The organism is Micromonospora sp. LZ34 (genome assembly GCF_052981855.1).
The window spans coordinates 55,387-111,719 of record NZ_JBRIQN010000010.1; the positions used below are offsets into that span (position 1 = coordinate 55,387).

The following is a 56,333-nucleotide window of genomic DNA, read 5'->3' on the forward strand; positions in this document are numbered from 1 at the left end:
GGCGCGCGATGGTACGAGTCAACACTGTTCAGCCTTTCGGTGTCGGTGGTTACGCAGCAGGACGGAAGCGCGGAGCAGACCTGTTCCGCGCCGGGTCGTCCTAACTGCGCAGCACCGCGACCGTGGCGAGCCGCAGACCGACCGGCCGCGGCGGTGGGGCCCGGGACGCCGCGGCGGACCGGCGCACCGGCCGGATGCCGAACCCCGGGACCCGCGCCGACCCCAGCAGCAGCACGGCGACCAGCACCGACACCCCGAGCGCGCCGAGCACGGCCAGACAGACGCCCCACCCGGGCAGTTCACCGCCCCCGGACCCGCCGGAGGGCAGCACCCGCTCGGTCGGGCAGCCGTCCGGACAGCCGCCGGAGCCGAGGGCCGGGACGACGACCGCGGCCGCTGCGGTGGCGAGGTGCGCGGCGACCGCGCTGACGCCGTCAACGACGGCCCCGCCATGGTGGTCGGCGACGGAGGAGCCGTGGCCAGCGACGGAGGAGCCGTGGCCGGCGTGCGTTCCGTGCCCCAGGGTGTGCATGGCGGCCAGCCCGAACAACGTGCTGAACAGCAGCAGGAGCCAGGCCCACTGCCCGGCCGACACCGCCCGCGCCGTTCGCACGCTTCCACGCTAGCCGGCTGCCCGGTCCGCCGGGCCGGCCCTGGCCGGTTCGTCGGCGGGTCGGGCCGGCTCCACGGGGCCGAGCCGTACCCGGCGCAGCAGTTGGGCGTTGAGCGCCACCACGATGGTGGACGCGGACATCAGCACCGCCGCGAGCGCCGGGCTCAGCGCCAGCCCCGCCCAGGCCAGCACTCCGGCGGCCAGCGGCAGCGCGACCACGTTGTAGCCGGCCGCCCAGGCCAGGTTCTGCAGCATCTTCCGGTACGACGCGCGGGAGAGCCGGATCACGCCGGTGACCCCGCGCGGGTCGGACGAGGCGAGCACCACCCCGGCCGACTCGATCGCCACGTCGGTGCCCGCGCCGATCGCGATGCCAACGTCGGCCCGGGCCAGCGCCGGCGCGTCGTTCACGCCGTCACCGACCATCGCCACCCTCAGCCCACGCCGCTGCAACTCGGTGACCTTGCCGTCCTTGTCGGCCGGGAGCACCTCGGCGAAGACCTCGTCGACGCCGGGGGTGAAGCCGAGATCGGCGGCGACCGCCTCGGCGACCGGGCGGGCGTCCCCGGTGATCATCGCGATCGTCCGGACGCCCTGGGCGCGCAGTTCGGTGATCGCCTCCCGCGCCTCGGGGCGCACCTCGTCGGTGAGGGCGAGCGCACCCAGCGCGGTGTCCGGCAGCCGGACCAGGTACAGCACCGCGGCACCCCGCTCCGACCACCGGTCGGTCGCCGCCAGCAGCTCGTCCGGAAGCCGTACGCCCAGCTCGCGCAGCAGCGCAGGCCCGCCAACGGCGTACTCCCGGCCGGCGACCGTGGCCTGGACGCCGCGGCCCGGCAGCGAGCGGAACCCGGTGGCGGGGGCCGGGCCGCCGCGCGCGCCGGCCGCGGCGACGATCGCCCGGGCCAGCGGGTGCTCGCTGTCGGACTCCACCCCGGCCGCGACCCGCAGCAGCTCGTCCGGGTCGACGGACGGCGTCGCCGCCAGGTCGGTTACCACGTGTTGGCCCCGGGTCAGCGTGCCGGTCTTGTCGAACAGCACCGCGTCGACGGTGCGCATCCGCTCCAGCGCGAGCCGGTCCTTGACCAGGATGCCGGACCGCGCGGCCAACGCGGTGGAGAGCGCGATCACCAGCGGGATGGCCAGGCCCAGCGCGTGCGGGCAGGCGATCACCAGCACGGTGACGGTACGGACCACCGCCTCGTCCCGGTCGCCGAGCACGGTCCAGACCAGCACGGTGACCACGGCGGTGGCGGTGGCGACGTAGAACAGCCCGGCGGCGAACCGGTCGGCCAGCACCTGGGCCCGCCCGCTGGACTGCTGGGCCTGGGCGACCATGCGCTGGATCCCGGCGAGCGTGGTCTCCTCACCGAGCGCCTCGACCCGGACCCGGATCGCCGAGTCGGTGGCCACGGTGCCGGCCACCACCCGGTCGCCGACCGAGCGCGGCACCGGTCGGGACTCCCCGGTGATCATCGACTCGTCCAGTTCGGCGGTGCCGTCGACCACTCGTCCGTCCGCCGGCACCCGACCGCCGGGCCGGACCAGCACCACGTCGCCGACCCGCAGCTCGGCCACCGGGATCCGCTCCACCCGCCCGTCCCCGGCGACCCGTTCGGCGTCGTCGGGCAGCAGCGCGGCCAGCGCGGCGAGCGCGCCACGCGCCTGCCCGATCGCCTTCATCTCCTGCCAGTGCCCGAGCAGCATGATGGTGACCAGGGCGGCCAGCTCCCACCAGAAGTCCAGGTCGAAGGCGCCCACGCTGGTGGCCAGCGAGGCGACGTAGGCGACCGTGATCGCCATGGCGACCAGCAGCATCATCCCCGGCGCCCGGTCGCGCACCTCCCGCACCGCGCCGACCAGGAACGGCCAGCCGCCCCACCAGAAGACCACCGAGCCGAGCACCGGCCCCACCCAGGACCGGCCGGGGAACTCCAGCGAGTAGCCGAACCAGTCCATCACCATGTGGCTGGTCGCCACCACCGGCAGGGTGAGCAGCAGGCAGAGCCAGAACCGGCGGCGGAACATCTCCGGGTCGTGCCCGGCGTGCTTGTCGTGCCCGCCGTGCCCACCGTGCGCCGCGCCGTCCCGGCGGGACGGAGTGTGCTCAGCCATGCCCCCAACATCCCCGAACGGAGACGCCCGCGCGGGCCAACCGCCGGGTCCGGTGCCCGACACCAGCCCACGCGCCCTGCGTCCGGATATCGGGATGGTTACGATTCGGCACGATGGCCCTCCAGATCCCGCACCATTCGTCCCGCGCCCACCGGGCACCGGCGCCGCCGGCAGCCCCTGGTTGGCCGGCCACCGGGTCGACGGTACGTGGCCGCATCGCCACCCTCGGGCGAACCCGCCCGCGATCCGGGCCGGCCCGCCGGCGCCACTGAACCGACCGGCCCGCCGACACGTACCCTGCCCCGGATTCGTTGGGAGACACTCAATGGGCGCCGACCACACCCGTCCCGCTCCGTCCACCCCGCCCGGGGTGCGGCGGATCCTCGTCGCGACCGTGGTCCCGCTCGTCCTCGCCACCGTGGTCGCCGCCCTGCTGCTCTGGCCCCGCGACACCCCCGGGGCCGACCAGGGCACCGACCCGCCCCGCCACCACGGCACCGTCACCCGGGTGGTGACCGAGCCCTGCCCGCCGACACCGGAGGCGCCGGAGGCGACGGCGGGCCCGTGCGGCACGGTCACCGTCAAGGTGGCCGACGGGCCGGACGCCGGCCGGGAGGTGCAGACGCCGGTGCCGACCGGGCCCGGCGCCCCGACCGTCGCGGTGGGCGACGAGATCATCCTGGTCGAGCTGACCGACCCGGCCGACCCGACCGCGAGCAGCTACAACATCGCCGAGCACCAGCGCGGCAAGCCGCTGGTCTGGCTGGTCGTGCTCTTCGCCGCCGCCATCGTCGCGTTCGGCCGGTGGCGCGGGCTCGCCGCGCTGGCCGGCCTGGCGGCCAGCTTCGCCATCCTGCTCACCTTCGTGCTGCCCGGGATCAGCGCCGGCCGGGCGCCCCTGCTGGTGGCGATCGTCGGTGCCGCGCTGATCATGTTCGTGGTGCTGTACCTCACGCACGGGGTGACCGCGCAGACCTCGGTGGCGGTGCTCGGCACGCTCGGCAGCCTGGTGCTCACCGGGGTGCTCGGCACCCTCGCCACCGCCGCCACCCACCTCACCGGGTACGGCTCCGAGGACGCGACCACGCTGTCGATGTTCCAGGCCAACGTCGACCTGCACGGGCTGCTGCTGGCCGGGATCATCATCGGCTCGCTCGGTGTGCTCGACGACGTCACGGTGACCCAGGCGGCGACGGTCACCGAACTGGCGCACGCCAACCCCGGCCTGTCCCGGCTCCAGCTCTACCGCGCGGCGACCCGGGTCGGCCGGGCGCACATCGCCTCGACGGTCAACACCATCGTGCTGGCGTACGCCGGCGCCTCGTTGCCGCTGCTGCTCCTGCTCACCGCGGACTCCCGGTCGGTGACCCAGATCCTGACCAGCGAGTTCCTGGCCCAGGAGATCGTCCGCAGCGCGGTCGCCACGCTCGGGCTGATCGCCGCCGTGCCGCTGACCACCGCGCTCGCCGCGCTGGTGACCACGGCCGGCCGCGCCAAGCCCCCCGCCGGCGACGAGGACGGCGACGGCGAGCCGTCGCGCACCCCTCCGGTTTCCCGGCCGGCCACGGACCGGGCCGACGCCCTGCGGGCGCTCGCCGCGCCGCGCGCCGGAAACACGTCCTCCGCCACCCCCAGCGGGTGGCCCGATCCGGACAGGAGCACGGACACCGCATGGTGAGACTCCGCAGCGTGACCGTCCAGACCGGTGAGCTTGATAAACGCGTCACCTGTCACCGTCCGCCATTACGAAATAACGCATTTAGTCGGCTTCGGGACGTAGATCCACCGGTGGACTCTCGGGTAACCTCGCTGCCGGTCACCGCCGAAGGCGCGCAGCGGCGCCTGCGGTGCCGCCGCCCAATCGCCGCCAGGCGAGCCGGGGACCCAGGTACGTGGGGTGAGTCCGCGACAGCGGTAGGGGCCACTTCCGCCCCGAACCCGTCAGCTAACCCGGTCGGCGGTCGACGGAAGGGAACACTGTGACGGCACCCCTACGCCGCTGGGTGACTCCTGTGGTGGCCGTGTTCGCGGCCCTGGCTGTGCTCGCCGGGCCCCTCCCGGCGTCGGCCGCACCCAAGCCCCCCACCCCCTCGGGGCACGAGGACGACGACTCGAAGCTGATCACGGACGTCATCGAGTCGACCAACCGGAACTACTCGCAGGCGAAGTCCCGGCTGGAGAAGTCCAAGAAGCGCCAACTGGAACTCGCGCTCGAGGTCAACCGGGCGGAGGCCGAGCTGAACGCGCTCGCCCCGCAGGTCAGCCAGATCGCCGCCCAGTCGTACCGGACGGGTCGGATCGGCGCCGTGGCCATGCTGCTGGAGGCCGACAGCCCCGACTCGTTCGTCCGGCGGGCCACCGCCCTGGACGAGCTGAACATGGTCAACGCCAAGCGGCTCGCCGAGATCAACGCCGTCAAGAACCGCGCCGAACAGGCGAAGCTGGCGCTCGAGGCCGAGATCCGCGAGCAGCAGAAGCAGACCAACCTGATGGCCAAGAACAAGCGGGACGCGGAGAAGGCGCTGGCGCTGGTCGGCGGGCTGGGCTTCACCGGGGGCCTGGTGTCGGCCACCTCGCCGGTCGCCCGGGTCGGCCCCGGCCGCACCGCGGACGGCGACTGGAAGGCCGAGTCGTGCAGCGAGAACGACCCGACCACCTCCGGCTGCATCACCCCCCGGACGCTGCACATGTACAAGGAGGTCAAGCGGGCCGGCTTCAACCGGTTCGTCGGCTGCTACCGCCCCGGTGGCCCCTGGGAGCACCCCAAGGGCCGGGCCTGCGACTGGTCGCTGCAGCGCAGCGGCTTCGCCCCCTGGCACAACAAGGACACCCGGATGTACGGCAACAACCTCGCCGCGTTCCTGATCCGCAACGCGGACCGGCTGGGCATCTACTACGTGATCTGGAACCGGCAGATCTGGTTCCCGGCGACCGGCTGGAAGTCGTACAGCGGGCCGTCGAACCACACCGACCACGTGCACGTCTCAATGCTTTAGCGACATCCGCGCCGACACGACACGAGGGCCGTTCCCGGGCGGGACGGCCCTCGAGGCGTCTTCGGCGCTGCGGTTGCGGTCAGGCGACGGCCGCCGCGGTGGCGGTCAGGCGACGGCCGCGGCCGGGTCCACCGCGGGGTCGGCCAGGTCGCCGGGCACCGCGGCCACCGTCCGGACCTCACCGGCGGCCAGCCGGTACGACATCCCGACCACCGCGCAGCGCCCGGCGGCCACCTCGGCGGCCAGCACGGCCGAGCTGTCCAGCATCGCCTCGACGGTGCACGCGATGTGGATGTCCACGATCCCGTCGACATCGGCCACGCCCTCGGCCTCGGCTCGGCGCAGGCTGGGCATGACGGCGTCCACGATCGCCCGCAGGTGACCGGTCGGCGGCGCGTTCGTCTCCACCGCCGTCTTCGCCGCCTGCACCGCGCCGCACGAGTCGTGCCCGAGCACCACCACCAGCGGCGTGCCGAGGACGGTCACCGCGTACTCGACGCTGCCGAGCACTTCGGGGCCGGTGGTGTGCCCGGCGGTCCGGACCACGAAGAGGTCGCCGAGGCCCCGGTCGAAGATGATCTCGGCGGCCAGCCGGGAATCGGAGCAGCCCACGATGACCGCGAAGGGATGCTGCCCGTCGGCGACCGCGGCGCGGTGCCCGGCGTCCTGGTTGGGATGGCGCGGGGCGCCGGTGACGAACCTCCGGTTGCCGGCGGACAACTCGGCGAGCGCCTGTGCCGGCGTGTCCGGCACCGCCGCCGTCGACTCGCGCGACGGGCCCGGTTGGACACCGGGCGAACCGGGACGGCTCATCCCCTCACCTCGTCCTTCGACGTAAGCGACCTGGTCGACCCCGGCCGGACGTCGGACGCGGGCTGCCACCACGGTCACACCGAGCGCAAAGGTACGTCAAGATATGCGTGATATGCATTTCATGTATCACCGAACGCTTGCCAGCCCCGGCCGGCCCGCTCCAGCTACGCCGTCCGGCCCCGGCGACGCCCCCGATCGCCCCGGGTGACGCCCCTCGGCGGCGGGGTCCACCGCGGCGTGCCGGCCCGCTCGTGTGCGGCGGGTCGGTGCGAGGGCGAGACGGAAATCCGGCGCGGCGGGCCATACCATGGCGGGCATGGCGATGACGAGTGGCGGGAACGGGAGCACCCGGAACTGGACGTTCCTCACCAACCACGGGCACGTGCTGCTCGCCATCGCCCGCAACCCCACGGCCCGGCTGCGTGACGTCGCCGACGAGGTGGAGATCACCGAGCGGGCCGCCCAGGCGATCGTCGCCGACCTGGAGGCGGGCGGCTACCTGCGGCGCACCCGGGTGGGCCGGCGTAACGAGTACACCCTCAACCCGGCCGGGCGGTTCCGCCACCCGGCCGAGGCCGACCGCCAGGTCGGCGACCTGCTGGCGCTCTTCACCGAGGAGCGGGTGACCGGCGGCGCCGACCGCGGCTGACCCCGTCCTGACCGGGACGGAACGCCGCCCGCCGGCGCGGCTCGGGTGCCGGCGGTCCTGCCCGACCGGCTGCCGGGCACCCGGGTGCTCCCGTCACCGCACGGCGGGCGGCGCGGCGGTAGTCTCAGCGCGTGCGCGAGAGCTTCCGACCGGATGGGACAGCGCGGGTCCGCCGTACCGGGCGCCGGGTCCGGGCGATCCTCTGTGGAGTGGCCGCGATCCTGCTCGGCACCGCGGTCGTACCACCCGCTCCGGCGGCCGCGGCGCCGCGTTGTGGCCCCGCCGGGCAGGCCGCCCCCGCCCAGGCTCCCTGGCCGCTGCGCCGGCTGGAGCCGTCGGCGGCCTGGCGGGTCTCCCGGGGCGCCGGTGTCACGGTCGCGGTGATCGATTCGGGGGTCTCGGCCACCCATCCCGTCCTCAAGGGACAGGTCCGCGCCGGCCGTGACTTCAACGGGCTGCAGCAGCAGCAGGGCCAGTGCGACGAGGCCGGGCACGGCACGATCGTGGCCGGCATCATCGCCGGCCGGGACGGCACCGGGCAGCCGTTCAGCGGCATCGCGCCGCAGGCCCGGATCCTCCCGGTACGGGTGCTGCCGGACACCCGGCGCACCAACGACGAGGCGCTGCCCGGTCAGATCGCCCAGGCGATCCGATGGGCGGTGGACAACGGTGCCGACGTCATCAACCTGTCCCTGGTGACCCTGCCCCGGCCCGAGCTGGGCGAGGCCATCGAGTACGCGCTGGAGAAGCGGGTGGTCGTGGTGGCCGCCGCCGGCAACCGGCAGGAGCAGCAGCAGGACCAGCCGGCGTACCCGGCCGCCTATCCGGGGGTCATCGCGGTGGCCGGGGTGGACGAGCAGGGCGGCCACGTGGGCAGCTCGGTCAGCGGCGACTACGTCGACATCGCCGCCCCCGGGCTGAACATCGTCGGCCCGGCCCCGGGTGGCGAGGGCTGGCTCGCCGAGCCGCAGGGCGGCACCAGCTTCGCCGCCGCGTACGTCTCGGGGGTGGCCGCGCTGGTCCGCGCCGCCTATCCCGACCTGGGCCCGGAGCAGGTCGCCGAGCGGCTGACCCGCACCGCGGACAGCCCGCCGGAAGGCCACAACGCCCAGGTGGGGTACGGCGTGGTCAACCCGTACCGGGCGGTGGCGAGCCTGCTCGGCACCCGGAGCAACCCGCCGGCCGGCGCGCTGCCGGCGCCGCCACCCACCGACGACCCGCTCGGCTGGCAGCGCACCGTGGCGATCTGGGTCGCCGCGGTCGGGGCGCTGCTGGCCACGGTGCTGCTCGCGGTGAAGCCGATCCTGGTCCGCGGCCGGCGGCGGGGCTGGCGCCCGGGGCGGCGGCCCACCGGCGCCGACCCGACCGCGACCGCCTGACCGCTCGGCACCCCGACCGGCAACCCGTGGTTCGCCCGGGCGCGGCGGTCAGCGGCTGACCGCTGCCCGAGCGGCGTTACCGCGGCCCGGCCGCCGCCGGGAGCGACGCGGCTCGGACCCGCGCCGCGGAAACGCCGAGCGCCGCCCAGCCGCCGGGGTGGCGGTGGACGGCGCTCGGGCCGAGGTCAGCGCAGCACGCCGGGCGCGCCGTCGCCGTCCGCGCCCCAGACGTCCTCGTCCTCTTCCAGCCAGGTGTTGCGCGGAGCCTCCTCCTCGCCGTAGCCGGCCCCGCCGGCGCCGCCCATTCCGGCGACCCCGGCACCGCGGACGCCCGCACCGCGCGCCCCCGCACCGGCACGGCCGCCGCCGCGCGCGCCACCGGCCGCACCGCCGCCCATGGCGGGCGCCATCCCGACGCCGCCGCCCAGCTTGCCACCGGCACCGAGCCGCCCGCCGCGGCCACCGCCGCGTCCGGCTCCGGCCGCGCCGCCACCCATCATCGGCGGCATGCCGGCGGCGACCGGCCGGCCGAGCGCGCCACCGCCGGGGATCATTCCGCCGCCCATGCCGCCACCGCCACCACCGCCGCCACCGAGCCCGGACGTCGCGGGCAGACCGCCGCCACCACCACCGAGGCCGGGCGGCGTCGCGGTGCCCGCCCCGGCCAGACCGCTGCCGTAGTCGTCGGCGAGGCTGCCCGAGCCGGGGTAGCCGCCGGCGCCCGAGCCGTACCCGCCGGAGAGGTCCGGGTGCGCGCCCGAGCCGATCCCGGGGGAGCCGGTGTCGGGCATCCCGGCGGCGTTCAACGACGGCGAGCTGCCGAGACCACCGGTCGACGGAGAGCCGCCGATGCCCGGCACGCTGCCGGTGCTGCCCGCCCCGGGGCCACCACCGAGATTCGGCGTCTTCACGTCCGGGTTGGTGAGCTCCGGCGGGGTGGCCCGACCCGGGGTGCCGGAGTCGATGGTGGAGTATTCCCCGCTGACCTGGTTGTAGACCTGGGCCGCTTCCTCGGACCTGTCGTTGATCCAGTCGGCGAGCGCGCTGATCGGGTCGAGCCAGCCGAGGAAGTCCGGCTTCACCTTCATCTCGAAGAAGCCGGCGCTGATCACCAGCCGCCCGTTGCGGGCCTCCAGCACGTCGTTGACGCAGGTGGCCGGAATCGGGAACTCGCGCTGCGCGGCGGTGAGCTTGTCCGCCGCGTCGTTCAGCGACCGGACGATGCCGTTGTGGTTCTCGGCGTCCTCGACGAGCTGACCGGCCTGCTTCGCGATCCCGGTGATGTGCGTCTTGAAGGCCTCGTACGCCGGGCCCTTCCACACCTCGCCGAGATCCTTGACGTTGGTCTCCAGGCTCTCCTTGACGTTGTTGACGTTCTTCAGCAGCTGTTCCCAGCCGAGCGCGGCACTGGCCACGTCACCCGGCCGACCGTCGATGACGATCTGCTGACACATCTCTTCCCAGCTCGGCACCGGTCACCCTCCCCGTCTACGACTTGCCCCGGTTGCTGGAGGCGCTGGTGAAGGCACGCTCCATCTCGGCGGCCGACATCGCGTTCGCGTCCTCGGCCGTCTCGTAGTTCTCCTTGACCTTGCGCAGTGCGTTCGCCGCCTTGTAGAGGTTCTCCGCCAGCGTGCGGATGCCCTCCTGCGTGGTGGTGAAGAGGCTGCTGTGCTTGCGTGCCAGGTCGCCGGCGCGGTCGAAGCTGCCGAGCGGGTTCTTGCCGCCCGGGACCGCCCCGCCGCCGGCGGCCACGCCGCCCATCTTGTCGGAGATCTCGACCATCTTGTACGACTGCTTGTTCAAGAAGTCGCCGGTGGACTCGAGCCACTCGATGGCCTTGTCCAGGCTGGAGGCGTCCCACTCGGTCTTGGCGCCGGCATCACCGGCCCCCGGAACCAGGCCGGACGGCACCTGAGCCCGGTTGACGTTCTCCATCGTGAAGCCGCTCACCCCCACGGTGGGCGCGATGGTCGGCATGATCGGCACAGTCGGTGTGTCGACCCTCAACTCGTCCGGCTGCCTGGTCCTGTCGTCCGTCATCGGTTCCTCCCCGTCGCCGAGTGACAATCTGTCCTACTGCTGGTGTCCGCCCGGTGCGGGGGGCGGTGGTACCGCCGGAGCCCCGCTCGGCGGCGGTGGACCGGCCGGGGCCGCACCCGGCGGTGGCCAGGCGGCGCTGCCGGGCTGCGGCGGGTGATTGCCGGGCATCGGGCCGCCCGGCGGCGGAGCGTAGGCACCGGGCCCCGGTGCGCCCGGCGGCGGGGCGTAGGCACCGGGCGTCGGCACGCCCTGCGGCGGGACGTACGGGCCGCTGGGGTGTGCCGGGCCGGGCGCGGGTGCGCCGAACGGCGGAGCCGCGGGCATGCCGGGCGGCGGCGGAAAGCCGGGCGCGCCGGGCCGCGGCCCGCCCGGAGCAACCGGTGGGCGGCGGCGGGACCGGCGCACCAGCACGATCACCACGATCAGCACGACCAGCGGCACGGCCACGCAGAGCACCACCTGGATGATCGCCCCGGTCCTGTTGGTCGTGCCGATCGTGACCGCCGGGCCGTCGTCCTCCTCGCCCGTCCTGGCCGGCCCGGGTGCCGACGCGCCGGGCGCGGCGCCCGCCTCGGACAGCAGCGGGTGCGCCGCGACCGCCGGCACCGAACGGGTCAGCGCGCCGACCGGGTCGACCGCGCCGAAGCCGTACCGGTCGTCCCGGCCGGTGGGACCCTCGTCCCGGGCGGTACGGATGAGCCGGTTCACCACGTTGGCGGCGTCGAGGTCGGGGTACCTGGCCCGCACCAGGGCCACCACGCCGGCCACGATCGCGGAGGATTCACTGGTACCGCTGCCGACGCTGTAGCCGTTGGACGAGACCGAGGTCGGCCGCGGAGTGATGATCTCCTCCATCGGCGCGGCCAGCACGGCCCGGGAACCGCTCGCGCTGCCGGTGAAGAAGTCACCGTTCCTGGCCAGCCCGGTCACGGCGATGACGCCGGGGATGTTCGCCGGGTGAGCGATGTCCGCGTCGCCCTGCTTGCGGTTGCCGGCCGCGGCGACCAGCACGACGTTCTTGTCGATGGCGTACTGGACCGCGGCCCGCTCCTCGGGGTCGGGCACGCCGGGACCGCCGAACGACATGTTGATCACGTCCGCGCCGTTGTCGGCGGCCCACCGGATCGCCTCCGCCACCTCCGCGTTGGTCTGGTCGGCGCCGAGCGAGACCGGCAGGATCTTCGCCTCCGGGGCGATGCCGAGCTGCCGCATGGCGCCGCCGCCCCGGCCGGCGATCAACCCGGCCATCCCCGTGCCGTGGGCGATCTCGTCGTCGCTGCCCCGGCCGTCGGCGGTGGCATCGCCGCCGATCCCCCGCCCGGGCAGGACCTGACCGCGCAGGTCGGGCACGTTCGGGTCGACGCCGGAGTCGATGACGGCGACGGTCACCCCCCGGCCCTTTGTGATCTTGTGAGCCTGCGGGATCTTCAGCGTGTCGAGGTACCACTGCAGACCGCGTACGGTGTCGGCGGCGCGCGCCGGGGCGGGCGTGGCGAGCGCCCCCGAGCCGATCACCGCGGCCAGTGCCAGCGCGGCGGCGGACCGCCACCGCGGGCGGAGACGAATCTCCGTGTTCATCGCTCTCCCAGGACCTCGACGGCTGACAACGCGCCGCGGCTCCGGCCCGGTCGAGCCGGACCGGAGCCGCGTCGGTGGTCGATCAGCCCCACACCTTGGCGTTGCTCATCTCGGTGCTGACGTAGTTCTCGCGGGCGATGCCCACCGCGCCACCGATGTCGTTCAGGATCTTGTTGATGTCCCGCACGGCGGCGTCCCACTGCGCCTGGTGCTGCTCGTAGGCGGCGCGGTCCTGGCCGTCCCACTGCAGCTTGCTCAGCATCGAGCGCAGCGTGTCCAGCTTCTCGTCGATGGTCCGCGAGATGGCCAGCATCTGCTGGTTGCTGCTCTCGAGGACCGCGTAGTCGACCTTGATGCTCATGAGTTCCTCCCCTGCTCGTCTCGGCGGATCACGGGTTGAGTGCAGAGTGGAACTTGTCCAGCATCTGCTGCTGCTCTTCGTCGTTGACCTGGTGCGTCGTACCCGACTTGTCGAGCAGGTCGGCGATGTTGTCCATCGCCGTCAGCAGCTTGGCCGTGTCCTCGTTCCAGCGCTGCATGAGCTGCTGGAAGCCCGTGGACGCCTGGCCCTTCCAGGCGATGGCCAGGTCGTCGACCACGTTCCACAGCTTCTTCAGCTCGCCGTCGACCTCGCTGCGCGTGGACCGCACGTCACTCGCGGCGGTATGCAGAGTCGCTGCTTCGACCTCGAACGCCATGCTTCACACCCTTCCGTCTCCTTGTGGCGGCGGATCTGCCGCGCCCTCCCCCGCGGCAAGGCAAACACCCCACCGACGGACACTCCTCTGAAGACCGTAGCGGACCGCGTCCAGCAGGCGCAGCCCTGTCTCGCCCACTGTGACGGCATCGCGACCGGCCCGGAACCAGGCGCGCCGATCACGAAGAGCGTGGATACGACCGGACGTGCAGCACCAGACCGACGACGAAGGTGACGGCGAGCAGCACGGCCAGGCTCCACCGCACCGGGCTGGTGCCGGCCGTCGCGGCGAGCGGGGCGGCCAGCGCCGCGACCGCGCTGAGGACGACGATCTCCATCGCCCGCTTCGCCCCCGGCGCGCCGCTGAGCTGCGCGACCAGCCCGAGGACGAGGAAGACGGGAATGGTCGCGAGCGCGTACACGAAGGACCAGAACTCCCACACGCGACCACCCACCTCTCACTCGACCCGGTCACGGCCGGCAGGACGCCGGATCAGGCCGGCTCCGACCAGGCGGTCTGAATCAGCTGTTGGCCGTCGCGGCGGCGCACCAGGGTGCCCCGACCCGGCGGCTGCGGGCTCGGCCGCAGGGTGCCGAAGACGGCGCCCTCCTCCCGGTTGCCGGACATCAGCAGGCCGGGCGAGTCCAGCTCGCGCAGGCGTTGCAGCACCGGCTCGTAGAGCGCCCGGGCCACGCCGCCGACCCGCCGCGTGATGATCAGGTGCAGGCCGATGTCGCGGGCCTGGGGCAGCAGTTCGTGCAGCGCGCTGAGCGGGTTGCTGCCGCCCGAGGCGACCAGGTCGTAGTCGTCGACCAGGATGTAGAGGTCCGGCCCCTTCCACCAGCTGCGGTCGCGCAGCTGGGCGGTGGTGACGTCCGGCCCGGGCAGCCGGTTGGACAGGGCGCTGCGGATCGAGCCGAGCCCCTGCGCGAACGCCTGGTTGGACGGGGCGTAGTCGAGCAGGTGGTCGCCCTCAACGGCGCCGAGCAGCCCGCGCCGGTAGTCGGCGATCACCAGCCGGGCCTGGGCCGGGGTGTACCGCTCGGTGATGCCCCGGGCGATCAGCCGCAGCAGGTTCGTCTTGCCGCACTCGGCGTCGCCGAAGACCGTCAGGTGCGGCTCGTTGGCCAGGTCGAGGTAGACCGGCGCGAGCGCCGACTCGTTGACGCCGATCGGCAGGCCGGGCGCCGAACGGTCGACGACCCGGGCCAGCTCGGCGACCGGCAGCTTGCGCGGCAGCAGCCGCACCTTCGGCGCCGGGCGGCCGGGCCAGTTGGCCGCCACGTGCCCGGCCAGGGCCGCCGAGGCCTCGGTGAGGTCGTCGATGTCCCGGCGCCCGTCGATCCGCGAGATGGCGGCGAGGAAGTGCAGCTTGTCGCGGGTCAGGCCGCGTCCCGGGGTCTTCTCCGGGACGTTCGCCGCCGCCCGGCGGTCGATCTCCGACTCGGCCGCGTCGCCGAGCCGCAGCTCCAGCTTGGTGCCGAGCAGGTCGCGCATGTTGATCCGGATCTCCGCCCACCGCACGGCGGTGACCACCACGTGTACGCCGAAACCGAGCCCCCGGTTGGCCAGGTTGGTGATGGTCTGCTCCAGCTCCTCGTACTCCTGGCGCAGCGTGTTCCAGCCGTCCACCACCAGGAAGACGTCGCCGAACGGGTCGTCGGCGAACTCGCCGGCTGCCCGGCGCCGGCGGTAGCTCGCCACCGAGTCGATGCCGTGCTGGGCGAACCGCACCTCGCGGTCGTCGATGACGGCCACCACCTCGGCCACCGTGCGGCGCACCGCCTCGGTGTCCCGCCGGCCGGCCACCCCGGCCATGTGCGGCAGCCCTTCCAGGCTGCGCAGCGCGCCGCCGCCGAAGTCGAGGCAGAAGAACTGCACCTCGCGCGGGGTGTGGGTGAGCGCCAGCGAGGCGAGCATCGAGCGCAGCATGGTGCTCTTGCCGCTCAGCGAGGCGCCGACGATCACCACGTTGCCGCCGGCGCCGGCCAGCTCCACCATCATCGGGTCGCGGCGCTGCTCGTACGGCCGGTCGACCACGCCGACCGGCACGGTGAGCCGGCCCCGGCCCGGCCAGGACGCGGTGCACAACCCGTACGTCGGGTCCGCGGTCAGCGGCGGGAGCAGCTCGCCCAGGCTCGGCGGTTCGGCCAGCGGCGGCAGCCACACCTGGTGCGCCGGGCGGCCCCGCCCCTTGAGCCGCTCGATCAGCACGTCGAGCATGGCCACGGCCTTGCCGTCGGCCGGCTGCTCCGGCTCCGGCGTGGCCTCCACCGGCACCTGCGGCTGCCGCACCGGCACGAAGTTCACCCCGTACGGCACGATCCGGCGCTGCACCATCGCCTGCGACGCCGACGCCTGCTCGCCCGGCGCCCGGTAGGGCCCCGACACGTACGCGGCGCGGAACCGGAGCATGGTGCTGGTGTCGGTCTTCAGATAGCCGTGCCCCGGCGCGCTGGGCAGCTCGTACGCGTCCGGCACGCCGAGCACGATCCGGCTCTCCACCGCCGAGAAGGTGCGCAGACCGATCCGGTACGACAGGTGGGTGTCCAGCCCGCGCAGCTTGCCCTCCTCGAGGCGCTGGCTGGCCAGCAGCAGGTGCACGCCGAGCGACCGGCCCAGCCGGCCGATCATCACGAAGAGGTCGATGAAGTCGGGCTTGGCGGCCAGCAGCTCACTGAACTCGTCGCAGATGATCAGCAGGCTGGGCATCGGGTCCAGCGGCTCGCCGGCCGCCCGGGCCTTCTCGTAGTCGAAGCGGGAGACGTAGTTGCCGGCCGCCCGCAGCACCTCCTGCCGGCGGTTCATCTCACCGGCCAGCGCGTCCCGCATCCGGTCGACCAGAGGCAGCTCGTCGGCCAGGTTGGTGATCACCGCGCTGGTGTGCGGCAGCGCCTCCAGCGAGGCGAAGGTGGCGCCACCCTTGAAGTCGACCAGGACGAAGTTGAGCTCCTCGGAGGAGTGCGTCACGGCCAGCGCGGCGACCACCGTACGCAGCAGCTCGCTCTTGCCGGAACCGGTCGCGCCGATGACCAGACCGTGTGGACCCATGCCCTCGTGCGCGGACTCCTTGAAGTCCAGCTCCACCACGTTGCCGTCCGGCCCGAGACCGAGCGGGATGCGCAGCCGGTCCCGGTGGCCGCGGGGCCGCCAGGTCTGCTGCACGTCGACCGCGGCGGCGTCGCCGACGCCGAGCAGGTCGGGCAGCTCCATGCTGCGCGACAGCGGCTCCTCGCTGCTGGTCTGCTGCTGGGAGAGCCGGTAGGGGGCGATCTGCCGGGCCAGCCCCTCGGCGGCGGCGGCGCTGAGCCGGTCGGGGCGGCCGAGCCGGGAGGTGGACGCGCCGCGGACCAGGTCGAGCGAGCTGCCGTCGCCCGCGTCGAGGCAGAGCAGCCAGCGGCCGGCGTCCCGCGGCACGGTGCCGGAGAGGTCGATGACGGTGGCGCCGAGCAGCCCCGGCCCCATCAGCTGGCAGGTCGGCGAGACCTCGCCGCCGTCGATCACCACCACCACGTGCGGCATGGTGGTCAGCGGCTTCGCCTCCGGGGCGAACCGGGGCCGGCCGGCCAGCTCGCCGGCGAGCGCCTCCTCCGCCTCGGCGAGGTGGGCGAAGACCAGCCGGCGGGCGCCGGCGGCGTCGGTGCGGGAGCCGTGCTGGGTGTGCGGCAGCCACTTCACCCAGTCCCAGGCGGCCTGCCGGTCCACCGCGGCGACCACCGCGACGACCAGGTCGTCCGGGGCGTGGAAGGTGGCCAGCTGGCCGAGCGCGGCCCGGGCCAGGTCGAGCACCGGCTCCCGCTCGCCGCGCAGCACCACCCGGCTGAACGCGCGCACCGACAGCGCGGTCGGCAGGTCCGGCACGGTCGAGTGCGCGCGGACGAAGCGCCGCAACGCGATCGCGCTCATCGGCTCCAGGTCCTCGACCGGCTTGGTCTCCGGCGGCACGATCTCCACCGCGAGACGCTGCGGGCCGGTGGCGATCCGGGTCTCGCCGAAGTCGTCCTCGGTGATCCGGCGCTCCCAGAGCCGGCGGGACGCGGCGATCGACCAGAGCGCGTCCGGCTCGGGGTGGCGCCAGGTCATCGCCGCCCGCTGCTGCTCGGCCGCGCGCCGCGTCCGCTTGCGCATCTGGGCCAGGTAGCGCATGTAGTCGCGCCGGTCGGCGTTCAGCTCGGCCTTGTCGTTGTTGCCGTTACTGAGCGAGCCGATCGCCATGCCGAGCATCGACACGCCGAAGAGCCCGCCGGCGACGTACGTCATCATGCCGCCGCCCCGGCCGGCATAGAGGAACGCCATCGCGCCCACGCCGCAGACCATCGGCAGGATCATCAGCAGCTGCCCCATGCCGCGGGGCGTCGGCTCCGGAAGCTCCGGAGGGGACTCCAGCAGCAGCTCACCCCGCGGTAGGGCCGGTCCCGGCTGACGCGGGAGCCGGCGGAACACCACCGTGCTCACGGCTGTCTCCTCCCCAGAAGCGGCCCTGACGAAGCACCTGCCAACGACGGGAGTCGTCGGGTGGGCATCGTACGTGCCCGCCATCGTAGGTAATCTCCCGTGGGCGTCATGGACCCACGGGGCGACGTGCCGGCCGGGGTCATCGTAGAAGAGCGCGAGGAGGCCACTGTGGCGACGAAGACGGCGACCGGTGGCCTGAGCCGGATCACCATCGTGGCGCCCCGCACCCGGATGGATCTCGCGCTCCCCTCCGACGTGCCGTTGGCCGACCTGCTGCCCACGCTGCTGCGCTACGCCGGCGAGGACCTGGCCGACGAGGGCGTGCGGCACGGCGGGTGGAGCCTGGCCCGGCTCGGCGGGCAGCCGCTCGACGGCGGCCGCACCCCCGCGCAGCTCGGCATCCGCGACGGCGAGGTGCTCTACTTCAACCCGCGCGCCGCCGCCGCGCCGGAGATCGTCTTCGACGACGTGGTGGACGCCGTGGCCACCGCCACCAACCAGCGCCCGGGCGCCTGGCAGGTCGGCACCACCCGGTCGTTCGCGGTGCTGTTCGCCGCGGCGGCGCTCGGGGCGGGCGCGCTGGCCGCGCTCTTCGTCGGGCCGCCGCAACTGCCCGGCGCGCTGGCCGCGCTGCTGGTCGCGGTGGCGCTGCTGGTCACCGCCGCGGTGCTGTCCCGGGCGGCCGGCGACAGCAGCACCGGCGCGGTGCTGGGGGTGGTGGGCCTCGGTCACGCGGCCGTCGGCGGTCTGCTGCTGCTCGCCGGCGACCGGCGACTGTCCGAACTGGCCGCTCCGCACGTGCTGCTGGCCGCCACCGCGGTGGTGGTCTGCGCCGCGGTGGCGGTGCTGGCCGTCGGCGACCGGCTGCCGCTCTTCTTCGGCGCGGTCGGGGTCGGCGCCGCGGTCGGCCTCGGGGCGCTGCTCTGCCTCGCCTTCGGCATCGGCGCGCCGGCCGCCGCGGCGGTGGTCGCCGCGGTCGCGTTCGGCGCGGTGCCGGCGCTGCCGATGTTCGCCTACCGGCTGGCCCGGCTGCCCGTCCCGTCCATCCCGACCGGCCCGGACGACCTGAAGACCGACGCCGAGTCGGTGGACGGCCGGCGGGTGCTCCAGCTCAGCGAGCGGGCGGACGCGTTCCTGACCGGTCTGCTCTGGACGGTGTCGCTGCTGGTGCTCGGCGCCCAGGTGGTGCTCGCCCTCGACGGCCGGCTGTCGGCGGTGCTGCTCTGCCTCGTGCTGGCCCTGCTGTCGCTGCTCCGGGCCCGGCCGCTCCTCGGCCGCGCCCAGCGCGTTCCGGTGCTGGTCACCGGCACCGTCGGGCTCGGCCTGGCCGCCGCCGCCGCGTTCGCCGGCGGCTCGCTGGCGGTCCGCCTCGGGGTGGTCCTCGGCGGGCTGCTGCTGGCGGCCGTGGTGAGCCTGATCTACGGGCTGACCGTGGCCGGCAAGCGGATCTCGCCGGTCTGGGGCCGGCTGCTGGACATCGTCGAGATCATGCTGATCATCTCGCTGGTCCCGCTGGCCGTCTGGGTCCTCGGGCTCTACGGCTGGATCGTCAACCTCCGCCCCTGACCCCGATCCGGCGCACCCACCGGGGCCTGGTCCGGAGTGGGGTCAGCGGGTGGTGGGAGCGGTGCTGACGGTGCGGGCGACCGGGGCGGTGGCGTAGACGCCGGGGGCGTGCTCGCCGTCCACCGGGCGACCCGGTGCGCCGGACCGGCGGGCGACGTCCCGCACCACCTTGACCAGCGCCTCGACGTGGTCGTCCAGCGCCGCGACGCGGAGCAGCGGCACGGTGCGCCCGCCCGGCAGCACCGCGGCGGCCAGCGTGTGTGACGGCGCGGAGGTCGCGGTCACTGCGTCCACCAGCGCACCGAACGGGGTGCCGGCCCGGGCCCGCAGCGCGAGGCAGCGCTGCGTCCAGCCACCGCCACGCAACCCGGTCCAGGTCTCGGCGGGCGGTGCCGGGGCGAGGTCCAGCCCGGCGGCCGAGACCACCGCCGCCCGCAGTTCGTCGCGGCCGAGCGCGCGGTGGGCCAGCCCGGCGGCGGTCAGCGCCTTGCCCAGCCGGCCGATGCCGGCCGCCAGGGTGCGGTGCACGCCGGGCATCCCGCCGCCCCGGCTGACCGCCTCCACCCGGGCGTCCCGCACGGAGAGCCGCAACGCCACCCAGACCGTACGGTGGGCCGCCGGCGGCGCGCCCGGCGCCGGGTACCAGACCAGGGTGTGCGAGACCACCTGGGCGAGGCTGACCGGCCCGGTGAAGTCGGCGAGCACCCGCAGCGCCCGGTCCACCACCGACGCCTCCGTCGAACCGGCGGGCGCGCCGGCGCGGGCCTGCACCGCCACCGCCGCGAACCAGCCCTGCCCGTCCTGCCCGATGCCGAGCCTGGTGCCGCGGTCTGTGAGTTCAATCACACTCAACTCGGGAGCGAGCGCGGCCAGTCGCGGGTCGGCGCCGGCGCCCGCCGCCACCGTGCTGCGGGCCCGCTCCCGGCGGCGCCGCAGCCGGCGCCGCAGCATCAGGTCCTCGTACCACCAGCGGCCGCCCCGGCGGGCGAAGGCGGCGACCACGACCAGCACGGCCACGGCGGCCACCGTGCCGGCCAGCCAGCCGGGCCCGCCCAGCGCCGCCCAGACGCCCAGCCCGCAGAGTTCCACCAGCACGAGCTGCCCGACGACGACCGGGCCGATCCGTCCGCGTTCGCGCCGGTCGGCCGGGGTGACCGGCCGCTCCGCGACGCCGGACGGGTCCGTGGCCGTACGGCCGGGTGGCGCCTGAACCTGCGTCATCGGTGGCAGTCCTTTCTGGACGGTGGGGCATCCCGTCGCGACCGGGGCACGGGCGCTGGTCCCGGTGACCCGTCGACGGCCCCTTATCGTAGGGAAGCCCGCGACACGACTCGGACCTGATCGTCGCGGACCCACCCCGCCGGAGGTAAGTCATGCGGACCCGCCGCGATCAGGTGCAGGCGTACCGCTTCGTCACCCGCCGGATCGTCTCGGCGTTGCTGTCGGGCGACCCCGAGACCAGCAACCTGCCCATGCGGCGGCTCGGCATGGCGGTCTTCGGCAGCGTGATCGCCGCGGCGGTGGTGCTCGGCGGCGCCGGCGCGTACGGGCAGCTCACCGGCAACACCGCGCCGCTGGAGCCGAACACCCTGGTGATCGAGCGGGAGACCGGCGCGACGTACGTCTACCTCGAGGACGGGCAACTGCACCCGACGCTCAACTACGCCTCGGCCCGGCTGATCCTCAACGAGGCGGACCCGCCGGTCCGGACCATGTCGCAGGCGTCGATCCGGGACCGGTCGCGCGGACGTACCGTCGGCATCGTCGGCGCCCCGGACGCGCTGCCCGACCGCAAGTCGCTGACCGGTCTGCCCTGGTCGGTCTGCGACGTCCCCGATCCGGCCGACCCCCGCCGGTCCAGCACCCGGGTGGTGATCGACCGGCCGCTCGCCGGCGGCGTGCCGCTGGGCGACCGCGCGGTGCTGGTGTCGGTGGACGACCAGCGGCACCTGCTCACCAACAACCTCCGGCTCCAGGTGGTGGGGGGCGACCCGGCGATCGCCGCGCTGCGGATGGCCGGCGCGCCCACGCTCACCGTCGGCCACCAGCTGCTCAACGCGGTCCCGGCGGGTCCCGCGCTGCGCGAGCCGGCCATCGACGGCGAGGACGAGAGCAGCGAGGTCGCCGTCGGCGACGCTCCGGCCCGGATCGGGCAGGTCTTCCGGGCCGCCGGCCGGCACTACGTGCTCACCCGCGACGGCCTGGCCTCGATCGGCGAGCTCAGCGCGCTGTTGCTGCTGCGCGACGGCGGCACGGTCACCGACATCACCCCGGACCAGGCCGGCCGGCTGTTCAGCGAGCAGCGGGTGGAGGAGAACGGGATGCCGCAGACGCTGCCCGCCCTGTACCCGGTCCGCGCGGGTCAGACGGTGCTCTGCGCGACCTACCGGGCGGGGGCGGGCGGCGGGCCACCCACCACCACGCTGGAGGTCTTCGACCGGGCCCCGGCGGAGCTGACCGCGGCCGCGAGCGCGGCCGGGCCGCTGCCGGTCCGGCAGAGCGCCCGCGACGCGGTGCGTACGGCCGACGCCGTGCTGCTCTCCGGCGGCAAGGGCGTGCTGGTCCAGGCGACGACGGGCGCCGGGGAGGGCGGTACGGCCGCACCCGGCTCGACGGTCTACCTGATCAGTGCCCAGGGCGTCCGCTACCCGCTGGGCACCCGGTCGGGCGACGCGATGACCGCCCTGGGCTACGGGGGTGTCACCCCGCTGGCGGTGCCCTCGTCGCTGCTGGCGCTGATCCCCACCGGGCCCACCCTGGAGCGGGGGGCCGCACTGTCCATTTACGAGCCCGGCGCGGCGGAGCCGGCCGGGCCGGCGGCATCCCCGTCACCGGCCGTCGGCGGGTAGGCCGGTCCACGGTGCGAACAGCGGGTCGCCCGGCTCGCGGCCGTCGACTAACCTGAACATCGGCAACGGTTATCGACCAGACGTACGGGGATGCTGCCATGACCGGGCGCACGACAGTCGACCTGATGTCCCTGGAGGACTTCCACCAGCGGTTGGCCGGCCGGCTGACCCAGGCGGAGACGGTGCTGAAGAAGCTCAACACCGAGATGCAGTGCCAGCCTCCGGCGCTGGGCACCTTCACCGACGCCACCAGCAACGCCCGCAAGTACTCTGACATCCACCTGTCCTACGTGGAGCAGGTCGGTCGGCTGCGTCGGGCGGTCGAGGCGGCGCAGAGCGCCACCGCCACCATCCTGGCCAACTACCGGACGGCCGAGGCGCGCAACGCGGCCAACGCCGCCGACATCGCCGCCGCGCTGACCGGCGTCGACGACGCGCTGAAGCGGCAGGAGGACCCGCGTGTCTGAGTACACCGCGCGCTACCAGAACGTCAGCCACGAGGAGCTCTACAACGGCGTGATGGCCGGCAAGCCGAGCCAGATCGACGACCTGGCCGCCCAGTGGACCTCGCTCAAGGGCATCCTCGACGGCCTCGGCAAGGAGCTCGGCGGCGACCTCGACAAGCTCGCCAACACCTGGACGGGCGAGGCCGGGCGGGAGTTCCAGCGCCGGCTGGACTTCATCGTGAGCTATTCGGACACCCTCGGCGAGGGGATGGCCGACCTCAGCCGCGCGCTGACCCTGATGGCCGACCAGCTGCGCACCGCGCACAAGCAGGCGGAGAGCCCGGAGGAGACCGACGACCACGACAAGGCCGCCTCCGGTGCGATGAAGGGCGCGGTCTTCGGCGTGCCGGGCGTGATCGTCGGCGGGCTGCTCGGCCACCAGCAGGACAAGGCCGAGCAGGAGAAGGCGCACCAGCGCATGGTCAACGTGGTGGCCGAACTGGCCGCCGGCTACGACCTCTCGGCGTACGGCCGGCTGGTCCCGCCGCCGCCGCCTCCGCCGGACACCCCGGACACCGTCAGCGGTGACTCCTCGGCGCCGCGCGGCGGTCCCGGGGCGACCACGCCGACGGCCGCGCCGACCAGCACCGGCCTCGGCCCGCAGACCGGCGGCAACACCGTGGCGGGCCCCGGCCAGCCCGCGCCCGGCCCGAGCGGCGGATCCGGTGGCGGCGCCCCCACCGGCGGCGCCCCGGGCACCATCGACGGCACGACCGGCACCGATCTCGGCACCTCGCTCGCCGGAGCCAACCCGCTGACCGGCGGTTCGCCGCTCGGTAGCGGGCCGGCGGTCGGCCTCGGCGGCGGCACGGCGGCGGCCTCGGCCGGCACCGGGCCCGGCCTGCTCATCGGTGGGGCGGGCGCCGGGCTGATCGGCACCGCCGCGCTGGCCGGCTCGAGCGGCAGCACGCCGACCACCTCGGTCCGGCCCACCGGCGGCACGGCGGCGGCCGAAACCAGGTCGGCCAGCGGGGTCGGGCGCGGCATGGGCGGGCAGGGCGCCGACGGCGCGGCCCGGGACGCCGCCACCGCCCGACAGGGCCGGGCGGCCAACCGAGCCGGTGTGCTCGGCGGCCGCGGGCAGCACGACGACGACACCTCGGACGACCGACTGACCTGGCTCACCGAGGACGACATGGTCTGGCAGGACGGCGCGGACGCCGCGCCACCGGTGCTCGGCACCGATCGCTGACCGGCGACACGCCGACGACGGCCCATCCGGCGGGCAACCACCGGATGGGCTGTCGTCGTTCCGCCGGATGGGCGGCGACCGTCCACACCGCACTCGCGTGGCGTCGGTCACCGTCCCCCGTCGCCGTGCTGCGACCACCCGAATCGGACGATAGGTTGGTGACGTGCCCTCCGTAGCGTCCGCTCACCCGTTGTGGTCGGTCACGCTGCGCGGGCTGCGGGCGATGACCCGCCTGGCGGCTACGGCGCTGGTGCTCGTCGTCGGCCTCGGCGGGGTGACCGCCGCGACCGCCACCGAACCGGCCGGCACCGCCGCCCAACTCCGGCCGGTCGCCGTGACGAGCCGGGTCGACGAGCTGCGTCCCGAGGCCGCGCCGACCGCGGCGGCGCCGACCATGGACGCCACCACCACCACGCCGCCGGGGGCCACCCAGCCCGCCACCCCGGTGATCGCCGACCCGGTGGCCACCTCCCGGCCCGACGGGCCGGTGGCCGGTCCCGGACGTGGCGAGCCGGCGCGGCGCGGTCCGCCCACCGCCTGACCGTCAGCCCGTCGCCGCGTTGGTGCCCGCTCGGCCGACGGGCTGAGGTGCGCGACGCGCCCGGCGCGCTGGCCCCCGCCGGTGCCGCCCCGTCGCACCCGCACGACCGGGCCCGTGACCGTCGATCCCTCCCTGCCGCCGTGAGGTGCTGCTGATGCGAACCGTGCTCTCCGCCGTCCTACCCGACGTCCCCCGGGCCGCCGCGATCTGGTTGAGCCTGCTCGGCGTGGTGGCCGTCATCGTCACCGGCCTGCTGCTGCGACCGGGCCGCCTCCGCTCCGACGCCGGCGCCCGCATCCGGCAGGCGGCGATGCCGACCCAGCTCGAACTGGCCGAAGAGGAGCGCGAGCGGGCCCGCTACGCGGCGGAGGTCGCGGTGGCCGCGGAGCGGGCGACCGCCACCGCCCAGCGCCGCCGGGCCGAGTGGCTGGCCGCGCAGGAGGAGGTCGAGCAGGCCTGGCAGGCGTACGAGGCCGCCGAGGCGGACGTCCGACGGCTGGCGGCGGCCGCGGCCCTGCCGCTGCCCCGCACCGGCCGCACCCCCGCCGAGTACGCCGACCGCGAGCGCTTCCTGCACCGCGCCGCGCTGGACGCGTACTGGCGGCGGGAACTGTCGGTGGAGCAGCTCAGCGATGTCTTCGCCCACCGCAACGGCTGGGACCCACGGCGGCACCCCGTCGAGCAGGAACTGGTGCTCCGCCGGGCGATCCGGGACAACCTGCTCGCCCGGCAGGAGGCGGCCCGGGAGCGGGAGCAGGCCGCCTGGCGGGCCGCCGAGGTGGCCGTAGCCGCCGCGCGCAGCCTGCGGGAGGAGGCGTTCGCCGCGACCGACCGCCGCCCCGAGGAGGCCCCGTCGCTGCTGCCGCTGGCCGAGAGCCCGCGCACGTCCGCGATCGAGCAGACCCGGGAGCTGCCTGCGGTCGCCCGGGGTCGGGCGGCGGTGGCCGCGTACTGAACCCGGCGCGGGTCGCTCCCCGACCGGGCGGGGGTGGGCGGGCCGGGCTAGCGTGAGGGTATGTCCCGTGAGGCGTGGCTCATCGTGGCGGTCGTCGGCGTCCTGGTGGTCGCCATGCTCGCCGGCGCCGTGTGGCTGGCCGTCCGGGTGGTCCGGGCCCGACGGCTGCTCGGCGATCTCGGCGGCGGCGGCAAGGTCGCCTTCTACGGCGCGCTGATCTACGCCATCTTTCCGGTGGACCTGCTCCCCGACCCGATCTACCTCGACGACATGGGCGTGCTGGCCGGCGCGTTGATCTACCTCACCCGGCTGGCCGCCAAGCGTCGGGCGGCGGCCCGGCCGCTGCCCGGCCAGCCCGGCACCCCGCCCGGTCCCGGCCGGGTCCGTCGTCCCGTCTCCTGAGCCGCCCCCGGCGCCGCGTGTCATGATCGGTGCCGCACCACGAGACAGGGGACGGGCATGCCGGCGCATCGGTTGGACCTTCGGGACGAGCGGGTCGTCGCGTTCTGCCGGGAGCGACACCTGGCCACGCTGACTACCCTGCGCGCCGACGGCACCCCGCACGTGGTACCGGTCGGGGTCACCGTCGACCCGGAGGCGGGGCTGGCCCGGGTGATCACCAGCGGTGGCTCGCACAAGGCCCGGCAGGTCGCCGCCGCCGGCCCCGAGGGGGCGCCGGTGGCCGTCTGCCAGGTGGACGGACGCCGCTGGCTGACCGTGGAGGGGCGGGCGGTCCTCCGGTCGGAACCCGACGCCGTCGCCGAGGCCGAACGCCGGTACGCCGAACGCTACCGGACACCGCGGGCGAATCCGGAGCGGGTGGTCATCGAGATCTCCGTGACCCGGGTGCTGGGCGCGCTCTGACCGCGTCGCACCGCCCGACCCGGATCGCCGCCTGACCGGCGAGTCCGACGCCCCGTACCGCGCCCTGCCGTCCCGGCCGCGCCTGATGACCGGTTCGTGCCCGGCTGGGGGATCCGCCGACGGCGTCCCAGCGCCCCGGAATCCTGCCGCTGCTGCCGCTGTTGCACCTGGTCGTACTGCCGGGGCGCCCCACCGACCGAGCGGAATGCCGGTCGGAGCAGGGCCGTTACATCCCCCGGTACGCCCGTGGCCGACCCGGCCCGGGCCTGCCCGGATCCCTTGAGCCGAGCGCCTTTCCCGGTGCACGCGGCCCCGGTTTCCCGGAGCCGACAACCCCCCGATTGGAGCCCGACCCATGAACCCGATCCTGAAGAAGAGCGGTCTGTCCGTCGCCGGGCTGCTGGTGGCCGGCGGGTGCGTCGCCGGCCCCGCGATGGCCGCCCAGGCCGCGCCGGCCGGAACCGCCCCGGTCGCCTCGCCGCACAGCGACAAGGGCGACCGCGCCGACAAGGGCGGCCGCGCCGACAAGCGCGCGGAGCGCACCGTCGGCATCGAGTACCAGGCGCAGCCCAACTTCTACTACTGCGGCCCCGCCGCCACCCGGATCGCGCTGTCCGCCCAGGGCAAGGCGCTGTCCCAGGACGAGGTCGCGAAGCGGCTGGGCACCACCGAGGCCGGCACCGACTCGGCGCTGGACACCACCCGGGTGCTCAACGAGCTGACCGGCGGCCGGTACAAGACCACCGAGATCCGCGGTTCGGTCGCCAAGCCGGAGGAGGTCGACCGGCTGCGTGCCGACGTGCTGGACGCGCTGGACGCCGGCCGGCCGGTGGTGGCCAACGTCAAGGGCACCGCGGTGGACACCGAGGGCAACCCGCACTCGTACGAGGGTGGCCACTACCTGACCCTGGTGGGCTACCGCGATGGCGGTGACCTGATCCGGGTCGCCGACCCGGCCAGCCCGGTGGCCGAGTACTGGATGACCCTGGAGAAGGTCGCCAACTGGATCGCCGAGCGCGGCTACTCGTCCTGACCTGGACGGATCAGCGGGCTGGTCTCCCCCTGCCGGGGAGGCCGGCCCGTCCGCGTCGGCGGTGCCGGCGCGTCCGCCGGGCACGGCCGGACGACATCGGCCGCACCCGGCGTTCCAGCCGGCCCCGGGCGGGTGGCCGCCGGGCGAACTCGCCGGCGCCGGCGGCCTGCCGGACCAACCGGTTGGCCTCGTCCGGCTCGCACCCGATCGACCGGAGCAGGTCGCTCGCGGCGGTACGCAGGTCGGTCACCACGGTGTCGCCGAAGTTGCCGACCCCCTCGGCCCAGGCCCGGCCGGCCAGTTCGGCCGCCTCCAGCACCAGTTGCCGGCTGCGCTCCGGCGATTCGCCACCCTGGCACTCCCGCCGCAGTTCGCGGATCGCGTTCGCGAACCGGGACACCGCGTCCGCCAGCTCGACCGGCGCGGGTTCGCCGTACTGGAGCAGGGTCGCCGACCGGCGGGCCAGCGCCCGGCTGTCGAGCACCATCCGCTCCAGATGCTGGGCGCTGCGGGCGTAGCGGTGGAAGTCCTGCCGCCGGTGCCACCGGGCCGGCGCCACCGTGACCACCTCCTCGGCGCCGCTGAGCGACTCGTTCAACCGCCCGATGTCGGCGTCCAGGCCGCGCATCTGGTCCAGGGCCCGCACGATCCGGTCCGGGTCCCGCCGGGTGAGGCCCCGGGCCACCTCGTGCAGCTGCTCGGTGATCTGCGTGAAGATCGGCGCGGCAGCCCGGTCCAGCACCCGCAACGGGTTCACCGGCAGCAGCAGGGCCACCACCAGCAGGCCGACCCCGCTGCCGATCAGCGCGTCGAGGATCCGGGGCACCTCCAGGTTGCGCTCGGACGGGGAGAGCGTGGCGATCAGCACGGCGGTACCGCCCGCCTGGCCGACCAGGGAGCCGCTGCGGCCGGCGACCAGCAACGCCGCCGCGATCGCCAGCGTGACCACCAGGCCGGTCTGCCACGGGCCGAACCCGAGCCAGTACAGCAGCACGTCGCCCACGATGATGCCGAGCGCCACCCCGACCAGCAGCTCGAAGGTCCGCTGGGCGCGCTGCCCGATCGCGGAGGCGATGGTGCCGACGGCGGCGGCTGGGGCGAAGACGTGCGGGCCGGCGCCGAGCAGCTTCTGCGCGAGCAGCGCGGCCAGCCCGGCGGCCAGCCCCGCCTGGAGGGCGATCACCGCGGTGACCTCCAGCTGCCGCAGCCGCAGCCGGCCCGCCCGCGCGCCGCGCTCCCGGGCCTCGGTCACCACCCGACCGCCCCGCTCCCGGACCGCGTCCAGCGGAGACCGGACGGAGTCGGTCGTCGGGCGGTTCTCGGTCATGGCGGCGGTTACCCGGACCGGAGCGGGTGAATCGCGCGGTGCGTTGTGGTGGGTTCGCCCGTCCGCCCGCGGGTACCAGCCCGGTCAACCGACCGTTTCCGCAACCGGTAAGGGGCAACCATGACCAAGGCACAGACCACCGGTCAGGACGTCGTCGACGTCCTGACCGCCGACCACCGCGAGGTCGAGACGCTCTTCGTCGAGCTGGAGAGCCGGCAGGGCACCCCCGAGCACCGCCGGCAGCTCGCCGACGTGGTGATCGCCGAGCTGGTCCGCCACGCCGTCGCCGAGGAGATGTACGTCTACCCGGCCGCGCGCAAGGCGCTGCCGGACGGCGACCAGATCGCCGAGCACGAGATCGCCGAGCACTCCGACGCCGAACGGACCATGAAGGAGCTCGAGTCGGTGGATCCCTCCGACCCCCGCTTCGACGAGCTGCTCGCCCACCTGACCGGCACGATCCGCCACCACGTGCAGGACGAGGAGAGCGACCTGTTCCCCCGGCTGCGCGCCGCGGTGGCCCGCGAGGAACTGGTGGAGTTGGCCGGCAAGGTGACGGCGGCCAAGAAGGCCGCGCCGACCCGGCCGCACCCCGCCGCCCCGGACCGCCCGCCGGCCAACAAGCTGCTCGGCCCGGGCGCCGGCCTGGTCGACCGGATGCGCGACGCGCTCAGCGGCCGACCCACCTCGATGGCCGAGCTGCGCGACCGGCAGAGCTGACCCCGCCGGCACCCACGCTCCGGAAAGGACGGTCCCGGGCCGCCCACCACGAGGCGACCCGGGACCGGTCGGGCGGTCAGCGGACCTGGTCGCCCTCGCCGGTACGCGCCTGGGCCTGGTCGACGCCCTTGTCGATCTGTTCGTCGTACTTGCCACCGGTGCGCTTGTCGGCCATCTCGCCGCCCTTCTCCATCCCCTGGTCGACCTGCTTGTCGTGCTTGTCGGCGAGGTCCTTGGCCTTGTCCATGAAGTCGCTCATCAGGGAATCTCCTCCGCTCGGGGTCGAACCTCCTGCCTTCCCCCGGGGCCCGGGCACAAACGCCGCCAGCGGGGGCCAGACCGAGGCCACACCGGACCGGGCACGGAACGGCGCGTCGGCCACCGCCCGGCCGCCTAGCGTGGGTACGGGTGTCGGACGGACGCCGACGGGGTACCGACCACGCCGGAGATCGAGGAGGGCCGACGTGAGCGACGACGGTGCCGGGCGTACGCCCGAGGAGACGACGAGCCGGGACGCCAGCCCCCGGCAGGCCTGGGCGGCGCTGCCGTGGCTGGTCCGCTCGGCGGTGGTGTGGAGCGCCTGCCTGGTGGTCGTCGCCGCCGGGCTCTACCTGCTCGGCCGGATCGCGGTCCTGCTCGCGCCGCTGGCCCTCGCGCTGGCCGCGACCGTCTTCCTGACCGCGCTGCTCGACCCGGTGCTGCTCCGGCTGCGCCGGCTCCGCCTGCCGCCCGCGCTGGCCGCCCTGCTCACCGTGCTGCTGCTGCTCGGCATCCTGGTCGGGGTCGGCGTGCTGGTGTGGAACCTGACCGCCAGCCAGTTCAGTGAGCTGAGCGAGGAACTCCAGCGCGGCGTGCAACGCAGCCGGGACTTCGTCACCTCCACCCTCCCGGTCACCGACCAGCAGATCGACCGGCTCATCGGGCAGGCCCGCCAGGCACTGAGCCAGGGCTCGCTGGACCCGGTGGCCGGCGCGCGGACCGTCGGCGAGGTGCTCGGCGCCGCGCTGCTCGCGCTGGTGCTCCTCTTCTTCCTGCTCAAGGACGGCCGGTCGATGTGGCACTGGGTGCTGACCCGGACGACCGGACCGAACCGGGCGGTGGCCGCCGAGGCCGGCCGGGTCGGCTGGCGGACGCTGGGCGCGTACAGCCGGGGGACGATGATGATCGCGGCGATCGACGCGATCGGCATCGGGCTGGCCCTGGTGGTGCTCCACGTGCCGCTCGCCCTGCCGCTCGCGCTGATCACCTTCCTCGGCGGGTTCGTGCCGATCATCGGGGCCACCGTGGCCGGCACGGTGGCGGTGCTGGTGGCGCTCGCGGCCAAGGGGCCGGTCACCGCGCTGCTCGTCCTGGCCGCCGTCATCGCCGTGCAGCAGATCGAGGGCAACCTGCTGGAGCCCCTGATCATGAAGCGGCAGGTCCGCCTGCATCCGGCGGTGATCCTGGTCGCGGTCACCGCCGGCACGCTCGTCGCCGGGATCGCCGGCGCCTTCGTCGCGGTGCCGATCACCGCCGTGGTCTGGCGGATCGTGGAGACGGTCCAGGAACACCGCGACTCCCCGGCCACGGGCTGACCGCGCCACCCCGCGGTCAGGACGGGATCGGGTGGCGCAGGTGGGTGGTGAACCAGTTGGCCGCGGAGTCGGCCACCTGCTCCATCGTGCCGGGCTCCTCGAAGAGGTGGGTGGCACCGGGGACCACCCTCAGCTCCGCGGTGTCCGGGAGTGCCGCCTGGGCCTGCTCGTTCAACGTGATCACCTGCTCGTCAAGGCCGCCGACCAGCAACAGCGTCGGGGCGCGTACCTGGCCCAGCGCCGGCCCGGCCAGGTCCGGCCGGCCACCCCGGGAGACCACCGCGCCCACCAGGTCCGGCCGAGCCGCCGCGGCGACCAGGGCGGCGGCGGCCCCGGTGCTGGCGCCGAATAGGCCGATCGGCACCTGGCCGAAGGGTCGCTCGGCGGCCAGCCAGTCGACGATGGCCGCCAACCGGCCGGCGAGCATGTCGATGTCGAACCGCAGCTCGGCGGTGCGGGCGTCCAGTTGGTCCTCGGTCGCGGTGAGCAGGTCGACCAGCACGGTGCCGAGCGCCTGCCGGTTCAGCACGTGGGCCACCGCGACGTTGCGGGGGCTGTGCCGGGAACTGCCGCTGCCGTGTGCGAAGAGCACCACCCCGGTGGGTTCCGCCGGATTGAGCAGATCGGCGGTGAGCTCGACCTCCCCCGCCGGGATCGTCACCTCGCTGCTGCGCACGTCCATCTCGACCTCCACCCCGCCGGCCGGTCCGCCGGCTGCGCCACCGGGCTTACCCGGCTGCGCCCGCCGCACTCCGGCGTTTGCCGGCGGGGTCGTCGGGTAGCCGACGGGCGACCGCAGACCGTACTGGCGCGAGGGCGCCCCGACGGATCGCGAGGATCGCCATGGCGCAGCAGCAGCGAGGGTCCCGACCGCAGACCGCCGAGCAGGAGCGGCGGGAACAGGACGAGGAACGCAACCGGGACTGGGCGGACGAGGCCGCCCAGGCGCGGGTCGCCGACGATCCGCGGGCGATGGCGCCGCGCGACGCCGCGGGTCGCCCCTCCCAGGGCAAGCCGCTCTGACCGGTCGCCGCCGGCCCGCAGCCTCGCGGGCCGGCGGCACGTTCCGGCCCTACGGCTCGTTCCCCGGTAGCCGCAGCTGCGGCGTCCGGCCGGGGGCCTGTTCCGGTGCCGGGCCGGACACCTCCAGCGGCGGCACCGGCACGGTCACCGGTTCGTCGCAGGTGACCCGCAGCTTCTCGCCGTGGTGGCGCAGCTCCAGCACGTCGTCCGGGTCGCCGTGCCGCAGCGCGTACGTCACCTCGTCCGGCCGCACGTCGACCCGCAGCCGCAGGTCCCGCCACTGCAGGGAGAACTCGAGCCGGCTGAGCCGGCTGGAGAGCCGGGGCGAGAAGGACAGCGTGCCGTCGTGGTCGCGCAGCCCGCCGAAGCCGGCCACCAGCGCGATCCACGCGCCGGCCAGCGAGGCCATGTGCACGCCGTCCCGGGTGTTCTCGTTCAGGTCGTGCAGGTCCATCAGCGCGGCCTCGCGCAGGTAGCTGTGCGCCAGCTCGGGATGGCCCACCTCGGCCGCCAGCACCGCCTGGGTGCAGGCCGACAGCGACGAGTCCCGGACGGTACGGCGTTCGTAGTAGAGGAAGTTGCGCAGCTTCTCCTCCGGGGTGAACGCGTCACCCCGCCAGTGCATCGCCAGCACCAGGTCGGCCTGCTTGATCACCTGCTTGCGGTACAGGTCGAAGTAGGGATAGTGCAGCAGCAGCGGGTACTTCTCCGGCGGGGTGTGCTCGAAGTCCCACTCCTCCAACCGGGTGAAGCCGTCCGTCTGTTGGTGGACGTCCAGTTCCTCGTCGTACGGCAGGTGCATGTCCATCGCCGCGTCCCGCCAGGCGGCCGCCTCCTCGTCGGTCACCCCCAGGTGGAACGCCTCGTCCCGATGGCGCATCACCGCCTCGGCTGCGGTGAGCAGGTTCCGCTGGGCCATCAGGTTGGTGTAGATGTTGTCGTTCTTCACCGCGGTGTACTCGTCCGGGCCGGTCACCCCGTCGATGTGGAACCGGCCGCGCCGGTCGTGGTGGCCGAGCGAGCGCCACAGCCGCGCGGTCTCCACCAGCAGCTCCAGCCCGATCTCCCGTTCCAGCTCGACGTCCCCGGTGACCAGCACGTAGCGCCGCAGCGCGTCGGCCACGTCGGCGGCGATGTGGAACGCCGCGGTGCCCGCCGGCCAGTAGGCCGACGACTCCGGCCCCTCGATGGTCCGCCAGGGGAACGCGGCGCCGTGCAGGTTCAGGGTCCGGGCCCGCTCGTGCGCGCTGGGCAGCGTGCGGTGCCGCCAGTGCAGCGCGTCCCGGACCGCGGGAGGGTGGGTGTAGGTGAGCACCGGCAGGACGAACATCTCGGTGTCCCAGAACGCGTGCCCGTCGTACCCCGGGCCGGTCAGCCCCTTCGCGGCGATCGGCCGGCGCTCGGCCCGGGCGCCCGCCTGGAGCACGTGGAAGAGCCCGAAGCGCACCGCCTGCTGCACCTCCGGGTCACCCTCCACCACCACGTCGGCGGCGTCCCAGAACTCGTCGAGGTACTCCCGCTGCTCCCGGCGCAGCCCCTCCCAGCCGTCCAGCTTCGCCCCGGCGAGGGCCGCGCCGACCTGGTCGCGCAACGCCGGCAGCGAGCGCCGGCTGGACCAGCCGTACGTCAGGTACTTCACCACCCGCAGCTTCTCGCCGGGCTTGAGCACACACCCGATGGTGGTACGGACCCAGTCCTCGTACCCCTCCGACTCGATCGTGGTGCGAGTGGAGGCTTCCACCTCGTGGTCCATCGCGGCGGCCACCCGCAGCCCGGAGACCTTGGTCCGGTGGATCAGCAGCCCGCCGTCCTCGGTGGTCAACTCCTCCTCGGCGAGCAGCGGCGACTCGAGCACCGCCGCCACCCGCGGGTCCTTGCTCTGCGCCGGCAGCGTCTCGTTCGCCACCAGTTCCGACTGGACGATCAGCCGCAGCGGCCCGTCGACCGCCTCCACCTCGTAGTTGATCGCCGCGACCGCCCGCTGGGTGAACGAGACCAGCCGGGTACTGCGCACCTTGACCTCGCGCCCGGCCGGGGAGCGCCAGTGCAGCTCCCGGTGCAGGGTGCCGGCACGCATGTCGAGGATCCGCTCGTGGGCGAGCAGCTCGCCATAGCGGACGTCGAGCGGCTCGTCGTCGACCAGCAGCCGGATCAGCTTGCCGTTGGTCACGTTGACGATGGTCTGGCCCGACTCGGGGAAGCCGAACCCGGCCTCGGCGTACGGCAGTGGTCGCAGCTCGTAGAAGGAGTTGAGGTAGGTGCCCGGCAGGCCGTGCGGCTCGCCCTCGTCGAGGTTGCCGCGCAGCCCGACGTGGCCGTTGGAGAGCGCGAAGACCGACTCCGACTGGGCCAGCACGTCCATGTCCAGCCGGGTCTCCCGGACGTGCCACGGTTCGACCGGATAGGCCCGTTCCCTGATCATGCGCTCCGCCCCTCGTCGAGCAGTTCGGCGAGGTCGCCGACCACGATGTCCGCGCCGTGCGCCCGCAACTCGTCGGCCTGTCCCACCCGGTCGACCCCGACCACGAAGCCGAACCCGCCGGCCCGCCCGGCGGCCACCCCGGCCAGCGCGTCCTCGAAGACGGCGGCGTGCGCCGGGTCCACCCCGAGCAGCTTCGCGCCGGCCAGGAAGGTGTCCGGGTGCGGTTTGCCGCGCAGCCCCTGGGCGCGCGCCACTAGCCCGTCCACCCGCGCCTCGAGCAGCGGCTCCAGGCCGGCGGCGGCGACCACCTCCCGACCGTTCGCGCTGGCCGTGACGACCGCGCGGCGCAGGCCGGCGGCGACGGCCGCCTGCAGGTACGTGACCGAGCCGGGGTAGACGTCGACACCGTTCGTGCGCAGCTCCTGCAGGAGCCGGACGTTCTTGCGGTTGCCGACGCCGTTGACCGTCTCCGCCTCGGGCGGGTCGTCCGGCACCCCCTCGGGCAGCACGACGCCGCGCGAGGCGAGGAAGCCCCGCACCCCGTCGGCGCGGGGCCGCCCGTCGACGTACCGGTTGTAGTCGGGCCCCGGGTCGAAGGGCCGGAAGGGCTCGCCGGTGACCGCCGCACGCTGCCGGAGGAACTCGTCGAAGGTCGCCTTCCAGGCGGCGTTGTGCACCCGGGCGGTCTGCGTCAGCACACCGTCGAGGTCGAAGAGACAGGCAGTCACGTGAGCAGGCAGGCCCAGCACGGTACGAATCTATCCAGACCACCGCCGGGAGAAACGCGTTTCCGCCCCGCCGGGCGGTTCAGTTCGGCCGCAGCGTCCAGACCACGGTCATCGCCGAGGTCGGCTTGCCCTCCTCGGTGGCGATCTCCACCTGCACCGGGAACTCCGGCCGCTGGCCGGCCGCCAGCTCGGCGACCACCTCGGCGGCCGGCCGGCCGAGCCGGGCGGTGGCCAGCACCGGCCCCATGGCCAGCTTCCGGTAGGCGATCTCGGCGCGCACGGCCAGCGGCACCGCCCGGTCGAGCAGCTGCCCGAACGCGGCCAGCACCACCGCGCCGGAGGCGGTCTCACCAAGGGTGAACATCGCGCCGGCGTGCGGGCCGCCGACGTGGTTGTGGGTGGCCGGCGAGTCGGGCAGCCGGACGACCGCCCGCACCCCGCCCTCCGCCTCGGGGGCCACCTCGACGAACTCGAGATTCAGCGTGCGGGCGAACGGCACGGCCTCGAGCATGCCGGCCGCGACCTGGCGCGAGTCGATGGTCATACCCGGACGTTACTAGTCAGTAACTTCGTGGGCAAGAGCCGCGCCCGCCCCCGGTGCGGGGACGGACGCGTCGCGGCCGGCGATCAGAGGTTGGCGATGGTGCGGAGGATCTCGGCGTAGAAGTTGCCGTCGATGCTGCGGAACAGCGCGAAGCCCTGCCCGGGGTCGCCGAAGAAGGGGCGCAGCGTCCAGGCCAGCTGGGTGCCGACGAAGCCGAAGAGCAGGATCCAGATGTAGAGCAGGGTCATGCTGGCCGGGCGCTGGCTCGGCTCGCCGCGCCGCGCCGGCGGCGTGGCCCACGGCCGCTGCGCGTAGCCGGGCGGCAGCAGCCCGGGCGGGTATGCGGCCATCGGCTGCCCGCCGACCGCGACGAGCGCCGGCTGCCCGACGAATGCCGGCTGCGCGACCGGAGCGGGCGGCTCGGGCTGGCCGGTGGTGGGCGCCGCGGACCCGGCGCCGGCCGGCGTGCCGCCGTTCGCGGCCACCGCCGCACCACTCACGGCCGCCCCGGCCGGCACCGGTTCGGCGACCGCCGGGGCCGGCTGCGCCGCGTCGACCGCGGCCGGCGCCGCCTGGGCGGGCACGGCCTGGGCGGGCACGGCCTGGGCGGCGCCGGCCGTCGCCGGGGCGGCGGTGGCCGGGGCGAGCAGGCCGTGCTCGTTGAGCACCTGCATGCCGCCGGTCAGGAAGCGCAGGCCGACCACGGCGGACAGGGTCAGGATCGCCACGTTCAGCAGCTTGAAGAAGCCGTAGTCGGGGGCGGTGATCAGGAAGAAGAGGCTGATCGGCGCGAACGCCACGGCGAGCATCGAGGTGACCGTGATCGCCACCATCACCAGGGCCAGCGACTGCCGCACCGAGAGCCGGGCCCCGAAGACCAGGTTGAACAGGTAGAGCGTGGGCAGGCAGATGACCAGCGTGACCAGGAAGAGCAGCGGGAGCTTCACCGCCGAGGTCAGCGCCATCAGCGCGCTGTGGAACGCGCCCAGCACCGCGCCGTAGCAGGCGAGGGCGACGGCCGAGCTGGCCAGCATCCGGCCGGTCAGCGCGTTCAGGTCACGCTCGGCCACGATCTGCTGCCAGATGCCCTGCCGGTCGCGCAGGATGCGCTCGATGACCAGCGGACTGGAACGGTCACCCGACACGGGCACACCCCTTCCGGATCGATGCTCTGTGGATTGTGGTGCGCTGACCGTAGGGCACCGCGTGGATCAGCGCCACCCCACGTCGATCCGGTCGCCGCGCTCGTCGAAGAAGTGCAGCGCGTCCATGCGTACGGCGATCGACAGCGGGTGACCGGCGGAGACCGCGGGGTACGGGGCGAGCCGGACCGCCAGCTCCGCCGGGCGGCGGTGGTGCCGGCCTGGATCGTTGAGCACGCTGGTCCGCGTGCCGCTCCCCGCCGCGGCCGCCGCCTCCCCCTCCCCGGCACGGCCGGCGAGGCGCTGCATGACCTGCCCGAAGCGGCGCAGCCCGCGCTGCCCACCGTCGTCCGAGGCGTTCCCCCGGGCGCCCATCTCGTCCACCACGATCGCGGTGGCCCCGATGTCGAGGAAGGCCAGCGACTCGTGCCCGTGGTGCTCCAGGTAACGGATCCGGCCGTGCAGCACGTCGCCCGGGCTGTCCGGGGTGACCGGGGTGAGCGCCTCGGCGCGCATGCCGACCACGATCCGCTCCCCGTGGTAGTGCGCCACGGCCCGGCTGCGGATGTCGTCCCAGGGCAGGTAGAGCGCCTGCTCGCCGAGGGTCAGCGTGACGTAGCGGTCGAGGTGGACGTAGACCGAGGCCTCCAGCAGGTTCATCCGCGGGCTGCCGAGGAACGCGGCCACGTAGAGGGTGGCCGGCCGGCCGTACACCTGGGTGGGGGTGCCGACGTCCTGCAGGACGCCCTTGCGCATGATGGCGACCCGGTCGGCCATGGTGAGCGCCTCGGCCTGGTCGTGGGTGACGTAGATGGTGGTGACGCCCAGCTCGCGGGTGAGCCCGGAGATCTCCGCGCGCAGCTCGGCGCGGAGCCCGCTGTCCAGGTTGGACAGGGGCTCGTCCATGAGGAACAGCCCCGGCCGGCGGACGATCGCACGCCCCATCGCCACCCGTTGGCGCTGCCCGCCGGAGAGCTGGCTGGGCTTGCGGCCGAGCACGTCGCCGATGCCGAGGGCGCTCGCCACGTCGGTGACCCGCTCGCCACGCGGCACGGGCTCGACGCCGGCCAGCCGCAGCGGGAAGGCGATGTTGTCGCCGACCGTCATGTGCGGATAGAGCGCGAAGTCCTGGAAGACCATGGCGATCTTCCGTTCCCGCGGCGGCAGGTCGTTGGCCAGCTCGCCGCCGAGCATGATGGCGCCCGAGGTCGGGTCCTCCAGCCCGGCCACCATCCGCAGCACGGTGGACTTGCCGCAGCCGGACGGGCCGAGCAGCACCATGAACTCGCTGTCGTTCACGTCGAGGTTGACGCTGTCGACGGCGAGTGTGCCGTCGTTGAAGACCTTGGTCACATCCTTGAGCGCGACGGTGGTCACCGTCTCCTCCCCCAGCTCGTCGGGCGAACCCCGAATGACTGTGACGAAACTCATGCGATCCGCACATCGGGTAAACGTGCCATGTTCAGCCAGTGACAGACCTATTACGGCGTATCGAGCGCCGGCGATCCGCCTGAGCAGTGAATCAGCAGGCCGGACGGGTCCCCGGGTGCTCGCCGAGGAAGACCCGGCGGACCACCCGTTCGGCGGCGTGGCCGTCGTCCAGCGCACAGAACCGGGCCCGGAACTGCTGCCGGGCCTTGCCGGCCGCGTCCGAGCCGTACTCGCCGGAGCGGAACAGGTCTAGCAGGTCGGGGAAGGTGCGGGCCACCGCGCCCGGCGGCTCCGCGGTCACGTCGAAGTAGACGCCGCGGGCCAGCCGGTACGCGTCCCAGTCCGGGGCGTAGACGACGATCGGCCGGTCCAGGACGGCGTAGTCGAACATCGACGACGAGTAGTCGGTGACCAGCACGTCGGCCGCGAGGTAGAGGTCCTCCACCCGCGGGTGGGCGCTGACGTCGCGCACCCGGTCGCGGTCCACCGGCCGCCGCACCCGCCGGTCCCGGTCGTGGAAGTAGTGGCTGCGCATCAGCAGCCGGCCGGACGGCCCGAGCACGTCGAGGATCCGGTCCGGGTGGAACGGCGGCCGGTAGCCGGGCAGGTGTTCCCGGTGCGTCGGCGCGTAGAGCACGACCTGCTCGCCCGGGCCGATGCCGAGTTCCGCGCGGACCCGGAGCACCTCCTCGGCGGTGGCGGTGACCAGCCGGTCGTTGCGCGGGTAGCCGACCTCGAGGGTGGTGTACCCGGCGGGGTAGGCGCGCTCCCACATCTGGGTGGAGAAGCTGTTCGCGCTGATGCTGTAGTCCCAGCGGTCCACCCGGCGCAGCAGCCCGGCGAAGTCCATCCCGCCCGCGCCGAGCGGGTAGCGCTGCTGGTCGAGCCCCATCACCTTGACCGGCGTGCCGTGGTGGGTCTGCACGTGCACCGAGCCCGGTCGCTTGCGGACGTGGTCCGGGAAGTTGACGTTGTTGACCAGCCACCGGGCCCGGGCCAGCACCCGGTGGTACGCCGGGGTGCCGGCGACGACGTACTCGACTCCCTCCGGCAGGGTGTCGACCCGGTCCCGGCGCACGATCCACACCCCGCGCACCTGCGGCGCCAGCCGCCGGGCCGCCTCGTAGACGGCGGCCGGGTTGCAGGCGTAGCCGCGGTACCAGTAGGCCGCGTAGACGGCCAGCGTCGGGTCGACGGGTCGGCGCAGTTCGGCCCGGTAGTACTCGCGCAGCAGCACGTCCCGGGCGGTCCGGGCGGTACGCCGGGCCGCCGGCAGCACCCGCCGTTTCGTGCCCCGGGCGGTGCTCCGGGCGGCGTCCCGGGCCTGGCCGGCGGTCCGCAACGCGCTGAACGTCCGCCAGCGCCCGGCCGCCACCAGCCGGTACTTGAGCCCCTCGACCCCGGCGGGGGTCGGGCAGCCCTCCGGCGGGACCCAGCGGGCGTAGTCGGCGGTGATCTGGCGGAAGAAGCCCGGGCGCAGTTCGGGGGCGATCCGCTGGCCGTTGCCGAGCACGGTCAGGTAGTGCCAGATCATCCGCTCGAAGACCGCCGGGCGCAGGTCGTCGACCGCCGGTCCCCAGGAGTCCATCAGCCGGAACACCCGGTGCCACTGTTCGAAGACCTCGAAGTGCCGGTCACCCCGGGTCCGGGTGATCGCGCCGGCCCGCCGCTGCCGGTAGTTGACGCAGACCCGGTCCAGCACGCCGATCCGCTCGGCGGCCATCAGCACCGGATAGCTGAACGAGACGTCCTCGTACCAGCCGGGGGCGAACCGCAGCCCCAGGTCGACCAGGAACCGCCGGCGGACCAGCCGGTTCCAGGCGGTGTGCAGCAGTCGCAGCGTCTCCGGGCGGTCCCGCAGCCGGAAGGTTTCCTCGCCCGGTGGCTTCGGGAACACCTCGGCCATCGCGCTGCGGGTGGTGCGGTCGTTCCAGTGCGTCCGGACGTGGTCGACCAGCAGCACGTCCGGCCGGGTGGCGTGCAGCCGCTCGGCCACCTCGACGAGGCAGTCCGGCGCCAGCCAGTCGTCGCCGTCGACGAACCAGACGTACTCGCCGACGGCCCGGTCCAGCCCGATGTTGCGGGCCGGACCGAGCCCCACGTTCCCGGTCAGCCGGACGGCGTGCATCCGCTGGTCGCGGGCCGCGTACTCGGCGAGGATCTCGCCGCTGTCGTCCGGCGAGCAGTCGTCGACCCCGATCACCTCGATGTCGGTGACCGGCTGGCCGAGGATGGAGTCCAGGCATTCGCGCAGGTAGCCCTGCACCCGGAAGGCCGGTACGACGAAACTGATCAGGGTCATCCGGCCGGCCCCTCCGTCAGCCCGGCGAGCGACCTCCCGCCACCTCCGGACCGACCGAGGCCCGCGCGACGCGGGCGGGCAGGACGACCCAGGCGAGGACCACGCTCCCCACAAAAACCACGAGAAGGTACGTACCGAGTGTAGCCATCCCGATGCCCGCAATTCCGACGATCGCCGCCAGGGCCAGCACCGCCGAACGCCCCTCCCAGCCCAGGGTGGCGGGGTGCAGCGGCGGCGCGGCCTGCCGCTTCTCCAGCCGTGCGGTGAGGTCGTAGTGGTGCAGGGTGAGCACGAAGACGTAGCCGAAGACCAGCCACGCCGGCGCCGCACCGATCACCCCGACGGCGATGGCGAAGAGGTACTCGGCGGCCCGCAGCGCGGCCGGCACCAGCCAGTCCAGCGGCCCGTTGTGCGCCGCGCCGGCGCCCAGGCCGCCGGCCAGCAGCACCACCAGCCCGACCGGCACCGCCCAGCGCAGCCCGTCCGCCCCGCCGTCGTCGCCGGCGGCGGCGGCCAGCGCCGCGGCCAGCAGCACCGCCGCGCCGAGCGCCGCGATCACCGCCAGGGTCAGCGGCCCCATCCGGCGGACGACCGGCAGCCGGCCGGCGAGCGGGCCGTCGTCGCGGTGCAGGGTGGCGTCGACCGTGTCCAGCACCGGCACCCACATCCAGCGGGCGCGCAGCGTACGCAGCGCCCCGGTGTACGCGAACGCGAGCACCCCCCAGGTCAGCACGGTGAGCAGGCTGACCAGCGGGCCGAACAGCGCCACGGTCAGCGCGATCAGCGCCCACCGCTCGCCGATCGGGAACACCACGGTCCGCTTCAGCCAGTACGACACCGATCCGGTGTCGGCCTGCACCCGGGTGGAGGCGGCGTTGAGCTTCCCGCCGATCCCGCCGGTGGCGCCCGTCGCCGGGCGGGGGCGGCGGGCCGCCTCGTCGTGCAGCACGCCGTACCAGGTGTCGGTCATGTGCCGCACGGTCTGCAGGGTCATCGCGGCGATCGCCAGCGCCCAGCCGTACCGGAACCCGGCCTGGGTCGCGCCGTAGCCGAGGCCGGCGTAGACCAGGTATTCCTTCGCCCGGTCGGCCATCGTGTCCAGCCAGCCGCCCCAGGCGCTGAAGTGCCGGGTGTAGCGGGCCAACTGGCCGTCCACGCAGTCCAGCACGAAGCCGAGGTAGAGCAGCACCGCCCCGGCGACCAGCGCCGGCCGGCCCCCGACGCCGAAGAGCACCGCGGCGGCCACCGCGAAGGCCACGGAGATCATCGTGACGGCGGTCGGGCCGAGCCCGATCCGGGCGGCCGCCTTCGTGACGTACGGCGACCAGGTGCTGACGAAGAAGGTGGTGAAGAAGTCGTCCCGCTCCTTGACCGAGAGCTTCAGCTCGGCCCGGTCCTCGTCGACGGCGGCCACGGCCGCCTCCGCGGCGGCCAGCCCGGCGGCGTCGGCGACCCGGTGCGCGACGAGCAGGCGTACCCGGTGGGCGAAGGTCAGCGTGCCCAGCCCGGCGAGGCCGGCGAAGAGCCGGTCCACGGCGGGCCCGGCCACGGCCGGGGCGGTGCCGGCGGCGACCGCGCGGGCGGCGGCGGCGAGCACCGGCAGGTCGTCGACGCCGACCCGCAGCGCGCCGCCGAAGATCCCGGTGGCCGCGCCGTCCAACTCCTCCGGTGGCCCGGCGTCGACCACCTGGCCGCGCTCCTCGCGCACGGCGACCCGCCCGGCCCCGGGCGGGTCGGTGAGCACCAGCGCCACGGTCGGCCCGACCGGGCTGGTGGCCAGGTGGCGCAGCACGGCGGTGTGCGCGACCAGGTCCGCGCCGGTGACGATCACCGGCCCGGTGGCCGCGTCGGCCAGCGCGGCCAGGTCGTCGAGGTCGGTCGCGAACCGCACCTCGGCCGCCCCGGCCCGGCGCAACTGGGCGGCCAGCCGGTCGGCGAGGGACCCGCCCGTCGTGGTGGGGAGGCTCGCGGCCGGCGCACCGGCGGCGAGCACGATCGCGAGCGTCACCGCGGAACCGCGCTGTGGTAGGCGTCCAGCGCCTCGGCGATCGTCCCGTCGACGCTCAGCCGGCCGCCGTCCAGGAAGAGCCCCCGACGGCAGAACCGGGTCAGGTCCTTTTCGTTGTGTGACACCAGCACCAGAGTGCGCCCCTCCCCGAGCAGACGGTCGATCGTCGCATAGCACTTCTTCCGGAACTCCGCGTCCCCGACCGCGGTCACCTCGTCCATCAGCAGGATCGGGTGCGGCAGGTGGGAGATGATCGCGAAGCCGAGCCGGACCTTCATCCCGGACGAGTAGTGCCGCACCGAGGTGTCGATGGCCCGTTCCACCTGCTCCCCGGCGAACGAGACGATGTCGTCGAAGTTCCGCTTCAGGTAGCTCGACGACAGCCCGTGCAGCCCGCCCACCAGGTACAGGTTCTCCCGTCCGGTCAGGTCGTTGGAGAACCCGGCGGAGAGCTCCAGCAGCGGCGCGACGTCGCCGCGGACCTGGATCCGGCCCTCGTCCGGGATCAGGACCCCGGCGATCAGCCGCAGCAGGGTGCTCTTGCCGGTGCCGTTGCGGCCGATCACGCCGACGGTCTCCCCGGCCTCGATCGCGAACGACACGTCACGCAACGGCCAGAACCGGCCGTCCGCGGCACCCCTCTTGCCACGGTGGATGAACAGCTCCCGCAACCGCAGCTGCCGCCGGCGGTTGCGGACGAACCGGATGCCGAGGCCCTCCGCCTCGATGATCGGGTCGGCCATTCAGAGTTCCTTGAGCACGGCGGGTTCCAGCCGGCGGAACGACCACCAGCCGGCGACCAGCACCAGCAGGCTGCCGCCGACCGTGGTGGCGAGCAGCCGGGCGTCCGGGAACTCGGCCGGGTACCAGATCGCGTGGTGCAGCTGGAAGATGCCGACCAGCGGGTTCAGCTCGTAGCCGATCTTGAGCCAGCTGGGCAGGTCGGAGTCGCGGACCAGGCTCAGCGGATAGATGATCGGCGTGGCGTAGAAGAGCACCCGGATGATCAGCCGCATGAAGCGCTCGACGTCCCGCATCAGCACGTTGCACGCCGACAGCAGCAGCGCCAGCCCGACCAGCAGCACGGCCTGGACGGCCACCGCCAGCGGCAGGGCCAGCAGCGACCAGCCGGGGTCGATCCGGTCGTACGCGGCGTAGCCGACCGCGATGGCGACCAGGATCGGCAGGCCGGCGGCGTACTCGGCGAACCGGCCGGCGACCCGGCCGATCGGGAAGACCTGGCGCGGCACGTTCATCGTGGTGATCAGCCGGGACTGGCCGGTCAGCGCGTTGGTCGCCTCGCTCAGCGCGGAACTGGTCCACATCCAGGCGAAGATCCCGGTGATCAGGAAGAGCGGGTACGAGTCGGCCGCCTCGCCCAGGTGCCGGGTGGTGTCCCGGGAGTAGAGCACGCCGAAGACGAACCAGTAGATCGCGCCCATGCCGAGGGGTTCGATCAGCGACCAGAGGTATCCGAGCACGGACTGCTGGTACTTCACCGCGAGGTCACGCTTGACGAGGATGCGCAGCGAATTGCGGTGCGACCACAACGCCGGAACGCCAGAGGTCACCGTCGTCTCCCGCCTCATGAACGGACGACAGGTTAGCAGTCGGTGAACGAACGCTCCGAGTCGGACGGACTCAGCACTCGATCACGTTGACGGCCAGGCCGCCGCGTGCCGTCTCCTTGTACTTGACCTTCATGTCCGCGCCGGTCTCCCGCATGGTCTTGATGACCTTGTCCAGCGAGACGGCGTGCACCCCGTCGCCGCGCAGCGCCAGCCGGGCGGCCGTGATCGCCTTGATGCTAGCCACCGCGTTCCGCTCGATGCACGGGATCTGCACCAGGCCACCGACCGGGTCGCAGGTCAGCCCGAGGTTGTGCTCCATGCCGATCTCGGCGGCGTTCTCCACCTGCTCCGGGGTGCCGCCGAGCGCCTCGGCCAGCCCGGCGGCGGCCATCGAGCAGGCCGACCCGACCTCGCCCTGGCAGCCGACCTCGGCGCCGGAGATGGAGGCGTTCTCCTTGAACAGCACACCGATCGCGCCGGCGGCGAGCAGGAAGCGCACCACCCCCTCGTCGGAGGCGCCCGGCACGAAGCGGGTGTAGTAGTGCAGCACCGCGGGGATGATCCCGGCCGCCCCGTTGGTCGGGGCGGTGACCACCCGGCCGCCGGCTGCGTTCTCCTCGTTGACCGCCAGGGCGAACAGGGTCACCCAGTCCATCGCCCGCAGCGGGTCGGTGGTGCCGGCGTCCGCCTCCAGGCTGCGGCGCAGCTCGGCGGCGCGGCGGCGGACCTTCAGCCCGCCCGGGAGCACCCCGTCGCGGGCGCAGCCCCGCTCCACGCACTCCCGCATCACCCGCCAGATCTCCAGCAGGCCGCCGCGCACCTCGGCCTCGCTGCGCCAGGAGAGCTCGTTGGCCAGCATCACCTCGCTGATCGACAGGCCGGTCCGCCCGGTGACGTCGAGCAACTGGGCGCCGGTGAGGAACGGGTACCGGACCCGGGTGGTGTCCGGGACGATCCGGTCCGCCCCGGCGGCCACCTCGTCCACCACGAACCCGCCGCCGACCGAGTAGTACGTCCGGGAACGCAGTTCCGCGCCGGCGCGGTCGTACGCGACGAAGGTCATCCCGTTCGGGTGGTACGGCAGCGACCGGCGGCGGTGCAGCACCAGGTCCCGGTCCGGGTCGAAGTCGATCTCGTGCGCGTCGAGCAGGCTAATCCGGTGCTCCCCCCGGATCCGGGCGACCCGCGGCTCGACGGAGTCGGTGTCGACCGTCTCCGGAGCCTCCCCGGCCAGCCCGAGCAGCACCGCCCGGTCGCTGCCGTGGCCGTGCCCGGTGGCGCCCAGCGAGCCGAACAGCTCCGCCTGGACCCGCGCCGTGTCGGCGAGCAGCCCGTCGGCCTTGAGCCCGGTGACGAAGGTACGGGCGGCCCGCATCGGGCCCACCGTGTGCGAGCTGGACGGCCCGATGCCCACGCTGAAGAGGTCGAAAACGCTGATCATGGCTGCTCTTCCTCGCCGTCGTCCCGTCGTGCAGGTTCGCCCGGCCCGTCGTGGCCGCCCCCGGTCGGGCGGCCGTCGGGGCATCCGGGGGTGCGGGTGCCCGACCTGCCAGCCTACCCGCCCAGGTCAGCCGCTGTGCGGCGAGCCGCCGGCGGTCACCTTGCGGCATCGCGGCGGTGGCGCGTCGCGGCGGCCCGGACCGGGTAACCACCTACGGGTGGCCGGGTCGCCGATCCTTCCGCAGGCCGAGGGCGCGGTGGCCACCCCTTCCTACCGTTGATTCCAGACGCGGCGGATCCGCCGCAGAGTGGGAGTACGACGATGAGTCGCAAACTGGTCCGACCCCGCCAGGGGCGCATGCTCGCCGGTGTCTGCGCCGGCCTGGCCCAGCGGTTCGGCACGTCCGCCAACTTCGTCCGGCTGCTGTTCCTGCTGTCGCTGCTGCTGCCCGGCACCCAGGTGATCGTCTACCTGGTGCTCTGGATCCTGATGCCGAACGAGGACCGCTACCTGGCCACCGCCCGCCACTGACCCCTCGCCACCCCACCCACCCTCCCCTCCCCCCACGTCGCCAGCACATTCAGAGAATGAGTGGCCATTCCAGCGCTGGAGACCACTCTTTCTCTGCAAGTGCGACCCGCCGCAGAGGGGGGCGGGGGGGTTAGGGGGCGGTGTAGGTGACGGTCACCTTCTCGTAGCCGAGGGAGCGGAGCAGCCCCTCCAGCATCTTGCGGGTGTTCTCCTCCGCCCGGGCGGTGAGGCCGCTGTCCCGGGCGGCGGCGGTGATGTGTTCCTCGGCGAGTTGGTAGACCTGCTGCTGGCGGTTGGGGTCGCCGGCGACCAGGTCACCGAGCCGGTTGAGCAGGCCGCGCTGCTCGGCGAAGACGTAGCTCTTCTCCAGGTCCAGGTTGGTCTTGCCGAGCTGCGGCGCCGGCAGCTTGATCTCCACCGACTTGCCGTCGGCCGACTCGACCACCGCGCCCTCGGAGATCTTCGTGAAGTCGACGTACGCCTCGACGCTGCCCGCCCCGACGAAGAGTGTCCGCTCGTTGAGCAGGAAGTCCGGCACGTTGCGCCGGTCGTTCTGCAGGTCCACGACGACCTGGAAGTTGCCCTCGGCGGCGACGTAGCGGCTCAGGTCCTGGATCGACTTGAGCAGCGTCGGCTGGCTGCGGTCGGTCTGCTCCTTGGCGAACGGGTTGCGGAAGTCCGGCAGGATGCCGGTGGCCTGCACGCCGAGCAGCAACACCACGGCGAGCGCCGCCGCGCCGAGCACCCAGAGCAGGCCCCGGGCCGGGCCGCCGGGAGACGGCGCCACGCCCTCGGCCGGCTCGGGCGCGGCGCCCGACCGGTCGCGCAGGTCGTCGCCGGTGGGGTAACCGGGGAACTCCTTCGTGGGCTCGTTGATGCCACCGTCGCGGGCCATCGCCCTCACCGTCCTCGTCAGACACGTCGTCTGAAATGACGGTACGTCCCCCGTACGACACGCGCGCGCCGAGCGACCGGAACGCCCGTCTGCCCAGGTCAGCGGGGGTGAACGGAACAGGCCAGTCGCGCCGGGCAGCCGCAGGCCGGCGGCCGAGTCGCTGGAAGCGGCGCCGGTCAGGCGAAGGCGGAAAGCCCGGTGAGCTGCTGCCCGATCACCAACTGGTGGATCTCCGAGGTGCCCTCGTAGGTGAGCACGCTCTCCAGGTTGTTGGCGTGCCGCATCACCGGGTAGTCGCCGGAGACGCCGTTCGCGCCGAGGATGGTGCGGCACTGCCGGGCGATCGCCAGCGCCTCCCGCACGTTGTTCAGCTTTCCGACGCTGACCTGTGCCGGGCGCAGCCGGCCGGCGTCGGCGAGCCGGCCCAGGTGCAGCGCCAGCAGGTAGCCCTTCTGCAGCTCGACCGCCATGTCGGCGAGCTTGGCCTGGGTGAGCTGGAAGCCGGCCAGCGGCCGGCCGAACTGGGTGCGGGTGCCGGCGTACGCCAGGGCGGTCTCCAGGCAGTCGCGGGCCGCGCCGAGAGCGCCCCAGACGATGCCGAAGCGGGCCTCGGTGAGGCAGCTCAGCGGGGCCTTGAGGCCGATCGCCTCGGGCAGCCGCGCGTCGGCCGGCAGCCGGACGTCGTCGAGGGAGATCTCCCCGGTGACGGAGGCGCGCAGCGACATCTTCCGACGAATTTCCTGCGTGCCCACCCCAGGGGTGTCCATCGGCACGAGGAAACCTCGCACCCCGTCGTCGGTGCGGGCCCAGATCACCGCCACGTCGGCGATCGGCGCGTTGGTGATCCACATCTTGCCGCCGCTGAGCACCCAGTCGTCGCCGTCGCGCCGGGCCCGGGTGCTCATCGACGCCGGGTCGGAGCCGTGGTCCGGCTCGGTCAGCCCGAAGCAGCCGATCGCCTCGCCGGTGGCCATCGACGGCAGCCAGCGCTGCTTCTGCTCCTCGCTGCCGTAGCGCCAGATCGCGTACATGGCGAGCGAGCCCTGCACCGAGACCAGCGAGCGCAGGCCCGAGTCGCCGGCCTCCAGCTCCAGGCAGGCCAGCCCGTACGCCACCGCGGAGGCGCCGGCGCAACCGTAGCCGTCCAGGTGCATGCCGAGCAGGCCGAGCTTGCCGAACTCGCGGGCCAGCTCGCGGGCGGGCACCCGGCCCTCCTCGTACCAGCCGGCGACGTGCGGGCGGACCCGATCGTCGACCAGCTGGCGCACCACCGCCCGGATCTGCCGCTCCTCCTCGCTGAGCGACGAGTCCAGGTCGAGCAGGTCGAGGGGGGCGGTAGGACTCATGGCAGCCACCTTAACGAAGGCTCAGGCGCGGTCGCGAGGGCTGGTCACTCCACCGGCTCGGAGAGCACGAGCACCCGGGCGTGGATCTGGTTGCGCTGCTGAAGCGCGGCGCGCAGCGCACGGTGCAGCCCGTCCTCCAGGTAGAGCCCGCCGTTCCACTGCACGACGTGCGGGAAGAGGTCACCGTAGAAGGTGGAGTCCTCGGCGAGCAGCTTGTCCAGCGCGAGCTCACGCTTGGTGGTGATCAACTGGTCCAGGCGCAGCGGTCGCGGCGGGATCTCCGCCCACTGCTTGAGCGTCAGGTTGTGCTCGGGGTAGGGACGCCCGTCCCGAACCGCTCTGAAGATCACGACGGCACGCTCCCCTCCCCGTGGCCGGGCCGACCCGCGGCGCCGAGCCGGGTCGCGGCGTGGCGCCGCGACCCGCGGCACCGATGACCGTGCCAGCCTAGCCGCCTGCACCACACCGCGTTCTGCTCCCTGATGTCAGTTTCGCTACCGCTGGTCCGTTCCTCAACCGGACGAATCCCCACCGACCGGTCAGCTCCACCGCCCGCGTCGGACCACCTCGTCGACCGGACGCCGGCCCCGGCGCAGCGACGGTGACCGATGGTCGAGCGCGCGGTAACCGATGGTGATCGCACCGACCGGTTGGTACTCCGCCGGCACCCCGAACGCCTCCCGGTAGGCGTCCAGCCGCTGCGGCGGGATGCCGAAGAAGCAGGCCCCCAGCCCCTCGTCCACCGCGGTCAGCAGCATCAGCAGCGCGGCGAAGCCGGCGTCGACGTACCAGTAGGGCACCGGCCAGCGGTCCGGCGAGCGGTCCGTCCAGCCCTTGTCCGGCTCGGCGTACCGGTCCAGGTAGGCCGAGCGGTTCGCGTGCGGGACGACGATCAGCGGCGCCCGCCGCATCCCGGCCAGCCAGCGCTCCCGGCCGCCGCCCGCCGGGGTGGTCGCCGCCCAGAACCGCTCCCGGTCCGCCGGGGTCTCCAGCACCAGGAAGCCCCAGCCCTGGGCGAACCCGGCGGACGGCGCGCGGACCGCGTGGTCGAGCAGGCGCTGGACCACGTCGGGCGGGACGGGGCGGTCCGGGTCGTAGTTGCGCACCATCCGGCGCCGCCGGACCACCTCGGCGAACTCCATGCCGCCCCCGCTCAGGCCCCCGGCCGGACGCCCCAGGCGCCCCGCCAGGTCCCGCCCGGCGGCAGGGTGATCACGTCCCGGCCGGAGCGGAACGCGTCCGGCGGGCAGGTCATCGGCTCGATGGCCACCGAGCGGCGGTGCCGCTCCCCGGTGAGCGAGTCGCCGGTGAAGACCTGCCACCAGCCGAACTCCCGGTCGGCCCAGATCCGCACCCCGGACGAGCCGTCCGGGGCGGCCAGGCTCACCGCGGAGCCGCCGTCGTCGTCCCGGACCACGTCACCGAAGGTGAGGTCGAGCCGGGCGTCGCCGATCCGGCGGCGGCTGGTCCAGTCGTACTCGGTGCCGGCGACCGGGGTGGCCCCGATCGGCAGCAGCCGGGAGTCCAGCAGCAGCCGGCTGCGGGCCGGCAGCCGCATCGCCAGGTCGTCCACCGCCACCGCGGGCAGTCGCAGGTACGGGTGCACGGCGAAGCCGAACGGCGCGGCCTCGCCGCCGGTGTTGGTCACCTCGTGCTCGGCCCGCAGCCCGTCCGGCCCGACGCTCCACCGGCTGCGCAGCCGCAGCGGCCACGGGTAGCCGGGCTGCGCGGGCAGGTCGTAGCCGAGGGTCACCGCGTCGGCGGACTGCTCCAGCAACTGCCAGGGCACCCAGTTGACCAGCCCGTGGATGGCCACTCCCCGGTCCGGCTCGCTCAGCGTCAGCTGCAACGACCGCCCGCCGAAGGCGTACCTGCCGTCCCGGATCCGGTTCGGCCAGGGCGCCAGCACCTGGCCGGCGCAGCCCTGGCAGAGCTCGTCCTCGGCGTACCCGTCGAGGTAGTCGACGCCGTCGTGCCGGTAGGTCCGGACCCCGCCGCCCACCTCCACGACGACCGCCTCGTGCCCGGCGGCGGCAATGGTCCACTGCGCGCCCGAGGGCGGGCGCTGGTCGGGGCTGTCCATGCCGGCGACCCTAGCCGTTCAGTCGCGGTCGGCGCTCGACGCGGTCGCCGCCCGGTAGCGCAGCAGCGCCGGGAAGGCCACCGCGAGCAGCACCGCCAGCGCGGCGGAGACCAGGCCGCCGCTGACCCAGGCGACGCCGCCGCCGAACCCGGCGGCCACCGCGCCGGCCCGCAGGTCGCCCAGGCGCGGGCCGCCGGCGATGACCACGGTGTTGACGCCCTGGAGCCGGCCGCGCATCCGGTCCGGCGCGTAGACCAGCAGCATCGACTGCCGCAGCACCGCGCTGACCAGGTCGGCCGCGCCGGCCACCGCGAGCAGCACCACCATCAGCCAGAGCTGGCCGGCCAGCCCGGCCGCCGCCACGGCCAGCCCCCAGCCGACCACCGCGACCACCAGCGCCAGCCCCTGCCGGTGCAGCCGGCCGATCCAGCCGGAGGTGAGACCGCCGAGCATCGCCCCGATCGCGATCGCGCTGTAGAGATAGCCCACCGCCGCGCCGCCGCCGAACCGCTCCTCGGCGATCTCCGGGAAGAGCGCCCGGGGCATGGCCAGCACCATCGCGATCAGGTCGATGGCGAAGGAGAGCAGCAGCACCGGGGTGGTGGCCAGGTAGCGGAAGCCGTCCACGATGCTGGCCAGGCCGGCCTTGCGCGGGGTGCCGTCACCGTCCGGATCCGGCTCCGGCGGCATCGCCGGCAGCCGCACGGTGGCCCAGACCGCGACGGTGAAGAGCAGGGCGTCGAGCGCGTACGCGATCGGCAGGCCGAGGCCGGTGTCCCACTTCGCGAAGATCAGGCCGGCGGCCAGCGGCCCGAAGACCGAGGCCGCGGTGTAGGTGGTGAAGTTCAGCGTGCTCGCCGCCGGCACCAGGTCCAGCGGCACCAGCCGGGGCAGGATCGCGTTGCGGGTGGGCGAGCTGATCGCGAAGGCGATCGACTGCACCGCCACCAGGGTGAGCAGCAGCACCGGGCTGCCGACCCGCAGCAGCGCCTGCACCAGCAGCCCGAGCGTGGAGGCCCAGAGCAGCGCCGAGGTGACCAGCAGCACGCTGCGCCGGTCCCGGACGTCGGCCACCGCGCCGCCCCAGAGCCCGAAGACCAGCAGCGGTACGAACGCCGCGACCCCGATCAACCCGACCCAGAGCGAGTCGCGGGTCAGCGCGTACATCTCCACCGGCACGGCGACGGCGGTGAACTGCATGCCGAACATGCCGATGCCGTTGCCGAGCCACATCCGCCGGTACGCCGGCACGGCCAACGGGCGCAGGTCGATGGCCCAGCGCCGCATCCCGCGCGGCCGGGAGTCCTTGAGCTGGGTCACGGCGCCAGCCGCTCGACGGTCCAGGCGCCGGTGTCGGTGAGCCGGAACCGCAGCCGGTCGTGCAGCCGGCTGGCCCGCCCCTGCCAGAACTCCACCGACTCCGGCCGCACCCGCAGCCCGCCCCAGTGCGGCGGGGCGGGGATCGGGTCCACGTCGGCGAAGCGCTCCGCCGCCGCCCGGTAGCCGGCGTTCAGCGCGGCGCGGTCCGGGATCACCCGGGACTGCTCGCTGGCCCAGGCGCCCAGTTGCGAGCCGCGCGGCCGGCTGGCGAAGTACGCCTCGGTCTCCGCCCGGTCGACCCGCTCCACCCGGCCGGCCACCACCACCTGGCGCTGCATGGCGAACCAGGGGAAGACCAGGCTGGCGTACGGGTTGTCGGTCAGCTCGACGCCCTTGCGGGAGCCGTAGTTGGTGAAGAAGACGAAGCCCGTCGGGTCGTACCCCTTGAGCAGCACCGTCCGGGCGCTCGGCCGGCCGGCGGCGTCCGCCGTGCCGAGCACCATCGCGTTCGGCTCGGGCAGCCCGGCGGCCACCGCGGCGGCGAACCAGCGGTCGAACTGGGTGTGCCAGTCGCCGGCCAGATCAGCCTCGGAAAGGCCCAGGTCGGCGTCGTACTCGTTACGCATCGCGGCCGGGGGCACTGTGTCGCCCGTCACGTTCTCTCCCCTCCCCGTGAGGCCGCCCGGCACCACCCGGCGCAGGCCAGCCCGCGGGACCCAGTCTTCCTCGTCCGTCCGGGCCGTGCCGGGCGGGGGATGTCGCGTGCGGCACAGTCGACGCGGGTCGCGGATCCGGTTACCCAGCAGGCAAGATGTCACGAACACATCCCTGAGGGGTCGCCTGAGGCGCTCGGCCGGCTGGGCCGGATGAGAGCCCGAGCGGGCGCACCGAGCAGATCCAGGAGAGCGACATGGCCGATTTCAAACCCGGGCTGGAGGGCGTCGTAGCCTTCGAGACCGAGATCGCCGAACCCGACCGTGAGGGTGGCGCCCTGCGCTATCGCGGGGTGGACATCGAGGATCTCATCGGCCAGGTCTCCTTCGGCAACGTGTGGGCGCTGCTGGTGGACGGGCGGTTCGGCCCCGGCCTGCCGCCGGCCGAGCCGTTCCCGGTGCCGGTGCACTCCGGCGACATCCGGGTCGACGTGCAGTCCGCCGTGGCGATGCTGGCCCCGTACTGGGGGCTCAACCAGCTGCTGGACATCTCCGACGAGCAGGCCCGCGAGGACCTCGCCCGGGTCTCGGTCACCGCGCTCTCCTTCGTCGCCCAGTCCGCCCGTGGCCTGGGCCTGCCGGCGGTGCCGCAGAAGGAGATCGACAAGGCCTCCACCATCGTCGAGCGCTTCATGAAGCGCTGGCGGGGTGAGCCCGACCCGCGGCACGTCAAGGCCGTCGACGCGTACTTCATCTCGGCCGCCGAGCACGGCCTGAACGCCTCCACCTTCACCGCCCGGATCGTCGCCTCCACCGGCGCGGACGCCGCGGCCTGCATCTCCTCCGGCATCGGCGCGCTCTCCGGCCCGCTGCACGGCGGCGCCCCGTCCCGGGTGCTCAGCATGCTCGAGGCGGTCGAGCGCAGCGGCGACGCCGAGGGCTACGTCAAGGGCGTGCTCGACCGCGGCGAGCGGCTGATGGGCTTCGGCCACCGGGTCTACCGGGCCGAGGACCCGCGCGCCCGGGTGCTCCGGCGCACCGCCAAGGAGCTGGGCGCGCCGCGCTTCGAGGTGGCCGAGGCGCTGGAGAAGGCCGCGCTGGCCGAGCTCCAGGCCCGCCGCCCGGACCGGGTGCTCGCCACCAACGTCGAGTTCTGGTCGGCCGTGGTGCTCGACTTCGCCGAGGTGCCGGCGCACATGTTCACCTCGATGTTCACCTGCGCCCGGATGGGCGGCTGGAGCGCGCACATCCTGGAGCAGAAGAAGCTCCAGCGGCTGGTCCGCCCGTCGGCCCGCTACGTCGGCCCGGGCACCCGCAAGCCGCAGGAGGTCGAGGGCTGGGACGCCATCCCGCACGGCGTCTGATCCGCGTACCGCGAGGGGCCCCGTCCGCCACGGACGGGGCCCCTCGCGCGTCTTCCGCCGGCCGCGCGGCCCGCGCCGGGGTCACTTCGGGTGCAGCTGTCGTCGCTGCGGCGACAACAGCCGCACCCGGATCCCGGCGGCATGTGGTGCAGGCCTCAGCTGCGCGGATGGGACCAACCGGCGGGCCGCCCGCCCGGGATGGGAGGATGAAGGCTCGGCAGTGCCGCCGGACCAGGCTCGGATCCCGGCCGCCGTGCGCCCACGCGCCCGCCGCCGGTCCGCGCCCGCCAGCTCACCGGGCCCCGGCCCATGCGGAAGGATCTTGAAGACCGTGGCTGACGCACCGACCATCCGGATTCCCGACGAGATCAAGCCCGCCGACGGGCGGTTCGGCTGCGGGCCGTCCAAGGTCCGTCCGGCGGCCGTGTCCGCCCTCGCCGACGTGGCGACCAGCTACCTGGGCACCTCGCACCGGCAGAAGACCGTCCGCGACCAGGTGGCCCGGCTGCGCCGCGGCATCGCCGACTTCTTCTCCCTCCCCGAGGGCTACGAGGTGGTGCTCGGCAACGGCGGCACCACGGCGTTCTGGGAGGTCGCGACGTTCGGCCTGATCCGGGACCGGGCCCAGTTCGCCAGCTTCGGCGAGTTCGGCGCCAAGTTCGCCAAGTCGGTCGCCGACGCCCCGTTCCTCGGCGAGCCGACCGTGCGCAAGTCGGCCGCGGGCAGCGCGCCCACCCTGGTCGCGGAGGCCGGGGTGGACGTCTACGCCACCCCGCACAACGAGACCTCGACCGGCGTCGCGGTGCCGATCAGCCGGGTGCCCGGGGCCGACCCCGGCTCGCTGCTGCTGGTCGACGCCACCTCCGGCGCCGGCGGGCTGGAGGTCAACGTCGGCGAGACCGACGTCTACTACTTCGCCCCGCAGAAGTGCTTCGGCTCGGACGGCGGCCTCTGGCTGGCGCTGATGTCGCCGGCCGCGCTGGAGCGGGCCGCCGAGATCAAGGCGTCCGGCCGCTACATCCCGGCCTTCCTGGACCTGGTCACCGCGATCGACAACTCGCGGCTGGAGCAGACGTACAACACCCCGGCGCTGGCCACCATCTTCCTGGCCGCCGAGCAGACCGACTGGATGAACTCCCAGGGCGGGCTGGCCTGGGCGGCCAAGCGGACCGCGGAGAGCGCCGCCATCGTCTACGGCTGGGCCGAGCGCTCCACGGTGGCCACGCCGTACGTCACCGACCCGGCGCTGCGGTCCAACGTGGTCGCCACCATCGACTTCGCCGACGGGGTGGACGCCACCGCGATCGCCAAGGCGCTGCGCGCCAACGGCATCGTGGACACCGAGCCCTACCGCAAGCTCGGCCGCAACCAGCTGCGGGTGGCGCTCTTCCCGGCCGTCGAGCCGGCCGACGTCGAGGCGCTCACCGCGTCCATCGACTACGTGGTCGAGTGCCTCTAGGCATCGACACGGTGGGTGACCGCCGAGGCGACGGCGGCCACCCACCGTGATCATCGCCGCAGCTCAGTCGCGACATGCGGGCGTGGCGTCTCCCACCTCGCGGCGGATACGCGTACCGTGGTGCGAGACGCCCGGGTGGCCGACCCGTGGCGTGCGGCCAGCGAAGCGGGACGGAGGCAACGCTAATGCGCCCAGTACGCTTCGTCGCCCTCTCCGAGGACGGCCAGGCCCTGGTGCTCGCCGACGAGGTCGGGCGACTGCTCGCCCTGCCCATCGACGAGCGTATCGCCGGCGCACTGCACGCCGAGCCCGGCGCGCCGCCGCTCGCGGTGGCACCGGCCGCGGCCGCCGACCCGGCGCCCTCGCTGTCCCCCCGCGACATCCAGGCCCGGATCCGCTCCGGCGAGTCCGCCGAGGACGTCGCCCGGATCGCCGGCGTGCCGGTCGACCGGGTGCTGCGCTACGCCGGCCCGGTGCTGCAGGAGCGCGCCATGCTCGCCCAGCACGCCCGGCGCACCCGGCTCAAGGGCGCGGAGAAACCCACCCCGCTGGCCGAGGTGGTCAACGGCCGGCTGGCCCAGCACGGCATCGACACCGAGAAGATCTCCTGGGACGCCTGGCGGCGCGACGACGGCACCTGGCGGATCGTCGCCACCTGGCCGTCCGGCAAGGCCACCGCGCAGGCCGTCTGGGATCTCGACAAGACCCGGCAGGCGGTCACCCCGCACGACGACATGGCACAATACCTCTGCGCCGAGCGTCCCACGCCGATCCTCGGCCAGGAGCCGGCGCCGGAGCGGGGCGGGCACGCGCTGCCCGGCCCGTCGCGCGGTGAACCGAGCCGGGGCGGGCACGGCCTGCCGACGCCGGCCGAGCACGGCCGTCCCGGCCGGGATCCGATCCGGGCCGGGCGGGACGCCCTGCTCGCCTCGCTCGACCGGCCGCTCGGCGCGTCCTCGGGCCGCGGGCTCGACCCGCGTTCCCCGGCCGCGCACGCCGGGCCGGATGCGCCCCGGCAGCGGGCCATCGGCGGGGGCGCCGCGGCGCTGCTCGGCGGTGGCCAGGGGTCGGCCTTCGACGACGACTCGGACGCGCCCAAGGAGGTGCCGGCCGTGCCGTCCCTGGCGGTGCTCCGGCCCCGCCGCACGGGCGCCGCAGCGGCGGCCGGCGAGTCCACCGAGGCCGGTGGCAAGCCGCGCAAGCGCCTGCCCAGCTGGGACGACGTACTCTTCGGCAGCGGCCCGGCGGCCCGCGAATCCTCCTGACCCGCGACTGACTCCGGCGGCGATCCGTCGCCGGAGTCACCGCGAGACACTCGACGGGCCACCGTGGCAGGGTGGGTTCATGGAATACACGAACCTCGGCCGCACCGGCCTGTCCGTCAGCCGCCTCTGCCTCGGCACCATGAACTTCGGGCCGCAGACCAGCGAGCCGGACAGCTTCGCGATCATGGATCGGGCCCTCGACCACGGGATCAACTTCTTCGACACCGCCAACGTCTACGGCTGGCAGACCGGCGAGGGGATCACCGAGCAGATCATCGGGCGCTGGTTCGCCCAGGGCGGCGGCCGGCGGGAGAAGGTCGTACTGGCCACCAAGGTCTA

53 protein-coding genes and 1 riboswitch (2 of these 54 only partly in view) are annotated in these 56,333 nt (G+C 74.2%); of the genes, 21 read left to right on the forward strand and 32 right to left on the reverse strand.

Features of this window, described 5'->3' with window-relative positions; translation table 11 throughout:
- The 3 genes from ACVCAH_RS13520 to ACVCAH_RS13530 all read right to left on the reverse strand — a co-directional run.
- Positions 1–25 carry the 5' portion of a DUF305 domain-containing protein gene (locus tag ACVCAH_RS13520; protein WP_447136454.1) on the reverse strand. It extends 602 nt beyond the left edge of the window, so the window shows 25 of its 627 coding nt (coding positions 1–25); the start codon lies at positions 23–25; the stop codon falls past the left edge of the window.
- 75 nt (positions 26–100) lie between these two features.
- The gene (locus tag ACVCAH_RS13525; RefSeq protein ID WP_447136455.1) at positions 101–613 is read right to left on the reverse strand and encodes a hypothetical protein; all 513 of its coding nucleotides are present in this window, start codon (positions 611–613) and stop codon (positions 101–103) included.
- 9 nt (positions 614–622) lie between these two features.
- The gene (locus ACVCAH_RS13530) at positions 623–2,728 is read right to left on the reverse strand and encodes a heavy metal translocating P-type ATPase (RefSeq protein WP_447136456.1); all 2,106 of its coding nucleotides are present in this window, start codon (positions 2,726–2,728) and stop codon (positions 623–625) included.
- A gap of 325 nt (positions 2,729–3,053) precedes the next feature.
- On the opposite strand from ACVCAH_RS13530, the gene ACVCAH_RS13535 reads away from it, so the two are divergent.
- Positions 3,054–4,406, forward strand: a complete 1,353-nt coding sequence (locus tag ACVCAH_RS13535; protein ID WP_447136457.1) for a YibE/F family protein — start codon at positions 3,054–3,056, stop codon at positions 4,404–4,406.
- A 166-nt stretch (positions 4,407–4,572) separates the two neighbouring features.
- Positions 4,573–4,703, forward strand: a riboswitch (cyclic di-AMP (ydaO/yuaA leader).
- Positions 4,704–4,707: 4 nt separating this feature from the next.
- Positions 4,708–5,724 carry a coiled-coil domain-containing protein gene (locus ACVCAH_RS13540; protein WP_447136458.1) on the forward strand — a complete coding sequence of 339 codons (1,017 nt, stop codon included), beginning with the start codon at positions 4,708–4,710 and terminating at the stop codon, positions 5,722–5,724.
- Between the two features lie 105 nt (positions 5,725–5,829).
- On the opposite strand, the gene ACVCAH_RS13545 is transcribed toward ACVCAH_RS13540, so the two are convergent.
- Positions 5,830–6,537, reverse strand: a complete 708-nt coding sequence (locus ACVCAH_RS13545) for a carbonic anhydrase (protein WP_447136459.1) — start codon at positions 6,535–6,537, stop codon at positions 5,830–5,832.
- A gap of 307 nt (positions 6,538–6,844) precedes the next feature.
- On the opposite strand from ACVCAH_RS13545, the gene ACVCAH_RS13550 reads away from it, so the two are divergent.
- A complete protein-coding gene (locus tag ACVCAH_RS13550; protein WP_447136460.1) occupies positions 6,845–7,186 on the forward strand; it encodes a helix-turn-helix transcriptional regulator in 342 nt (113 codons plus the stop codon).
- 131 nt (positions 7,187–7,317) lie between these two features.
- Positions 7,318–8,565: a type VII secretion-associated serine protease mycosin gene (gene mycP / locus ACVCAH_RS13555; protein ID WP_447136461.1), complete on the forward strand. Its 1,248-nt coding sequence runs from the start codon at positions 7,318–7,320 to the stop codon at positions 8,563–8,565.
- Between the two features lie 185 nt (positions 8,566–8,750).
- Here mycP and ACVCAH_RS13560 read toward each other — a convergent pair whose 3' ends face one another.
- The 7 genes from ACVCAH_RS13560 to eccCa form a co-directional block, all read right to left on the reverse strand.
- Positions 8,751–10,037, reverse strand: coding sequence for a WXG100 family type VII secretion target (locus tag ACVCAH_RS13560; protein WP_447136462.1), 1,287 nt, complete (start codon positions 10,035–10,037; stop codon positions 8,751–8,753).
- 16 nt (positions 10,038–10,053) lie between these two features.
- Positions 10,054–10,608: a hypothetical protein gene (locus ACVCAH_RS13565; protein WP_447136463.1), complete on the reverse strand. Its 555-nt coding sequence runs from the start codon at positions 10,606–10,608 to the stop codon at positions 10,054–10,056.
- A 33-nt stretch (positions 10,609–10,641) separates the two neighbouring features.
- Complete coding sequence (locus tag ACVCAH_RS13570) at positions 10,642–12,186, reverse strand: S8 family serine peptidase (RefSeq protein ID WP_447136464.1); 1,545 nt, start codon at positions 12,184–12,186, stop codon at positions 10,642–10,644.
- A gap of 82 nt (positions 12,187–12,268) precedes the next feature.
- Positions 12,269–12,547, reverse strand: a complete 279-nt coding sequence (locus tag ACVCAH_RS13575) for a WXG100 family type VII secretion target (RefSeq protein ID WP_250796035.1) — start codon at positions 12,545–12,547, stop codon at positions 12,269–12,271.
- 28 nt (positions 12,548–12,575) lie between these two features.
- Entirely contained in the window at positions 12,576–12,884 is a 309-nt protein-coding gene (locus ACVCAH_RS13580; RefSeq protein WP_447136465.1) for a WXG100 family type VII secretion target, read from the reverse strand.
- Positions 12,885–13,062: 178 nt separating this feature from the next.
- Positions 13,063–13,326, reverse strand: coding sequence for a hypothetical protein (locus ACVCAH_RS13585; protein ID WP_447136466.1), 264 nt, complete (start codon positions 13,324–13,326; stop codon positions 13,063–13,065).
- A gap of 50 nt (positions 13,327–13,376) precedes the next feature.
- On the reverse strand, positions 13,377–17,339 hold the full coding sequence (gene eccCa / locus ACVCAH_RS13590) for a type VII secretion protein EccCa (RefSeq protein WP_447136467.1): 3,963 nt from the start codon (positions 17,337–17,339) through the stop codon (positions 13,377–13,379).
- Between the two features lie 108 nt (positions 17,340–17,447).
- Here eccCa and eccD point away from each other — a divergent pair, with 108 nt between their 5' ends.
- Positions 17,448–18,905, forward strand: a complete 1,458-nt coding sequence (eccD, locus tag ACVCAH_RS13595) for a type VII secretion integral membrane protein EccD (RefSeq protein ID WP_447136468.1) — start codon at positions 17,448–17,450, stop codon at positions 18,903–18,905.
- 42 nt (positions 18,906–18,947) lie between these two features.
- Here the strand turns inward: eccD and ACVCAH_RS13600 are convergent, their stop codons facing one another.
- Entirely contained in the window at positions 18,948–20,126 is a 1,179-nt protein-coding gene (locus ACVCAH_RS13600; protein ID WP_447136469.1) for a type VII secretion protein EccE, read from the reverse strand.
- A gap of 152 nt (positions 20,127–20,278) precedes the next feature.
- Here ACVCAH_RS13600 and eccB point away from each other — a divergent pair, with 152 nt between their 5' ends.
- The 8 genes from eccB to ACVCAH_RS13640 all read left to right on the forward strand — a co-directional run bounded on the left by eccB (position 20,279) and on the right by ACVCAH_RS13640 (position 26,845).
- A complete protein-coding gene (gene eccB, locus ACVCAH_RS13605; RefSeq protein WP_447136470.1) occupies positions 20,279–21,754 on the forward strand; it encodes a type VII secretion protein EccB in 1,476 nt (491 codons plus the stop codon).
- A gap of 98 nt (positions 21,755–21,852) precedes the next feature.
- Entirely contained in the window at positions 21,853–22,221 is a 369-nt protein-coding gene (locus ACVCAH_RS13610) for a hypothetical protein (RefSeq protein WP_447136471.1), read from the forward strand.
- Positions 22,214–23,452 (forward strand): WXG100 family type VII secretion target, encoded by a 1,239-nt coding sequence (locus ACVCAH_RS13615; protein ID WP_447136472.1) that lies wholly within the window; start codon positions 22,214–22,216, stop codon positions 23,450–23,452. The genes ACVCAH_RS13610 and ACVCAH_RS13615 overlap by 8 nt, the downstream gene beginning before the upstream one ends.
- A gap of 163 nt (positions 23,453–23,615) precedes the next feature.
- Entirely contained in the window at positions 23,616–23,993 is a 378-nt protein-coding gene (locus ACVCAH_RS13620; RefSeq protein ID WP_447136473.1) for a hypothetical protein, read from the forward strand.
- Positions 23,994–24,147: 154 nt separating this feature from the next.
- Positions 24,148–24,948, forward strand: a complete 801-nt coding sequence (locus ACVCAH_RS13625) for a hypothetical protein (RefSeq protein ID WP_447136474.1) — start codon at positions 24,148–24,150, stop codon at positions 24,946–24,948.
- A 60-nt stretch (positions 24,949–25,008) separates the two neighbouring features.
- Complete coding sequence (locus ACVCAH_RS13630) at positions 25,009–25,350, forward strand: hypothetical protein (RefSeq protein ID WP_447136475.1); 342 nt, start codon at positions 25,009–25,011, stop codon at positions 25,348–25,350.
- 57 nt (positions 25,351–25,407) lie between these two features.
- On the forward strand, positions 25,408–25,812 hold the full coding sequence (locus ACVCAH_RS13635; RefSeq protein WP_447136476.1) for a pyridoxamine 5'-phosphate oxidase family protein: 405 nt from the start codon (positions 25,408–25,410) through the stop codon (positions 25,810–25,812).
- A 355-nt stretch (positions 25,813–26,167) separates the two neighbouring features.
- Positions 26,168–26,845, forward strand: a complete 678-nt coding sequence (locus ACVCAH_RS13640; RefSeq protein ID WP_447136477.1) for a C39 family peptidase — start codon at positions 26,168–26,170, stop codon at positions 26,843–26,845.
- Between the two features lie 10 nt (positions 26,846–26,855).
- Here the strand turns inward: ACVCAH_RS13640 and ACVCAH_RS13645 are convergent, their stop codons facing one another.
- The gene (locus tag ACVCAH_RS13645; RefSeq protein ID WP_447136478.1) at positions 26,856–28,172 is read right to left on the reverse strand and encodes an FUSC family protein; all 1,317 of its coding nucleotides are present in this window, start codon (positions 28,170–28,172) and stop codon (positions 26,856–26,858) included.
- A 120-nt stretch (positions 28,173–28,292) separates the two neighbouring features.
- On the opposite strand from ACVCAH_RS13645, the gene ACVCAH_RS13650 reads away from it, so the two are divergent.
- Complete coding sequence (locus ACVCAH_RS13650) at positions 28,293–28,892, forward strand: hemerythrin domain-containing protein (protein WP_447136479.1); 600 nt, start codon at positions 28,293–28,295, stop codon at positions 28,890–28,892.
- Positions 28,893–28,968: 76 nt separating this feature from the next.
- Here ACVCAH_RS13650 and ACVCAH_RS13655 read toward each other — a convergent pair whose 3' ends face one another.
- Complete coding sequence (locus ACVCAH_RS13655) at positions 28,969–29,151, reverse strand: antitoxin (RefSeq protein ID WP_447136480.1); 183 nt, start codon at positions 29,149–29,151, stop codon at positions 28,969–28,971.
- Positions 29,152–29,356: 205 nt separating this feature from the next.
- On the opposite strand from ACVCAH_RS13655, the gene ACVCAH_RS13660 reads away from it, so the two are divergent.
- A complete protein-coding gene (locus tag ACVCAH_RS13660; protein WP_447136481.1) occupies positions 29,357–30,466 on the forward strand; it encodes an AI-2E family transporter in 1,110 nt (369 codons plus the stop codon).
- 16 nt (positions 30,467–30,482) lie between these two features.
- Here the strand turns inward: ACVCAH_RS13660 and ACVCAH_RS13665 are convergent, their stop codons facing one another.
- Positions 30,483–31,148, reverse strand: a complete 666-nt coding sequence (locus ACVCAH_RS13665; protein WP_447136482.1) for a dienelactone hydrolase family protein — start codon at positions 31,146–31,148, stop codon at positions 30,483–30,485.
- A 161-nt stretch (positions 31,149–31,309) separates the two neighbouring features.
- Between ACVCAH_RS13665 and ACVCAH_RS13670 the strand changes: the two genes are divergently transcribed.
- The gene (locus tag ACVCAH_RS13670) at positions 31,310–31,489 is read left to right on the forward strand and encodes a hypothetical protein (protein ID WP_447136483.1); all 180 of its coding nucleotides are present in this window, start codon (positions 31,310–31,312) and stop codon (positions 31,487–31,489) included.
- Positions 31,490–31,538: 49 nt separating this feature from the next.
- Here ACVCAH_RS13670 and ACVCAH_RS13675 read toward each other — a convergent pair whose 3' ends face one another.
- The 10 genes from ACVCAH_RS13675 to ACVCAH_RS13720 form a co-directional block, all read right to left on the reverse strand.
- A complete protein-coding gene (locus ACVCAH_RS13675; protein ID WP_447136484.1) occupies positions 31,539–33,911 on the reverse strand; it encodes a glycoside hydrolase family 65 protein in 2,373 nt (790 codons plus the stop codon).
- Positions 33,908–34,660 carry a beta-phosphoglucomutase family hydrolase gene (locus ACVCAH_RS13680; protein ID WP_447136485.1) on the reverse strand — a complete coding sequence of 251 codons (753 nt, stop codon included), beginning with the start codon at positions 34,658–34,660 and terminating at the stop codon, positions 33,908–33,910. The genes ACVCAH_RS13675 and ACVCAH_RS13680 overlap by 4 nt, the downstream gene beginning before the upstream one ends.
- 58 nt (positions 34,661–34,718) lie before the next feature.
- The gene (locus tag ACVCAH_RS13685) at positions 34,719–35,183 is read right to left on the reverse strand and encodes a DUF4442 domain-containing protein (RefSeq protein ID WP_447136486.1); all 465 of its coding nucleotides are present in this window, start codon (positions 35,181–35,183) and stop codon (positions 34,719–34,721) included.
- 83 nt (positions 35,184–35,266) lie between these two features.
- Positions 35,267–36,328, reverse strand: coding sequence for a hypothetical protein (locus ACVCAH_RS13690; RefSeq protein WP_447136487.1), 1,062 nt, complete (start codon positions 36,326–36,328; stop codon positions 35,267–35,269).
- Between the two features lie 66 nt (positions 36,329–36,394).
- Positions 36,395–37,756, reverse strand: coding sequence for an ABC transporter ATP-binding protein (locus tag ACVCAH_RS13695; protein ID WP_447136488.1), 1,362 nt, complete (start codon positions 37,754–37,756; stop codon positions 36,395–36,397).
- A gap of 91 nt (positions 37,757–37,847) precedes the next feature.
- The gene (locus ACVCAH_RS13700; RefSeq protein ID WP_447136489.1) at positions 37,848–40,058 is read right to left on the reverse strand and encodes a bifunctional glycosyltransferase/CDP-glycerol:glycerophosphate glycerophosphotransferase; all 2,211 of its coding nucleotides are present in this window, start codon (positions 40,056–40,058) and stop codon (positions 37,848–37,850) included.
- Between the two features lie 16 nt (positions 40,059–40,074).
- Complete coding sequence (locus tag ACVCAH_RS13705) at positions 40,075–42,066, reverse strand: DUF5941 domain-containing protein (protein WP_447136490.1); 1,992 nt, start codon at positions 42,064–42,066, stop codon at positions 40,075–40,077.
- Entirely contained in the window at positions 42,063–42,809 is a 747-nt protein-coding gene (locus ACVCAH_RS13710) for an ABC transporter ATP-binding protein (protein WP_447136491.1), read from the reverse strand. The genes ACVCAH_RS13705 and ACVCAH_RS13710 overlap by 4 nt, the downstream gene beginning before the upstream one ends.
- Positions 42,810–43,637: an ABC transporter permease gene (locus tag ACVCAH_RS13715; RefSeq protein ID WP_447136492.1), complete on the reverse strand. Its 828-nt coding sequence runs from the start codon at positions 43,635–43,637 to the stop codon at positions 42,810–42,812.
- A gap of 70 nt (positions 43,638–43,707) precedes the next feature.
- Positions 43,708–45,078, reverse strand: a complete 1,371-nt coding sequence (locus ACVCAH_RS13720; protein WP_447136493.1) for an L-serine ammonia-lyase — start codon at positions 45,076–45,078, stop codon at positions 43,708–43,710.
- A 321-nt stretch (positions 45,079–45,399) separates the two neighbouring features.
- Between ACVCAH_RS13720 and ACVCAH_RS13725 the strand changes: the two genes are divergently transcribed.
- Positions 45,400–45,609, forward strand: coding sequence for a PspC domain-containing protein (locus ACVCAH_RS13725; protein ID WP_302918504.1), 210 nt, complete (start codon positions 45,400–45,402; stop codon positions 45,607–45,609).
- 130 nt (positions 45,610–45,739) lie between these two features.
- On the opposite strand, the gene ACVCAH_RS13730 is transcribed toward ACVCAH_RS13725, so the two are convergent.
- The 7 genes from ACVCAH_RS13730 to pdxH form a co-directional block, all read right to left on the reverse strand.
- Complete coding sequence (locus ACVCAH_RS13730; RefSeq protein ID WP_447136494.1) at positions 45,740–46,504, reverse strand: DUF4230 domain-containing protein; 765 nt, start codon at positions 46,502–46,504, stop codon at positions 45,740–45,742.
- Positions 46,505–46,680: 176 nt separating this feature from the next.
- A complete protein-coding gene (locus ACVCAH_RS13735; RefSeq protein ID WP_447136495.1) occupies positions 46,681–47,850 on the reverse strand; it encodes an acyl-CoA dehydrogenase family protein in 1,170 nt (389 codons plus the stop codon).
- Between the two features lie 44 nt (positions 47,851–47,894).
- Positions 47,895–48,200: a type II toxin-antitoxin system VapB family antitoxin gene (locus tag ACVCAH_RS13740; protein ID WP_076470742.1), complete on the reverse strand. Its 306-nt coding sequence runs from the start codon at positions 48,198–48,200 to the stop codon at positions 47,895–47,897.
- Between the two features lie 189 nt (positions 48,201–48,389).
- Complete coding sequence (locus ACVCAH_RS13745) at positions 48,390–48,992, reverse strand: nitroreductase family protein (protein WP_447136496.1); 603 nt, start codon at positions 48,990–48,992, stop codon at positions 48,390–48,392.
- Positions 48,993–49,003: 11 nt separating this feature from the next.
- Entirely contained in the window at positions 49,004–49,933 is a 930-nt protein-coding gene (locus ACVCAH_RS13750) for an aldose 1-epimerase family protein (protein ID WP_447136497.1), read from the reverse strand.
- A gap of 18 nt (positions 49,934–49,951) precedes the next feature.
- Entirely contained in the window at positions 49,952–51,220 is a 1,269-nt protein-coding gene (locus ACVCAH_RS13755) for an MFS transporter (RefSeq protein WP_447136587.1), read from the reverse strand.
- 29 nt (positions 51,221–51,249) lie between these two features.
- A complete protein-coding gene (gene pdxH / locus ACVCAH_RS13760) occupies positions 51,250–51,879 on the reverse strand; it encodes a pyridoxamine 5'-phosphate oxidase (protein ID WP_447136588.1) in 630 nt (209 codons plus the stop codon).
- 284 nt (positions 51,880–52,163) lie between these two features.
- On the opposite strand from pdxH, the gene ACVCAH_RS13765 reads away from it, so the two are divergent.
- From ACVCAH_RS13765 to ACVCAH_RS13780, 4 genes are all read left to right on the forward strand, one after another.
- On the forward strand, positions 52,164–53,270 hold the full coding sequence (locus tag ACVCAH_RS13765; protein ID WP_447136498.1) for a citrate synthase 2: 1,107 nt from the start codon (positions 52,164–52,166) through the stop codon (positions 53,268–53,270).
- A 331-nt stretch (positions 53,271–53,601) separates the two neighbouring features.
- Entirely contained in the window at positions 53,602–54,729 is a 1,128-nt protein-coding gene (gene serC / locus ACVCAH_RS13770; RefSeq protein ID WP_447136499.1) for a phosphoserine transaminase, read from the forward strand.
- 185 nt (positions 54,730–54,914) lie between these two features.
- Positions 54,915–55,994 carry a septation protein SepH gene (gene sepH, locus ACVCAH_RS13775; RefSeq protein WP_447136500.1) on the forward strand — a complete coding sequence of 360 codons (1,080 nt, stop codon included), beginning with the start codon at positions 54,915–54,917 and terminating at the stop codon, positions 55,992–55,994.
- Between the two features lie 79 nt (positions 55,995–56,073).
- Positions 56,074–56,333 carry the start of an aldo/keto reductase gene (locus ACVCAH_RS13780; protein WP_447136501.1) on the forward strand. 727 nt of this gene lie beyond the right edge of the window, so only the first 260 of its 987 coding nucleotides appear in the window; it begins with the start codon at positions 56,074–56,076; its stop codon lies off the right edge, out of view.

Coding starts and splice junctions, on each gene's coding strand:
- ACVCAH_RS13700 (WP_447136489.1), bottom strand. CDS start 40,058: ATGACCCTGATCAGTTTCGTCGTACCGGCCTTCCGGGTGCAGGGCTAC.
- ACVCAH_RS13665 (WP_447136482.1), bottom strand. CDS start 31,148: ATGGACGTGCGCAGCAGCGAGGTGACGATCCCGGCGGGGGAGGTCGAG.
- eccD (WP_447136468.1), top strand. CDS start 17,448: ATGGACCCACGGGGCGACGTGCCGGCCGGGGTCATCGTAGAAGAGCGC.
- ACVCAH_RS13670 (WP_447136483.1), top strand. CDS start 31,310: ATGGCGCAGCAGCAGCGAGGGTCCCGACCGCAGACCGCCGAGCAGGAG.
- ACVCAH_RS13735 (WP_447136495.1), bottom strand. CDS start 47,850: ATGAGTCCTACCGCCCCCCTCGACCTGCTCGACCTGGACTCGTCGCTC.
- ACVCAH_RS13600 (WP_447136469.1), bottom strand. CDS start 20,126: ATGACGCAGGTTCAGGCGCCACCCGGCCGTACGGCCACGGACCCGTCC.
- ACVCAH_RS13545 (WP_447136459.1), bottom strand. CDS start 6,537: ATGAGCCGTCCCGGTTCGCCCGGTGTCCAACCGGGCCCGTCGCGCGAG.
- ACVCAH_RS13755 (WP_447136587.1), bottom strand. CDS start 51,220: ATGCGGCGCTGGGCCATCGACCTGCGCCCGTTGGCCGTGCCGGCGTAC.
- ACVCAH_RS13675 (WP_447136484.1), bottom strand. CDS start 33,911: ATGATCAGGGAACGGGCCTATCCGGTCGAACCGTGGCACGTCCGGGAG.
- ACVCAH_RS13730 (WP_447136494.1), bottom strand. CDS start 46,504: ATGGCCCGCGACGGTGGCATCAACGAGCCCACGAAGGAGTTCCCCGGT.
- ACVCAH_RS13635 (WP_447136476.1), top strand. CDS start 25,408: ATGCCGGCGCATCGGTTGGACCTTCGGGACGAGCGGGTCGTCGCGTTC.
- ACVCAH_RS13575 (WP_250796035.1), bottom strand. CDS start 12,547: ATGAGCATCAAGGTCGACTACGCGGTCCTCGAGAGCAGCAACCAGCAG.
- ACVCAH_RS13570 (WP_447136464.1), bottom strand. CDS start 12,186: ATGAACACGGAGATTCGTCTCCGCCCGCGGTGGCGGTCCGCCGCCGCG.
- ACVCAH_RS13685 (WP_447136486.1), bottom strand. CDS start 35,183: ATGACCATCGACTCGCGCCAGGTCGCGGCCGGCATGCTCGAGGCCGTG.
- ACVCAH_RS13650 (WP_447136479.1), top strand. CDS start 28,293: ATGACCAAGGCACAGACCACCGGTCAGGACGTCGTCGACGTCCTGACC.
- ACVCAH_RS13720 (WP_447136493.1), bottom strand. CDS start 45,078: ATGATCAGCGTTTTCGACCTCTTCAGCGTGGGCATCGGGCCGTCCAGC.
- ACVCAH_RS13725 (WP_302918504.1), top strand. CDS start 45,400: ATGAGTCGCAAACTGGTCCGACCCCGCCAGGGGCGCATGCTCGCCGGT.
- ACVCAH_RS13610 (WP_447136471.1), top strand. CDS start 21,853: ATGACCGGGCGCACGACAGTCGACCTGATGTCCCTGGAGGACTTCCAC.
- ACVCAH_RS13630 (WP_447136475.1), top strand. CDS start 25,009: ATGTCCCGTGAGGCGTGGCTCATCGTGGCGGTCGTCGGCGTCCTGGTG.
- eccB (WP_447136470.1), top strand. CDS start 20,279: ATGCGGACCCGCCGCGATCAGGTGCAGGCGTACCGCTTCGTCACCCGC.
- sepH (WP_447136500.1), top strand. CDS start 54,915: ATGCGCCCAGTACGCTTCGTCGCCCTCTCCGAGGACGGCCAGGCCCTG.
- pdxH (WP_447136588.1), bottom strand. CDS start 51,879: ATGCGTAACGAGTACGACGCCGACCTGGGCCTTTCCGAGGCTGATCTG.
- ACVCAH_RS13655 (WP_447136480.1), bottom strand. CDS start 29,151: ATGAGCGACTTCATGGACAAGGCCAAGGACCTCGCCGACAAGCACGAC.
- ACVCAH_RS13695 (WP_447136488.1), bottom strand. CDS start 37,756: ATGAGTTTCGTCACAGTCATTCGGGGTTCGCCCGACGAGCTGGGGGAG.
- ACVCAH_RS13550 (WP_447136460.1), top strand. CDS start 6,845: ATGGCGGGCATGGCGATGACGAGTGGCGGGAACGGGAGCACCCGGAAC.
- ACVCAH_RS13565 (WP_447136463.1), bottom strand. CDS start 10,608: ATGACGGACGACAGGACCAGGCAGCCGGACGAGTTGAGGGTCGACACA.
- ACVCAH_RS13710 (WP_447136491.1), bottom strand. CDS start 42,809: ATGGCCGACCCGATCATCGAGGCGGAGGGCCTCGGCATCCGGTTCGTC.
- ACVCAH_RS13745 (WP_447136496.1), bottom strand. CDS start 48,992: ATGGAGTTCGCCGAGGTGGTCCGGCGGCGCCGGATGGTGCGCAACTAC.
- ACVCAH_RS13580 (WP_447136465.1), bottom strand. CDS start 12,884: ATGGCGTTCGAGGTCGAAGCAGCGACTCTGCATACCGCCGCGAGTGAC.
- ACVCAH_RS13530 (WP_447136456.1), bottom strand. CDS start 2,728: ATGGCTGAGCACACTCCGTCCCGCCGGGACGGCGCGGCGCACGGTGGG.
- ACVCAH_RS13640 (WP_447136477.1), top strand. CDS start 26,168: ATGAACCCGATCCTGAAGAAGAGCGGTCTGTCCGTCGCCGGGCTGCTG.
- ACVCAH_RS13535 (WP_447136457.1), top strand. CDS start 3,054: ATGGGCGCCGACCACACCCGTCCCGCTCCGTCCACCCCGCCCGGGGTG.
- ACVCAH_RS13750 (WP_447136497.1), bottom strand. CDS start 49,933: ATGGACAGCCCCGACCAGCGCCCGCCCTCGGGCGCGCAGTGGACCATT.
- ACVCAH_RS13625 (WP_447136474.1), top strand. CDS start 24,148: ATGCGAACCGTGCTCTCCGCCGTCCTACCCGACGTCCCCCGGGCCGCC.
- ACVCAH_RS13645 (WP_447136478.1), bottom strand. CDS start 28,172: ATGACCGAGAACCGCCCGACGACCGACTCCGTCCGGTCTCCGCTGGAC.
- ACVCAH_RS13765 (WP_447136498.1), top strand. CDS start 52,164: ATGGCCGATTTCAAACCCGGGCTGGAGGGCGTCGTAGCCTTCGAGACC.